Source organism: Sphingomonas silueang, assembly GCF_040049155.1.
Classification (GTDB): Bacteria; Pseudomonadota; Alphaproteobacteria; order Sphingomonadales; family Sphingomonadaceae; genus Sphingomonas; species Sphingomonas silueang.
Genome location: NZ_JBDZDK010000013.1, coordinates 1 through 55,435, shown reverse-complemented (window position 1 = coordinate 55,435; position 55,435 = coordinate 1). Strand labels below are relative to the sequence as shown.

General features: G+C 68.7%; 52 protein-coding genes, 4 tRNA genes and 1 pseudogene (1 of these 57 cut by a window edge). 32 read left to right on the top strand and 25 right to left on the bottom strand.

The genetic code is table 11. The annotated features are described in order from the left end of the window. Positions 1-1,280 carry the 5' portion of an autotransporter assembly complex protein TamA gene (locus ABLE43_RS13470; protein ID WP_348978950.1) on the bottom strand. Its footprint begins 598 nt before the window's first position, so only the first 1,280 of its 1,878 coding nucleotides appear in the window; its start codon is at positions 1,278-1,280; the stop codon falls past the left edge of the window. A gap of 215 nt (positions 1,281-1,495) precedes the next feature. Here ABLE43_RS13470 and ABLE43_RS13465 point away from each other — a divergent pair, with 215 nt between their 5' ends. Beyond that, complete coding sequence (locus ABLE43_RS13465) at positions 1,496-1,633, top strand: hypothetical protein (protein WP_348978949.1); 138 nt, start codon at positions 1,496-1,498, stop codon at positions 1,631-1,633. Between the two features lie 165 nt (positions 1,634-1,798). Here the strand turns inward: ABLE43_RS13465 and ABLE43_RS13460 are convergent, their stop codons facing one another. Further along, on the bottom strand, positions 1,799-2,413 hold the full coding sequence (locus ABLE43_RS13460) for a S24 family peptidase (RefSeq protein WP_348978948.1): 615 nt from the start codon (positions 2,411-2,413) through the stop codon (positions 1,799-1,801). Positions 2,414-2,512: 99 nt separating this feature from the next. On the opposite strand from ABLE43_RS13460, the gene ABLE43_RS13455 reads away from it, so the two are divergent. After that, positions 2,513-2,698, top strand: coding sequence for a hypothetical protein (locus tag ABLE43_RS13455; RefSeq protein WP_348978947.1), 186 nt, complete (start codon positions 2,513-2,515; stop codon positions 2,696-2,698). Then, on the top strand, positions 2,695-2,994 hold the full coding sequence (locus ABLE43_RS13450; RefSeq protein ID WP_348978946.1) for a hypothetical protein: 300 nt from the start codon (positions 2,695-2,697) through the stop codon (positions 2,992-2,994). Before ABLE43_RS13455 ends, ABLE43_RS13450 begins: the two co-directional genes overlap by 4 nt. Before the next feature lie 13 nt (positions 2,995-3,007). Here the strand turns inward: ABLE43_RS13450 and ABLE43_RS13445 are convergent, their stop codons facing one another. From ABLE43_RS13445 to ABLE43_RS13435, 3 genes are read right to left on the bottom strand one after another with little or no spacing between them, the layout of a single operon-like run. Further along, positions 3,008-3,802, bottom strand: coding sequence for a hypothetical protein (locus ABLE43_RS13445; RefSeq protein ID WP_348978945.1), 795 nt, complete (start codon positions 3,800-3,802; stop codon positions 3,008-3,010). Next, entirely contained in the window at positions 3,786-5,012 is a 1,227-nt protein-coding gene (locus ABLE43_RS13440; RefSeq protein ID WP_348978944.1) for a TIGR04063 family PEP-CTERM/XrtA system glycosyltransferase, read from the bottom strand. The genes ABLE43_RS13445 and ABLE43_RS13440 overlap by 17 nt, the downstream gene beginning before the upstream one ends. 25 nt (positions 5,013-5,037) lie before the next feature. Continuing rightward, positions 5,038-6,735 carry a class I adenylate-forming enzyme family protein gene (locus tag ABLE43_RS13435; protein ID WP_348978943.1) on the bottom strand — a complete coding sequence of 566 codons (1,698 nt, stop codon included), beginning with the start codon at positions 6,733-6,735 and terminating at the stop codon, positions 5,038-5,040. A 143-nt stretch (positions 6,736-6,878) separates the two neighbouring features. On the opposite strand from ABLE43_RS13435, the gene ABLE43_RS13430 reads away from it, so the two are divergent. Next, entirely contained in the window at positions 6,879-8,894 is a 2,016-nt protein-coding gene (locus ABLE43_RS13430) for a 3-hydroxyacyl-CoA dehydrogenase NAD-binding domain-containing protein (protein ID WP_348978942.1), read from the top strand. A gap of 61 nt (positions 8,895-8,955) precedes the next feature. Further along, positions 8,956-9,822: an acyl-CoA thioesterase gene (locus ABLE43_RS13425; RefSeq protein ID WP_348978941.1), complete on the top strand. Its 867-nt coding sequence runs from the start codon at positions 8,956-8,958 to the stop codon at positions 9,820-9,822. A gap of 117 nt (positions 9,823-9,939) precedes the next feature. Here ABLE43_RS13425 and ABLE43_RS13420 read toward each other — a convergent pair whose 3' ends face one another. Then, positions 9,940-11,019, bottom strand: coding sequence for a catalase family protein (locus ABLE43_RS13420; protein WP_348978940.1), 1,080 nt, complete (start codon positions 11,017-11,019; stop codon positions 9,940-9,942). 202 nt (positions 11,020-11,221) lie between these two features. Between ABLE43_RS13420 and ABLE43_RS13415 the strand changes: the two genes are divergently transcribed. Continuing rightward, a complete protein-coding gene (locus ABLE43_RS13415) occupies positions 11,222-12,442 on the top strand; it encodes a TetR/AcrR family transcriptional regulator (RefSeq protein WP_348978939.1) in 1,221 nt (406 codons plus the stop codon). Between the two features lie 273 nt (positions 12,443-12,715). Here the strand turns inward: ABLE43_RS13415 and dnaE are convergent, their stop codons facing one another. After that, on the bottom strand, positions 12,716-16,312 hold the full coding sequence (gene dnaE, locus ABLE43_RS13410; protein WP_348978938.1) for a DNA polymerase III subunit alpha: 3,597 nt from the start codon (positions 16,310-16,312) through the stop codon (positions 12,716-12,718). Positions 16,313-16,413: 101 nt separating this feature from the next. Between dnaE and ABLE43_RS13405 the strand changes: the two genes are divergently transcribed. After that, positions 16,414-16,959, top strand: coding sequence for an HdeD family acid-resistance protein (locus ABLE43_RS13405; RefSeq protein WP_348978937.1), 546 nt, complete (start codon positions 16,414-16,416; stop codon positions 16,957-16,959). A gap of 104 nt (positions 16,960-17,063) precedes the next feature. Here the strand turns inward: ABLE43_RS13405 and ABLE43_RS13400 are convergent, their stop codons facing one another. Genes ABLE43_RS13400 through ABLE43_RS13390 form a run of 3 tightly spaced genes read right to left on the bottom strand, consistent with a single transcriptional unit; the run spans position 17,064 to position 19,457 of the window. Then, positions 17,064-17,543, bottom strand: a complete 480-nt coding sequence (locus ABLE43_RS13400) for a glutathione peroxidase (RefSeq protein WP_348978936.1) — start codon at positions 17,541-17,543, stop codon at positions 17,064-17,066. Further along, positions 17,540-18,214, bottom strand: coding sequence for an ABC transporter ATP-binding protein (locus ABLE43_RS13395; protein ID WP_348978935.1), 675 nt, complete (start codon positions 18,212-18,214; stop codon positions 17,540-17,542). The genes ABLE43_RS13400 and ABLE43_RS13395 overlap by 4 nt, the downstream gene beginning before the upstream one ends. After that, positions 18,207-19,457: a lipoprotein-releasing ABC transporter permease subunit gene (locus ABLE43_RS13390; protein ID WP_348978934.1), complete on the bottom strand. Its 1,251-nt coding sequence runs from the start codon at positions 19,455-19,457 to the stop codon at positions 18,207-18,209. The genes ABLE43_RS13395 and ABLE43_RS13390 overlap by 8 nt, the downstream gene beginning before the upstream one ends. Before the next feature lie 391 nt (positions 19,458-19,848). Between ABLE43_RS13390 and ABLE43_RS13385 the strand changes: the two genes are divergently transcribed. Then, complete coding sequence (locus ABLE43_RS13385; protein ID WP_348978933.1) at positions 19,849-20,502, top strand: glutathione S-transferase family protein; 654 nt, start codon at positions 19,849-19,851, stop codon at positions 20,500-20,502. Positions 20,503-20,522: 20 nt separating this feature from the next. On the opposite strand, the gene ABLE43_RS13380 is transcribed toward ABLE43_RS13385, so the two are convergent. Beyond that, positions 20,523-23,027 carry a TonB-dependent receptor gene (locus tag ABLE43_RS13380; protein ID WP_348978932.1) on the bottom strand — a complete coding sequence of 835 codons (2,505 nt, stop codon included), beginning with the start codon at positions 23,025-23,027 and terminating at the stop codon, positions 20,523-20,525. Positions 23,028-23,263: 236 nt separating this feature from the next. On the opposite strand from ABLE43_RS13380, the gene ABLE43_RS13375 reads away from it, so the two are divergent. After that, positions 23,264-23,737: an Hsp20 family protein gene (locus tag ABLE43_RS13375; RefSeq protein WP_348978931.1), complete on the top strand. Its 474-nt coding sequence runs from the start codon at positions 23,264-23,266 to the stop codon at positions 23,735-23,737. A gap of 326 nt (positions 23,738-24,063) precedes the next feature. On the opposite strand, the gene pyrG is transcribed toward ABLE43_RS13375, so the two are convergent. Both pyrG and secG read right to left on the bottom strand, forming a co-directional pair. After that, the gene (gene pyrG / locus ABLE43_RS13370) at positions 24,064-25,713 is read right to left on the bottom strand and encodes a CTP synthase (protein WP_348978930.1); all 1,650 of its coding nucleotides are present in this window, start codon (positions 25,711-25,713) and stop codon (positions 24,064-24,066) included. A gap of 95 nt (positions 25,714-25,808) precedes the next feature. Beyond that, entirely contained in the window at positions 25,809-26,168 is a 360-nt protein-coding gene (gene secG / locus ABLE43_RS13365; protein WP_348978929.1) for a preprotein translocase subunit SecG, read from the bottom strand. Positions 26,169-26,440: 272 nt separating this feature from the next. Between secG and ABLE43_RS13360 the strand changes: the two genes are divergently transcribed. The 8 genes from ABLE43_RS13360 (at position 26,441) to eda (ending at position 34,522) form a co-directional block, all read left to right on the top strand. Further along, entirely contained in the window at positions 26,441-26,767 is a 327-nt protein-coding gene (locus ABLE43_RS13360; protein WP_348978996.1) for a MarR family transcriptional regulator, read from the top strand. Further along, a complete protein-coding gene (locus ABLE43_RS13355; protein WP_348978928.1) occupies positions 26,697-27,590 on the top strand; it encodes a C40 family peptidase in 894 nt (297 codons plus the stop codon). Before ABLE43_RS13360 ends, ABLE43_RS13355 begins: the two co-directional genes overlap by 71 nt. Then, positions 27,587-28,516: an N-acetyl-gamma-glutamyl-phosphate reductase gene (gene argC, locus ABLE43_RS13350; RefSeq protein ID WP_348978927.1), complete on the top strand. Its 930-nt coding sequence runs from the start codon at positions 27,587-27,589 to the stop codon at positions 28,514-28,516. The genes ABLE43_RS13355 and argC overlap by 4 nt, the downstream gene beginning before the upstream one ends. 217 nt (positions 28,517-28,733) lie before the next feature. Further along, a complete protein-coding gene (gene zwf / locus ABLE43_RS13345; protein WP_348978926.1) occupies positions 28,734-30,194 on the top strand; it encodes a glucose-6-phosphate dehydrogenase in 1,461 nt (486 codons plus the stop codon). A 104-nt stretch (positions 30,195-30,298) separates the two neighbouring features. Further along, entirely contained in the window at positions 30,299-31,003 is a 705-nt protein-coding gene (gene pgl, locus ABLE43_RS13340) for a 6-phosphogluconolactonase (protein WP_348978925.1), read from the top strand. Further along, positions 31,003-32,823 carry a phosphogluconate dehydratase gene (gene edd, locus ABLE43_RS13335; RefSeq protein ID WP_348978924.1) on the top strand — a complete coding sequence of 607 codons (1,821 nt, stop codon included), beginning with the start codon at positions 31,003-31,005 and terminating at the stop codon, positions 32,821-32,823. Before pgl ends, edd begins: the two co-directional genes overlap by 1 nt. A 125-nt stretch (positions 32,824-32,948) precedes the next feature. Continuing rightward, on the top strand, positions 32,949-33,917 hold the full coding sequence (locus ABLE43_RS13330; protein WP_348978923.1) for a glucokinase: 969 nt from the start codon (positions 32,949-32,951) through the stop codon (positions 33,915-33,917). Beyond that, on the top strand, positions 33,914-34,522 hold the full coding sequence (gene eda / locus ABLE43_RS13325) for a bifunctional 4-hydroxy-2-oxoglutarate aldolase/2-dehydro-3-deoxy-phosphogluconate aldolase (protein WP_348978922.1): 609 nt from the start codon (positions 33,914-33,916) through the stop codon (positions 34,520-34,522). Before ABLE43_RS13330 ends, eda begins: the two co-directional genes overlap by 4 nt. Positions 34,523-34,669: 147 nt before the next feature. Here eda and ABLE43_RS13320 read toward each other — a convergent pair whose 3' ends face one another. From ABLE43_RS13320 to fabD, 8 genes are all read right to left on the bottom strand, one after another. Beyond that, a complete protein-coding gene (locus tag ABLE43_RS13320) occupies positions 34,670-35,011 on the bottom strand; it encodes a hypothetical protein (RefSeq protein ID WP_348978921.1) in 342 nt (113 codons plus the stop codon). Then, positions 35,011-35,979, bottom strand: coding sequence for an endolytic transglycosylase MltG (mltG, locus tag ABLE43_RS13315; protein ID WP_348978920.1), 969 nt, complete (start codon positions 35,977-35,979; stop codon positions 35,011-35,013). The genes ABLE43_RS13320 and mltG overlap by 1 nt, the downstream gene beginning before the upstream one ends. 4 nt (positions 35,980-35,983) lie before the next feature. Then, positions 35,984-37,243, bottom strand: coding sequence for a beta-ketoacyl-ACP synthase II (gene fabF, locus ABLE43_RS13310; RefSeq protein ID WP_348978919.1), 1,260 nt, complete (start codon positions 37,241-37,243; stop codon positions 35,984-35,986). Positions 37,244-37,366: 123 nt separating this feature from the next. After that, on the bottom strand, positions 37,367-37,603 hold the full coding sequence (locus ABLE43_RS13305) for an acyl carrier protein (RefSeq protein ID WP_348978918.1): 237 nt from the start codon (positions 37,601-37,603) through the stop codon (positions 37,367-37,369). Positions 37,604-37,687: 84 nt separating this feature from the next. Continuing rightward, positions 37,688-38,203: a hypothetical protein gene (locus ABLE43_RS13300; protein WP_348978917.1), complete on the bottom strand. Its 516-nt coding sequence runs from the start codon at positions 38,201-38,203 to the stop codon at positions 37,688-37,690. Continuing rightward, on the bottom strand, positions 38,200-38,937 hold the full coding sequence (gene fabG, locus ABLE43_RS13295) for a 3-oxoacyl-[acyl-carrier-protein] reductase (RefSeq protein WP_348978916.1): 738 nt from the start codon (positions 38,935-38,937) through the stop codon (positions 38,200-38,202). Before fabG ends, ABLE43_RS13300 begins: the two co-directional genes overlap by 4 nt. An 18-nt stretch (positions 38,938-38,955) precedes the next feature. Next, a complete protein-coding gene (locus ABLE43_RS13290) occupies positions 38,956-39,372 on the bottom strand; it encodes a GxxExxY protein (RefSeq protein WP_348978915.1) in 417 nt (138 codons plus the stop codon). Positions 39,373-39,407: 35 nt separating this feature from the next. Then, positions 39,408-40,343 (bottom strand): ACP S-malonyltransferase, encoded by a 936-nt coding sequence (gene fabD, locus ABLE43_RS13285; RefSeq protein WP_348978914.1) that lies wholly within the window; start codon positions 40,341-40,343, stop codon positions 39,408-39,410. A gap of 168 nt (positions 40,344-40,511) precedes the next feature. Between fabD and ABLE43_RS13280 the strand changes: the two genes are divergently transcribed. The 10 genes and pseudogenes from ABLE43_RS13280 to ABLE43_RS13235 form a co-directional block, all read left to right on the top strand. Continuing rightward, positions 40,512-40,880 (top strand): RcnB family protein, encoded by a 369-nt coding sequence (locus tag ABLE43_RS13280; protein WP_348978913.1) that lies wholly within the window; start codon positions 40,512-40,514, stop codon positions 40,878-40,880. 280 nt (positions 40,881-41,160) lie between these two features. Beyond that, positions 41,161-41,583 carry a 30S ribosomal protein S6 gene (gene rpsF / locus ABLE43_RS13275; RefSeq protein WP_348978912.1) on the top strand — a complete coding sequence of 141 codons (423 nt, stop codon included), beginning with the start codon at positions 41,161-41,163 and terminating at the stop codon, positions 41,581-41,583. Between the two features lie 12 nt (positions 41,584-41,595). Then, a complete protein-coding gene (gene rpsR / locus ABLE43_RS13270; RefSeq protein ID WP_010543816.1) occupies positions 41,596-41,820 on the top strand; it encodes a 30S ribosomal protein S18 in 225 nt (74 codons plus the stop codon). 13 nt (positions 41,821-41,833) lie between these two features. Continuing rightward, complete coding sequence (rplI, locus tag ABLE43_RS13265; protein WP_348978911.1) at positions 41,834-42,424, top strand: 50S ribosomal protein L9; 591 nt, start codon at positions 41,834-41,836, stop codon at positions 42,422-42,424. A gap of 346 nt (positions 42,425-42,770) precedes the next feature. Beyond that, positions 42,771-42,845: transfer RNA gene (locus ABLE43_RS13260), tRNA-Glu, on the top strand. 77 nt (positions 42,846-42,922) lie between these two features. Beyond that, complete coding sequence (locus tag ABLE43_RS13255; protein WP_348978910.1) at positions 42,923-43,909, top strand: quinone-dependent dihydroorotate dehydrogenase; 987 nt, start codon at positions 42,923-42,925, stop codon at positions 43,907-43,909. Positions 43,910-43,959: 50 nt separating this feature from the next. Next, positions 43,960-44,035, top strand: a tRNA-Ile gene (locus ABLE43_RS13250). 47 nt (positions 44,036-44,082) lie between these two features. After that, positions 44,083-44,159 (top strand) — tRNA-Pro (locus ABLE43_RS13245). Positions 44,160-44,245: 86 nt separating this feature from the next. Beyond that, on the top strand, positions 44,246-44,386 hold the full coding sequence (locus ABLE43_RS13240) for a hypothetical protein (protein WP_348979001.1): 141 nt from the start codon (positions 44,246-44,248) through the stop codon (positions 44,384-44,386). A 17-nt stretch (positions 44,387-44,403) separates the two neighbouring features. After that, a pseudogene (locus ABLE43_RS13235) lies at positions 44,404-44,796 on the top strand (CHC2 zinc finger domain-containing protein); the annotation flags it as partial. A gap of 24 nt (positions 44,797-44,820) precedes the next feature. On the opposite strand, the gene ABLE43_RS13230 reads toward ABLE43_RS13235, so the two are convergent. The 3 genes from ABLE43_RS13230 to ABLE43_RS13220 form a co-directional block, all read right to left on the bottom strand. After that, positions 44,821-45,992, bottom strand: a protein-coding gene (locus ABLE43_RS13230; RefSeq protein ID WP_348978909.1) for an IS3 family transposase whose coding sequence is annotated in 2 segments (ribosomal slippage) — positions 44,821-45,728 and positions 45,728-45,992 — 1,173 coding nt in all. Because the reading frame shifts where the segments join, the coding sequence is not laid out codon by codon here. Between the two features lie 82 nt (positions 45,993-46,074). Continuing rightward, the gene (locus ABLE43_RS13225) at positions 46,075-46,647 is read right to left on the bottom strand and encodes a DUF1826 domain-containing protein (protein WP_348978908.1); all 573 of its coding nucleotides are present in this window, start codon (positions 46,645-46,647) and stop codon (positions 46,075-46,077) included. After that, positions 46,644-47,876 carry a GTP-binding protein gene (locus ABLE43_RS13220; protein WP_348978907.1) on the bottom strand — a complete coding sequence of 411 codons (1,233 nt, stop codon included), beginning with the start codon at positions 47,874-47,876 and terminating at the stop codon, positions 46,644-46,646. Before ABLE43_RS13220 ends, ABLE43_RS13225 begins: the two co-directional genes overlap by 4 nt. 89 nt (positions 47,877-47,965) lie before the next feature. Here ABLE43_RS13220 and ABLE43_RS13215 point away from each other — a divergent pair, with 89 nt between their 5' ends. The 5 genes from ABLE43_RS13215 to ABLE43_RS13195 are packed head-to-tail and all read left to right on the top strand — an operon-like array spanning position 47,966 to position 55,119. After that, positions 47,966-50,182, top strand: coding sequence for a TonB-dependent receptor (locus ABLE43_RS13215; RefSeq protein ID WP_348978906.1), 2,217 nt, complete (start codon positions 47,966-47,968; stop codon positions 50,180-50,182). Beyond that, entirely contained in the window at positions 50,182-51,357 is a 1,176-nt protein-coding gene (locus tag ABLE43_RS13210) for an ABC transporter substrate-binding protein (protein ID WP_348978905.1), read from the top strand. Before ABLE43_RS13215 ends, ABLE43_RS13210 begins: the two co-directional genes overlap by 1 nt. After that, entirely contained in the window at positions 51,354-52,388 is a 1,035-nt protein-coding gene (locus ABLE43_RS13205; protein WP_348978904.1) for a FecCD family ABC transporter permease, read from the top strand. Before ABLE43_RS13210 ends, ABLE43_RS13205 begins: the two co-directional genes overlap by 4 nt. Then, entirely contained in the window at positions 52,388-53,155 is a 768-nt protein-coding gene (locus ABLE43_RS13200; RefSeq protein ID WP_348978903.1) for an ABC transporter ATP-binding protein, read from the top strand. The genes ABLE43_RS13205 and ABLE43_RS13200 overlap by 1 nt, the downstream gene beginning before the upstream one ends. Beyond that, a complete protein-coding gene (locus ABLE43_RS13195) occupies positions 53,152-55,119 on the top strand; it encodes a TonB-dependent receptor (protein ID WP_348978902.1) in 1,968 nt (655 codons plus the stop codon). The genes ABLE43_RS13200 and ABLE43_RS13195 overlap by 4 nt, the downstream gene beginning before the upstream one ends. 193 nt (positions 55,120-55,312) lie before the next feature. Here ABLE43_RS13195 and ABLE43_RS13190 read toward each other — a convergent pair. After that, a tRNA-Met gene (locus tag ABLE43_RS13190) sits at positions 55,313-55,389 on the bottom strand. Positions 55,390-55,435: the final 46 nt, after the last annotated feature.

The window sequence follows — 55,435 nt, the reverse complement described above, 5'->3', positions numbered from 1 at the left end:
GTCCGCCGCCGCGGCTCGCCGGTGCTGACGATCACGTCGCGCTCGTCGGTCGCCAGCAGTTCGCCGCCCAGCGACCAGGTCCAGGTCTTCTGGAAGAAGATGTTGGTCTGCCGTTCGAGGCTGCCCGAGAGCGACAGCGTGTTCGCCTCGAACGCATCGCGCACCAGATGGGTCGCGGCGACCTGCGCGGTCAGCAGCCGGTCGCGCCCGTGGAAATTGTTGCGGCGGAAGGTCGCCGCCGCCACCTGCTCGCGCGTGCCCAGCACCCCGCGCAGCGTCAGCGCGCCTTCGGGCGGGAACAGGTTGCGGTGGGTCCAGCTCCCCTCGACCCGCGCGCCCTCGCCGGTGCCATAGCCCAGTTCGGCGGCGATGGTGCGCGGCGGGGCGGGCTCCATCGTCAGGTCGAGATCGACGGTGCCCGGCGCCTGCCCCTCGACCGGGGTGAGGCGCACCTGCGAGACGAGGCCGGTCTGTACGATCGCACGGCGCAGGTCGTCGACCAGCGTCGAATCATAGGTTTCGCCGGGCCGGAACCGGGCGATGTCCTGTGCATGCTCCCCGTCGAAGATGCGGTTGGGCCGGGTGACGATCCGCCCGAAGCGGCGTTCCCCGCCCGGTGCCACGTTCACCGCGATCGTCGCGGTACGGGTCGCGTGATCGACGGTGATCTCGGGTTCACCCACCTTCGCGAAAGGGAAGCCCTCGCGCCCGATCGTCGTTTCCAGCTTCTCCTGCGCGGCGACCACCTTGTCGCCCTGTACCGGCATGTCGGGGGCGATCGGGAAGGCCGCGCGCAGTTCGTCCGCCTTGGTCCCCGCCGCCGCGATCCCCGGCGTCCGCACCTGCGCGAAGCGGTAGCGCTCGCCCGGCTCGACCTCCAGATAGACGATCAGCCGGTCGCCCTCGGGCCGTACGCTGGTGGCGATGCGCGCGTCGAAATAGCCCTCGTTGCGCAGCAGGTCGTCCAGCGTGCGCGCATCCTCGCGCGCGCGGCGATCGATCTGCGCGGCATTGGCCGGTTCGCCTTCGTTCGCGCGCAGTGTGGACAGTTCGTTGAACCGCTGGCGGAACAGCTCGTCGCCGATGCCGTCGATGCCGGTGATGCGGTAGTTGTAGCGCGCCTCGCCGGTCGCCTGCACCGGGCGGATCGCGGCGAGCGGGTCGGCCGGTTCGGGCGCGATCTCGGGCCAGGCGACGCCGATGTCGGGCAGGTCGGCCAGCGGCGCGTCGGGGGCGAGCGGCACCTCCTGCGCGCAAGCGACTCCCGGACCCGCGACCACGAGCCATCCGGCGCCCAACAGCAACACAAGCCGGCAGCTCGACATGGGTTCGTCCTAGCCGCTGCGGCCCCTCCGCGCCAAGGGGCTGAATCCGTGCGTCCGCGCCGGAATGCGACGGATTCGCGCCCGGTCGTCCGGCGGCGCTGGCGCGGGGACCGGCGCTGTGGCACATCGCGGCCATGCAGCGCCCTCCCCACACCCCCCGCGCCGGCGGGATGCCCATCGCCGTCGGAACGCTGGCCGGGGCGATCGGCGGCGCGGTGGTCGGACAGGCGACGATCGGGCTGCTGGTCGGGCTGGCGGTCGGCATCGCCGTCGCGCTGCTGATCTGGCGGAGCGACGCCAGGCGGTAGACGCCGCACGCAGCGGCTGTTTGAAAACGTGCCGATGCACGTTTTGCGGTACCGGCCCGCTCCCCCACCCGGCCACCCACAGTGTATCCTTGATGGGTGGCCGGCTGGGGGAGCGGGCCGGCACCGCCTCGAAACTCGCGCTTCCGCGAGTTTCCAGACGGACTTTCACAGCGTCCGTGACAGCCACACTACCCGCCCGACGATATCCGCGTCGCCCGCGACCGGGATCGGCGGATAGGCCGGATTGTCGCTCACCAGTTCCACGCCGCCCGGCACCCGCGCCAGCCGCTTGACCAGCAGCACCCCGTCGTGGCGCACGACATGGATCGTGCCCGACACCCCGCGCCGGTCGCCTTGGTGGACGAGAATCGTGTCGCCGTCGGCCAGCGTCGGCAGCATCGAATCGCCCGCCACGGTGATCGTCGATATCGCATCGGGGCGCACCCGCAACCGCCGGAGCAGCGCCGCATCGAGCCGCAGCACCCCGTCGCCGCGATCCTCCTCGACCAGCCCGCCCGGCCCCGCCGACGCCCGCGCGTCGATGCGCGGCACCGCCACCAGTTCGCGCGTTCCCCCGCCGCCCAATGCCGCTTCGGCGATGCCAAGGTAGCGCGCCAGCACGCCGCGATCCTCCTCGCGCAGGCGGCGCGGGCTGCCGCGCTCGACGAACTGCTGGATATAGGCCGGGTTGCGCCCGATCAGCCGCGACAGTTCGGCAAAGCTCGCGCCGCGCGCCTGCGCCGTGCGGGCCAGCACCGCGCGGGGATCATCCTGATTCATGCATCGCATATAGTCATAGGAAAAATCCTCGACAAGTTGGATTTGAAGGAACAGATCAAGAACGAATCAACATGGTGGTGGAGACTATGGGAGGCGTTCATGAGTATGATCCTGCATCAGATCAGCCAGTATCTGCAGGCGACCGGCATGTCGGAGACGCGATTCGGCCGCCGTGCGGTCGGCGATCCCCGGCTGATCGGCGACCTGCGCAACGGGCGGCAGCCGCGCCGCGCGATGGTCGCGCGGATCGAGGCCTTTATCGAACGCGCCGGGCAGGATCGATGAGCCGCGGCCCTGACGCCGCGACGCTGCTCGAGCGTCGCCTGCGCATCGCCGCCGAGGCGGCGGGCGTCGCCATCGCGATCACCGTGTCGGACTGGACCCATTGGTCGAGCGCGACCTTCACCGGCGCGCGGCACCGACTGACGCTGGCGAGCGCGGATGCGGGGTTCGATGCATGGCTGGCCGGACTGGGCGATGCCGACCTGCCGCTGCGCGGGCATCTGGTCGCCGACATCGTCGTCACCGCACGGCATGCCGCTGCGGCGGAGGTGGAGGTGCTGACCGTCGAGGAGCGCTGAGCGCCCCGGGGAGTCAGTCGCGCGTCGCCATTCGTCGCAACTGCCCCAGCGTCGCCGCCAGCCCGGCGGGCAGGCGCGGTGCGCTCGGCGGCGGCGGCGGCGCGTCCTGCCGCTCGACCGCGCCCCGCTTCGCGAGTCCGGCATCGAGCCGCGCCAGCAGCACCGACAGCGGCGGTGCATCGCGCGCGGCGGGCGGCGCAGGCGGCGGATCGGCGGCGGGCGGCGCTGCCTTGCGGAACAGCGGCTTGACCGTCGCATGCGGCGCGGCGGGCACGCTCGGCAAGGCCAGCGGATCGAACAGCGCCAGCGGCGTGTCGAGATCGCGCGGCAGTTCGATCCCGCTGTCGACCGTGCCCGTCACCGGCTCCGCCCCCGCCAGAAAAGGCGCGCCCAGATCGCGCGTGGCGCGCATCGGCGGGCGCGGGGGCGCGTCGGGATGGGCATCGGCGCGGCGCACGACCGGCGGCTCCGGCCCGGCAGGCGCGAGCAGCCGCGGGTCGTCCGCGGCGGGCCGGGTCCGCCGGACGCGGCGACCGATCACCGCGCCGGGGAACAGCAGCACCAGCGCGCCCCACAGCAACACCGTCACCATCCCGCCGAAGCCGAGCATCAGCCCGAGGCGCGCCGTGACTCCCAGCGGCGGCGCGGCGGCGGGGATCAGGCCGGACAGGCCGCTCGCCGCGACCGCCGCCTCCACCCGCCATGCCGGGATCAACGCGACCGCCAGTGCGATCGCCAGCCCCGCCGCGCCTGCGACGACCGGGGCGAGCGGCAATCCGTGCCGCGCGGCGCTACGTGTCCCGGCCATGCACACGGCCTCCCTTGTCGGCGATACAGCGGCGATAGAGCGGTTCGTACCGGGCGACGTTCGCCCCCCAGTTGCGTTCCCGCTCGACGAAGGCGCGACCGCGGTCCCGCATCGCGTTCCAGCCCGAACGATCGGCGAGCATCGCCGCGACCCGCTCGGCCAGCGCCTGCGGATCGTCGGGGGGGAACAGCGTGCCGGTGTCGCCGTCGCGGATCAGTTCGCGGTGCCCGCCGACATCCGACGCCGCGACCAGCCGCCGCTGCGCCATCGCCTCCAGCGGCTTGAGCGGCGTGACCAGTTCGGTCAGCCGCATCGCCTTGCGCGGATAGACGAGGATGTCGACGAGGCTGTAATAGCGCTCTACCTGGTCGTGCGGCACCCGCCCGACGAAGCGGATCGCTTGGCGCGCACCCGACGCCGCGGCCTGCGCCCGCAGTGCCGCCTCGCGCGGGCCGCCGCCGACCAGCAGCAACGCTACGCCCGGCCGTGCCGCGACCAGCGCGGGCATCGCCGCGATCAGCGTATCGAGCCCCTCGTAATCATAGAAGCTGCCGATGAACCCCAGCACCTCGCGCCCCGCCAGCCCCAGTTCGGCGGCGAGCGCGGCATCGGCGGGGGGCGGATCGCCGAACATGTGCAGATCGACGCCGTTGGGCGACACCATGATCTTTCGGGCATCGATCCCGCGCGCGATCAGGTCGGTGCGCAGCCCCTCGCAGATCACCGCCACCCCGTCGGCACGGCGCACCGCATGGGTTTCCAGCGCGCGCGTCGCGCGGTAGCGCCACGACCCTTCGGTGCCGGTCCCGTTGCCGACCGCGGCATCTTCCCAGAAGGCGCGGATCTCATAGACCAGCGGCAGGCCCCGCGCCCGCGCCACCCGGAGCGCGGCGAGCGCGCCCAACACCGGTGAATGGGCGTGGAGGATGTCGGGACGATAGTCCGCCACCACCGCGTCGATCCGCCGGGCGAAGGCGCGCACCTCGTTCAGCTCGCCCAGCGGCGCGGGCAGCGGACGCGGCGGCACGGTGCGGTGGAAATCGATGCCGTCGATCGTCTCGCACGGCCGGGTCGTCACCCCCTGTCGCGGGCCGGTGACGGCGGCGCGCTCCCACCCGCGCGCCGCCTGCGCGGTCAGGATCGCGCGGGTGCGAAAGCTGTACCCGCTGTGCAGCGGCAGGCCGTGGTCGAGGACGTGAAGGATTCGCATCGCATCCCCGTTTACCATGCAGGGCTTAAGGAGGCGTAACCCCGTTTTCCCCGATAAGGCTCCGCCGCAGCGCGTCCTTCACGATCTTGCCGTTGGCGTTGCGCGGCAGCAGCGTGTCGCTGAAGCGGATCGCGGCGGGCACCTTGAACGCGGCCAGCCGCGCGCGGACGAACGCCTGCAATTCCGCCTCGCCCGCATCCGCGCCGGGCGAGAGGTGGACGACCGCCACCGGCTCCTCGCCCAATGTCCGGTGGGGCCGCGCCACCACCGCCGCATCGGTCACGGCGGGATGGGCGTAGAGCGCCTCCTCGACCTCGATCGAATAGATGTTCTCGCCGCCGCGGATGATGACGTCCTTGGCGCGATCGACGATGTGGAGATAGCCCTCGGCATCGATCCGGGCGATGTCGCCGGTGCGCACCCATCCGTCGACGAAGGTCGCCGCGCTCTCCTCGGGGCGTCGCCAATAGCCGTGCACGATCATCGGCCCGCGCGCCCATAGCTCGCCGACCGCGTTCGCGGGCAGTTCGACCTGCCCGTCCCGATCCATGATCTTCAGGTCGGCGACCGGCACCGGCAGGCCGCAGCTGGTGGGGCGCGCCAGATAATCCTCGCCGCTGTGCTGGGTGACGGTCGCCATCGTCTCGGTCATGCCCCAGCCGTTGCCGGGCATCGCGCGCAGGTCGTCGTGGATGCGCGTCACCAGATCGGATGCGGCGGGCGCGCCGCCGTAGCTGACCTGCTCCAGCGAGGAGAGGTCGTGCGCGGCACGATCGGGATGTTCCAGCAGCTGCCATGCGATCGTCGGCACCCCGCCGGTCAGCTGCACCCGTTCGCGCGCGATCAGCGCCAGCGCCTCGCCCGCGTCCCATTTGTGCATCAGCACGATCGTGCCGCCGCTGGCGGTCATGTACATCAGCACCGCGCTGCACGCGGTCACATGGAAGAAGGGGATGACCATCAGCCCGGTGCGCGGCGGCGGCGGGGACGGCGGCATCTCGCCCCGGCGCAGCATCGCCCGCGCCGCGACATAGGCCGACGACAGGATGTTGGTCGTCAGGTTGCGATGGCTGCCCAGCGCCCCGCGCGGTCGCCCGGTCGTGCCGCTGGTGTAGAAGATGGTGGCGGGATCGTCGGCGGCGAGATCGACTTCGGGCAGGGCGACCTCCGGCAGCGTCGCCCAGTCGGCGGGGCGACCGATCACGCCTTCGAGCGATCCGTCGCCGCGCGCGACCAGCATCGGCACGTCGCACGCGCCGATGCGCGCCTGCCGCTCGCCGTCGCACAGGACCAGCCGCGCGCCCGAATCGGCGAGGCCGAACGCCAGCTCGCCCGCGCTCCACCATGCGTTGAGCGGTACGCAGATCGCGCCGATCGCGGCGATCGCGAAGAAGGCGACCGGCCATTCGGGCAGGTTGCGCATCGCCAGCGCCACCCGGTCCCCCTTGCCGATCCCCAGCGTCCGCAGATGGCGGGCAAGCGTCGCCGCCGCGCGATATTGCGCATCGTAGCTGACCCGGTCGTCGCCGAGGATCGTCGCCACCCGGTCGCCATGCGCGCGGCTGGCCAGCAGCAGGTGGCGCAGCGTCGGGGGCGCGTGTTTCCACACCCGCGTGGCCACGCCGCCGATCATCGCCTCGTCCATCTCGAACGGTGCGTCCGGCGCGGTCAGCGCGGCGCGTACCGCATCGTTGCCCATGCGCGGCCATCCCGCGTCGGTCATCCGGCATCCTCGCCCTAGAATATCGGGTTTGCCCCGAAACCGGTCCGCACTATTGATTATCATGCCGTGGAACGCAATAGTCGGGTCCGGCGCGACGTGGCTTAGAACCACGGGTATGGCGCCGAACCAAGGGGAGCAGGGCAATGCCGGTGACGATCGAACGCCATGGCGAGGTGCTGGTCGCCATCACCGACCATCCGCCGGTCAACGCGCTCGCTGCGCCGGTGCGCATCGCGCTGAACGCCGCGATCGATCAGGCCGCCGCCGACGAACGGGTACGCGCGGTGGTGATCGCCTGCGCGGGGCGCACCTTCTTCGCCGGGGCCGACATCACCGAATTCACCCGCCCGCCGGTCGAACCGCTGCTGCCCGAACTGGTCGACCGGATCGAGGGCAGCGACAAGCCGGTCGTCGCCGCGGTCCACGGCACCGCATTGGGCGGCGGGTGCGAGGTCGCGATCGCCTGCCACTATCGCATCGCGGTACCCTCCGCCAGATTCGGCACGCCCGAGGTGAAGCTGGGGCTGCTGCCCGGTGCGGGCGGGACGCAGCGGCTGCCCCGGCTGGTCGGCATCCCGCTGGCGCTGGAGATGACCGCAAAGGGCGAGCCGGTCTCCGCCGCCACCGCATTGCAGGCCGGGCTGATCGACCGTCTCGCCGCCGAGGACCGCCTGCTCGCCGATGCGATCGCCTTCGCCCGCGAGGTCGCCGACGTCCGCCCGATCCCGCGCACCGCCGACCGCCCGGTGACGCCCGATCCCGACTCGGTCGCCGCGTTCGAGGCGGCCAATGCCCGGCGCTTCCGGGGGTACGCCGCCCCCGCCGCCAACATCGCCTGCGTGGTCAAGGCCGCCGAACTGCCGTTCGCCGAGGGACTCGCCTATGAACGCGCGCGGTTCCTCGAACGCATGGGCAGCACCGAATCGGCGGCGCTGCGCCACCTGTTCTTTGCCGAGCGCAAGGCGGCACGGATCGAGGGGCTGGGCGACGACGTTGCACCGCGCCCCATCCGCCGGGTCGGGATCGTCGGCGCGGGGACGATGGGCGGCGGCATCGCGATGAACTTCCTGTCCGCCGGGCTGCCGGTGACGATCGTCGAGACACAGGTCGACGCGCTGGACCGCGGCGTCGCCACCATCCGCCGCAATTACGAAGCGACCGCCGCCAAGGGGCGGATGGCACCGCACGCGGTCGAGGGGGCGATGGCGCTGCTCGATCCCGTGCTGGACCTTTCGGCCTTGGCCTACTGCGATCTGGTGATCGAGGCGGTGTATGAGGATATGGCGGTGAAGCAGGACCTGTTCCGCCGTCTCGCCGCCGTCGCGAAGCCCGGCGCGATCCTTGCGACCAACACCAGCTTCCTCGATGTCGATGCGATCGCCGCCGTCACCGGGCGGGCGCAGGACGTGCTGGGGCTGCATTTCTTCTCCCCCGCCAATGTCATGAAGCTCCTGGAGGTGGTGCGCGCCGACCATACCGCCGACGACGTGCTGGCGACCGCGATGGCGCTGGCGAAGCGCATCGGCAAGACGGCGGTCGTCGCCGGGGTGGCGCACGGCTTCATCGGCAACCGGATGCTGCTGCCGCGACAGGAGGAGGCGACCAAGCTGCTGCTCGAAGGGGCGACGCCCGAACAGGTCGATCGGGTCCATGTCGGCTTCGGCATGCCGATGGGGCCGTTCCAGATGAGCGACCTCGCGGGAATCGACATCGGCTGGCACCGCGACCCGACCCGGATCGAGAGCATCCGCGACGCGCTGTGCGCCGAGGGGCGGCTGGGGCAGAAAGCCGGGGCGGGCTTCTACGATTACGACGCGCAGCGCACGCCCACCCCCTCGCCGCGCGTGGCCGAAATCCTCGCCGGGTTTCGCGGGGCCACGCCGCAGCGTGCGATCGACGACAGGGAGATCATCGAGCGCACCCTGTATCCGATGGTCAACGAAGCCGCCGCGATCCTTGCCGAGGGCAAGGCGCAGCGCGCGTCCGACATCGATGTCGTCTGGGTACAGGGCTATGGCTGGCCCGCGTGGCGCGGCGGGCCGATGTTCTGGGCCGCGACCGAGGGCCTCGACCGGATCGTCGCCGCGCTCGACCGGCACGGTTTCGCCGTCACCCCCCTGCTGCGCGAGACGGCGGCCGGCGGCGGCCGCTTCGCCTGATGCGGAACCGGCGCGGGGTGCCGCGCAATCTTCGTCCACCCGCCCCGATACAGGACCGCCCGTGACCGATCCCGCCACCCTCGTCGCCCATCTGACCGCGCTGCTCGATATCGAGACGATCGACACCGACCTGTATCGCGGCCCCCGCAATCCCGGCGGCGTGGGCCGCGTGTTCGGCGGACAGGTGATCGCGCAGGCGCTGCAGGCGGCGCAACGCTCGATCGGCGACGGCAAGGTCGCCCATTCGCTCCACGCCTATTTCATGCGGCCCGGCGACGAGGCGCATCCGATCCTCTACCGCGTCGAGCGCGATTTCGCCGGGCGCAGCTTCGCCAATGCGCGGGTGATCGCGATGCAGCGGGGACAGGCGATCCTGAACCTGACCGCGTCGTTCCAGCTGCCCGAGGACGGCCTGCACCATCAGGATGCGATGCCCGACGTCGCCCCGCCCGACGCGCTGCCGACCGAGGCCGAGCTGCTGGAGGCGATGCGCGACCGGATACCTGCGCGGCTGACCCCGCTGCTCGACCGGCCCCGCCCGATCGAGTTCCGCCCGGTGTCCGGCCTCCACTGGCTCGACCCCACGCCGCGCGCGCCCGAACAATTCGCATGGTTCCGCGTGGTCGCCCCCGCAGGCGACGACCTTGCGCTGCACCGCGCCTTGCTCGCCTACGCCAGCGACGCGATGCTGCTCGGCACCTCGATGCTGCCGCACGGCCTCAACTGGCTGATGCCGAACGTGCAGGTCGCCAGCCTCGACCATGCACTGTGGCTGCACGAACCGTTCCGGGTGGACGAATGGCTGCTCTACGCCACCGACAGCAGCTGGGCAGGCCATGCGCGCGGCCACAACCGCGGGCGCATCTTCACGCAGGACGGGCGGCTGGTGGCGAGCGTGGCGCAGGAGGGGCTGATCCGGGTGCGGTAGGGCGCGGGTGTCGCCCGGAGCCCCGTTCGTCCCGAGCGAAGTCGAGGGACGGGCCGCAGATGCTGCGCACAGTGTCTCGACTGCGCTCGACACGAACGGTTCGGCCGATGGAAACCCTCACCCCGGCTCGTGCATCGGGCACCCGTTGAACCGCCGCCGATACTCCGCCGAATGTTGGTACACCGGCTTGCGCACGCGATTGACCCCGCCCAGCGGCCGGTGCGCGGCAAGGCCGGTCCACACGCTGAAGCGCAGATTCTCGTCCACCTGTGCGACGTTCGCCGCATTCCAGCTGTCCTGCGGCAGCGCGACCAGCGTGGCGACGGTCACGAACGGGCTGACGCTTTCGTCCCACACCGTCGCCGCATCCTCGATCGGCTGTGCCTCGGGGTCGCGCAGCAACTGCACCCGGACCTCCCACACCGCCTCGGCACGGCGCATCGCTGCCTGCACATCCTCGCGGATCGCATCGTGCCGCCCGCCGGTGTCGATCACCGTGTCGGTGAGTGCGACCAGATCGCGCGACACCGGCACCAGCTGATATTTCGCGACATATTCGCCGTGGCGGAACGGCGTGGCGGAGAAATAGGTCTCGCCCAGCGGATGGCTGTTCTTCGCGCCGCCCATCGTCTTGAGCAGCGTGCTTTCGGTGCCGACCGCCTCCAGCGCGGCTTCCGCGCCGCGCAACACGAACGACAGCGCCTTCTTGGCCAATTCCGCCTTGTCGGTGGTCTTCGCCAGCAGCTTGAGGTTGCCCGCGAACTTCTTCGGCGTCGGCGCGGCGAAGGCAGGGGCGTTGACCATCACGAAGTCCTGCGTCCGCCCCTCGGCCTCCTCCAGCCGCTCGCCCTCGACATCCATCACCTTCCACGCAAGGCCGCGCGGCAGGCCGATCGCATCGTCGAGGATGTCGCCCGGATTGGTCGAGAAGCGCATCCATACCGGATGCCGCCCGGGGAGCGCGAACAGCCCCTGTGCAAGCTCGCGCGGCAGGTCGGCATGGATCGTCAGCTCGGCCTGGACGATGCCGTGCGCCTTGGCGTGCACCGCGCGCACCGCCTTGCCGTAATCCCTCGAGGTCGTGGTCAGGATCGTGTCGAACGACGCTTCCAGATCGGCGACCGTCTCCGCCTCGTCGGGTGCGACCGCTTCGAGCGTGGGGGTGTAGCGGACGGGGGGCTTGAAGGATTGCGCCATGCAACGGGCTCCGGCTAGGGGATCGGCCAGCACAAGCCCTGCGGCACCGATATCGTTCCGCCGCCGCCGTGGATCGGTACGCCGCCGATCGGGTGTCCGTTCGGCGCACGACCATACCGAATGTTCGGGATTTGGGCACGGAGCGCGCCATTCCAACGAAAAAGGGGCTTGGGGCGCACACCCGATCTGCTAGGGTCGCCCCATGAACAGCCCGCCCCAGGCCACCAAACGCTATCGCGCCAAGCGTGACGCCATCCTCGCCGCCGCGGCGGAAGCGATCAACGAGGCCAGCGCCAAGGGCATGACCTTCGCCGATGTCGCGCGGCGGGTGGGGCTGAACACCACCAGCGTCACCTATTATTTCCGGCGCAAGGAGGATCTGGCCGCCGCCGCCTTCGACCATACGCTCGGCTGGTTGCAGGCGGCGCTGGACGACGCGCTTGGGCAGCCCACGCCGCAGGCGCGGGTCGAACGCTTCCTCGCCATTCATTTCGACCGGCACCGCGCGATCCTCGCCGGGGACGAGCGCCCCGTCGCGATGCTGTCCGACCTGCGCGCGATGGACGAACCGTTCCGGGGCCGGTTGCTCGCCGGTTGGCGCGAGGTGTTCCGCAAGACCCGGACGCTGTGGGGCGACACGCCCGATCGCGCGACCCGCGACCTGAACGGCGCGCGGGCGCATGTGCTACTGGAAAACAGCTTCTGGCTGACGATCTGGCTCGATCGCTACGAACCCGACCAGTATGGCCGGGTGCAGGCGCGGCTGATGGACGTGTTCGCCCATGGCCTTGCCGGACCGGGGCAGCAATGGGCGCCCGACCGGCTCGACCTGAGCCCGGTGACGGAAGAGGCGGGGCGCGACTCCTTCCTGCGCGCCGCCACCCGGCTCATCAACGAACTGGGCTATCGCGGCGCGTCGGTGCAGCGGATCGCGTCGGAGCTGAACGTCACCAAGGGGTCGTTCTACCATCATCTCGATGCCAAGGACGACCTCGTCACCGCCTGCTACCGCCGCAGTTTCGACACGATCACCGAGGCGCAGCGCGCCGCCGACCGCGCCGGGGGCAGCCACTGGCAACGCCTGTCGAGCGCGATCGCGACGCTGGTCGATGCGCAGTTCGCCGATGCAGGCCCGCTGCTGCGCACGACGGCGCTGTCGGGCCTGCCGCTGTCGGTGCGGCAGGCGATGGTCGACCGCTCGAACCGCATCGCCCGGCGGTTCGCGGGCACGATCAGCGACGGCATCGCGGAGGGATCGCTGCGCGCGGTCGACCCGCTGGTCGCGGCACAGGCGCTGATGGCGATCCAGAACGCCGCATTCGACATGCGCGGCTGGGCGGCGACGATGCCGCGCGACCGGGCGGTGAAGCTCTATGCGTCCACCGTGATGACCGGGTTGTTCGACGACGGCGTGCTGGGGTAGCGAAGCGGCTGCCATCCGTTCGTGCCGCGTCGCGGCTGAGCTTGTCGAAGCCCCTGCGCGGCATCCTTGGCGGTCCTTCGATACGCCATTTCGACAAGCGCAATGGCTACTCAGGACGAACGGACGGTGGGAAACAAGTCACCCCCGTTCCGCCCCGAGCCACTCCCGCCCCGTTGGTCCCGAGCGAAGTCGAGGGACGTGCCGCCAGCGCACCGCGCGGTGTCTCGACTGCGCTCGACACGAACGGGCGAGGGAGGAATCGAACCGGAACCCCTACCCCACCGCCGCCAGCGTCGCCTTGACCGTATCGAAGCTCGCCGCCGTCACGCCCGGCAGCCGCCGCACCCGCTCCGCCAGTTCGCCGTCGATGCGGAAGGTGCGCCCGAGGCACAGCCGCGCCTCGATCCCGTCCGCCGCCGGGACCGCGATCCAGATTTCGCCGCGCCCGCCGCGTTCCTCCGCCACCAGCGCGGAGAGCGCCGGATAGGCCGCCGCATCCTCGACACTGAGGTCGAGGCGCAGCCGCACGTCGCGCGCGATCGCGTCGAAGGGTTTCAGTGCCTTCACCGTCGCCCGCGCGCTTTCGTCGCCCGCGCGGCGATCGAGTTCGAGGGTGAACAGCCCGCACCCGCCGATCTTGCCCGCCGCCTCAAGGTCCGCCGCCGGACCTTCGTCGAAGCACGTCACCGGCACCTGCCCGGACGCATCGGACAGTGTCGCCATCATGTAGCGCTTGCCGCGCGCCGAAGTGCGCCAGCGCGCATCCTCGACCAGCGCCGCCACCGTCGCGCCGACGCGCCCGCCCTCGGGCACCGGGGTCGATGCGAGGTCGGCGATCTGCCGCGCACCGTGCGCGCTCGCCAGATGGGCATAGCGGTCGAGCGGATGCGCCGAGAAATAGAAGCCGAACGCATCCTTCTCCGCCCCGATCGCCTCGGTCAGCGACCAGTGCACGTCGGGCAGGCGGATCGCCGCCTCCGCCGCGCCGGTCGCCTCGCCGAACAGCCCGCCCTGCCCGCTCGACCGGTTCGCCTCGGTGCGCTGCGCCGTTGCCATCAGCGTGTCGGCCAGCGCATGGACGGCGGCGCGATCGGCGGCGATGCAGTCGAACGCGCCCGCCGCCGCCAGCGTCTCGATCTGGCGCTTGTTGAGCAGCTTGGGGTCGACCCGCTGCGCGAAATCGTCGAGCGACTTGTACGGCCCCTTGCCCGCGCGCTCCTCGACCATCAGCTCCATCGCGCGCTCGCCCACGCCCTTCAGCGCCGACAGCGCATAGCGCACCGCGAGGCCTCGCTCGGTTTCCTCCACGCCGAAGGTCGCGTCGCTGGCGTTGATGCACGGCGGCAGGCAGTCGATGCGCAGCCGCTTCATGTCGTCGACGAAGATCGCCAGCTTGTCGGTCTGGGCATAGTCGAACGCCATCGACGCGGCGAAGAATTCGTGCGGGTGATGCGCCTTCAGCCACGCGGTCTGGTACGCGAGCAGCGCATATGCCGCCGCGTGGCTCTTGTTGAAGCCGTATCCGGCGAACTTGTCGATCAGGTCGAACAGCTCATTGGCCTTGGCCGCCGGGATGCCGTTCACCCTGGCGCAGCCCTCGACGAAGATCGAGCGCTGCGCGTCCATCTCCGCCTGTACCTTCTTGCCCATCGCGCGGCGCAGCATGTCCGCGCCGCCGAGGCTGTAGCCCGCGAGGATCTGCGCGGCCTGCATCACCTGTTCCTGATAGACGAAGATGCCGTAGGTCTCGTTCAGGATTGGTTCGAGTGCGTCGTGGGGATAGACGATCGGCTCGCGCCCCGCCTTGCGCGCGCCGAACATCGGGATGTTGTCCATCGGCCCCGGACGATACAGCGAGACGAGCGCGATGATGTCGCCGAAATTGGTGGGGCGCACGGCGGTGAGCGTCCGTCGCATCCCCTCCGATTCAAGCTGGAACACGCCGACCGTATCGCCGCGCTTGAGCAGTTCGTACGTCTCTGCATCGTCCCAGCCGAGGCTGTCGAGATCGACCGTGATCCCGCGCCGCGCGAGCAGTTCGACCGCGAACTTCAGCACCGACAGCGTCTTGAGGCCAAGGAAGTCGAACTTCACCAGCCCGGCGCCCTCGACATATTTCATGTCGAACTGCGTGACCGGCATGTCGGAGCGCGGATCGCGGTACAGCGGCACCAGTTGCGCCAAAGGGCGGTCGCCGATCACCACGCCCGCCGCGTGGGTCGACGAATGGCGCGGCAACCCCTCGAGCTTCATCGCGAGGTCGAGCAGGCGACGCACGTCGTCCTCGCGCGCATACATCTGGTGCAGTTCGGACACGCCGTTGATCGCGCGGTCCAGCGTCCATGGATCGGTCGGGTGGTTCGGCACCAGCTTGGCAAGGCGATCGACCTGGCCATAGCTCATCTGGAGCACGCGGCCCGTGTCCTTCAGCACCGCTCGCGCCTTGAGCTTACCGAAGGTAATGATCTGCGCCACCTGATCGCGGCCGTATTTCTGCTGGACGTAGCGGATCACCTCGCCGCGCCTGGTTTCGCAGAAGTCGATGTCGAAGTCGGGCATCGACACGCGCTCGGGGTTCAGGAAGCGCTCGAACAGCAGCCCCAGCTTGATCGGATCGAGGTCGGTGATGGTCAGCGCCCATGCGACCGCCGAACCCGCGCCCGATCCGCGCCCCGGCCCGACCGGAATGTCGTGATCCTTCGCCCATTTGATGAAGTCGGCGACGATCAGGAAATAGCCGGGGAACCCCATCTGGCAGATCACGTCCAGCTCGAACTCGAGCCGCGCGAAATAGTCGGGAAAGCGCGCCTGCAATTCCGCTTCGGTAAGGTCGGGGATCACGCCGGTCGGCGCCGCGACCACGGCGGCGGGCGCGTCCTCCCATGGCGCGGGGTCGGCCGCCTCGACCTCGGCCTGCACCAGCCCGGCGTCCAATGCGACGATCTTGCGGAGGCGATCGACGAGGCCCGCGCGCGAATCGACGCGCAGCTTCTGCGCCTCGCCCTCGCGGTCGCCCGCAAGGCTGGGCAGGATCGGCTTGCGCTTCGGGGCCGCCACCGCACAGCGCTGCGCGACGACCAATGTGTTGGCCAGCGCCTCGGGCAGGTCGGCGAACAGGTGGCGCATGACGGCTGCGGGCTTCAGCCACGCCTCGGGCGAGGAACGCTGCCGGTCCTCGCTGACGACATAGCTGGAACTGGCGATGCACAGCATCGCGTCATGCGCGTCGTGGAAATCGGCCTCGGCGAAGCAGCACGGGTTGGTCGCGACCAGCGGCAGGTCGCGGGCATAGGCGAGGTCGATCAGCGCCGCCTCCGACCGCTGCTCGACCGGCTCGCCGCGCCGGGCGATCTCCACATACAGCCGGTCGCCGAACAGCGCCTGCAACCGGTCGGCATAGGCGTTCGCCGCATCGACCTGCCCCTCGGCCAGCAGCCGGGCGAGCGCGCCGTCGCCTGCGCCGGTCAGCGCCACCAGCCCGTCGCTGCGCCCGATCAGCGCGTCGAGCGGCACATGCGCCGGGATTTCGACCGGCCGGTCGAGATGCGCCATCGACACCAAGGCGCACAGATTGTCATAGCCCGCCGCATCCTGCGCATAGAGCGCCAGCCAGTCGATCACCGGCTCCGCCCCCTCCGCCGCGCCGGGCCGCGCCACCGCCAGCAGCGTGCCGACGATCGGCTGGACGCCCTGATCCTTGCAGGCGTCGGAAAAGGCCATCGCGGCATAGAGGCCGTTGCGATCGGTCAGCCCGGCGGCGGGGAAGCCGAGCTTGCGCGCGGTCTTGGCGATCGCCTTGGGATCGATCGCGCCTTCCAGCATGGTGTAGGACGAAAAGATGCGGAGCGGCACGAACCCGGAATGCGACATGGGGGTACACGTAACCCTGATGTCATGATTCGACCAGTGCGGGCGCGACGGAACCCCTTGTCCCGGCACCCGTTCGGGGGCGGACAGGGAGGTCCGCGACCATGACCGATTTCGCCCGATCCACGCCCGGAACGCGCAACACCACCGGCTGGGGCTGGACGCTCGCCTATGGCATCGTCTCGGTGCTGGTCGGCATCCTCGCCTTTGCCGCGCCTTTCCCGGCGACGATCGCCGCGACGCTGGTGGTCGGCTTCTTCTTTCTCGCGGGCGGCATCGCGTCGCTGGTGGCGGGGTTCCGCGCGCGGCACGGGCACCGCGGCTATGCGATCTTCCTCGGGCTGCTGTCGGTGCTGGTCGGCGGCTATATGATCGTGCAGCCGGTCGGCGGCGCGCTGTCGCTGACGCTGATGGTCATCGTATGGCTGGCGGTGCGCGGGGTGATGGAACTGGTGATCGGCTTCCGGGTGAAGCGGCTGCGTGTCGCGATGCTGGCGCTGGGCGCGCTCAACCTGCTGCTGGCGATCCTGCTCTATGCCACCGTGCCGTGGTCGGCGCTGACGCTGCCGGGCTATATTCTGGGAGCCAGCTTCCTGTTCAGCGGGGTGGTGGCGATCTTGGCGGCGCTCGGGGACAGGAAGACGGCCTGACATTCTCCCCTCCCTGGAAGGGGTGGGTCAGCCCGCGAGAGAAGGTTGTGCCCGCCTCAAGCCTACCCACCCCCGGCCCCTCCCTTGTCAGCGAGGGGAGCGATTTACCGGAGCGCCCGCTCGATATCCCCGGCCAGATCCTCGGGCTTGGTCGTCGGCGCGTACCGCTTCACCGATCCGTCGCGCCTCACCAGAAACTTGGTGAAGTTCCACTTCACGCCTTCGCTGCCCAGCACGCCCGGCGCGGCGGCCTTCAGCGTGCGGAACAGTGGTGCGGCATCCGGTCCGTTCACCTCCACCTTGGCGAATACCGGGAAGGTCACGTCATAGGTCAGCGAACAGAATTGCGCGATCTCGCCCGCATCGCCCGGCTCCTGCGCCCCGAACTGGTTGCAGGGGAAGCCGAGCACCGCCAGCCCCGCCGGTCCGTACCGCCGGTGCAGCGCCTCAAGGCCCGCATATTGCGGGGTGAAGCCGCATTTCGACGCGACGTTGACGATCAGCAGCAGCCGGCCCCGCCAGGCCTCCAGCGTCGTCATGCTCCCGTCCGCCGCCTCGACCGGCAAGGTGAACAGGTCGCTCATTGCAGCACCCCGTCGTGCAGGCGCACCACCCGGTCCATCCGGGCCGCCAGCCGCTCGTTGTGCGTCGCGACCAGCGCCGCCGATCCCTGTCCGCGCACCAGCCGCAGGAATTCGGCGAACACCACGTCCGCCGTCGCCTCGTCCAGATTGCCGGTCGGCTCGTCCGCCAGCACCAGCGCCGGGCGGTTGGCCAGCGCGCGCGCGACGGCCACCCGCTGCTGCTCGCCGCCCGACAACTGGCTCGGGCGGTGGGTCAGCCGCTTGCCGAGGCCGAGCGCGGTCAGCAATTCGCTTGCCCGCGCATCGGCCTCCCTGCGCTCGGCCCCGCGCACCATCTGCGGCAACACGACATTCTCCAGCGCGTTGAAGTCGGGCAGCAGGTGGTGGAACTGATAGATGAAGCCCATCGCATCGCGCCGCACCTCGGTCCGCGCATTGGCGCCGAAGCCTGCGACCTCCTGCCCGCACACGAAAATCTTGCCCTCGAACCCGCCTTCGAGCAGGCCTACCGCCTGCAACAAGGTCGACTTGCCCGATCCCGACGGCCCGAGCAGCGCGACGATCTCGCCCGGCGCGATCGTCAGGTTGACCCCGCGCAGCACGTCGATCGTCGCTTCCCCCTGCGTGAAGCTGCGCTTCAGGTCGCGGGTCTGGAGAACCGGCTCAGTCATAGCGCAGCACCTGCACGGGATCGGTATTGGCCGCCTTGAACGCCGGATACAGCGTGGCGAGGAACGAGAAGAGCAGCGCGGTCAGTGCGATCGCGACGATCTCGACCGGATCGACCTTCGACGGCAGCTCGGTCAGATAGCGCATGGTCGGGTCCCATATCTCGATCCCCGTCACCGCACCGATCGCCCCGATCACCTGCTGGCGGAAGGCAAGGAAGATGAATCCCAGCACCAGCCCCGCCCCCACGCCCAGCGCGCCGATGGTGGTGCCGACCGTCATGAAGATGCGCAGCATGCCGCCGCGCGTCGCGCCCATCGTCCTGAGGATCGCGATGTCGCGCGTCTTGGCGCGCACCAGCATGATGAGCGACGACAAGATGTTGAACACGGCGATCAGGATGATGATCGACAGCACGGTGAAGGTCACGATCCGGTCGACCGACAGCGCCTGGAACAGCTCCGAATTGAGCTGCCGCCAGTCGGAAATCTGCGCCTGCGCGACGAACTTCTCCCGCAGCGGTGCCATGATCCGGTCGATATCGTCGGGGTCGTTCGTCTCGATCTCGACCATGCCGACCGAATCGCCGGTCAGCAGCAGCTGCTGCGCATCCTCGATCGGCATGATGACGAACGCCTTGTCGTAATCATAGACGCCGACCTCGACGATCGCCGCCACGCGGTACGGCACCTGGCGGATCATCGTGCCGAACGGGGTCGTCGGCCCCTGCGGACTGATGATCGTCAGCTCGCTGCCGACCGTCACGCCCAGCGCCTGCGCAAGGCGCGATCCGATGATGACGTTGCCGCTGCCCGGCGTCACCGCGTTCAGCGAGCCGAGCTTCACATTGTCGCGGATCGTCGGGGTCGATCGGATGTCGCTCACCCGCATGCCGCGCGTCAGGATGAATTCGGACCGCCCGTTATAGGTCGCGAACAGCGGTTGTTCGATCAGCGGCGTCGCACTGGTGACGCCGGGCGTCCGCCGCGCTTCCTCGGCGATCCGCCGCCAGTCGGGCAGCTGGTTGTTATATCCCTGGATGATGGCATGGCCGTTCAGTCCGACGATCTTGTCGAACAGCTCGGCGCGGAAGCCGTTCATCACGCTCATGACGATCACCAGCGCAGCGACGCCCAGCATGACGGCGACGAGGCTGATCGAGGCGACCAGCGCGATGAACGCCTCGCCCCGTCCGGGCAACAGATATCGGCGGGCGATCATCCGCTCGTAACGCGACAGCAGCATGGCGGCGGTAATGATCCTCAGGCGACGTTGTTTCCCGCTGTAGGTACGCTTCTTGCCCCCCGCAAGACCGGCTGTTGCACAATGAACACATGGTGAAGGAAAGCGTAAGTGCCGCCTTGCAACGCTGGTGACAGCAACAGTCGGGACACGTATCGGTGTCCCCACGAAACGCAGGCAAAACAGGCCACGGTTCGGGGAGGCCAACCGGCTCCGCCCTGGAAGGGGGGAAGGGGCGTAGAAGCGGTGGCAACCAAGGGGGCTGACGAGCGATCGTCACGCAGGCGGCCGGGCTGGCGACAGTCCGGCCGTTTGCCGTTTCGGGGCCTGTCGGCGCTTTCCTTTCCGGCCGCAACGGCGATAGTCTCCGCAGCCGACGCAAAGGAGGATCGCGATGTCGACGACGTTCCGGCTATTCTACAGCAACGGTGCCTGCTCGCTTGCGCCGCACATCGCGCTGGAGGAAACCGGCGCTCCGTTCGAGCCGATCCGCATCGACATGGCCGCGGGCGAGCAACGTCGTCCCGAATTTCTCCGCATCAACCCCAAGGCGCGCGTCCCGGCACTTGCCGTCGACGACTGGGTGCTGACCGAGAACCCCGCGATCCTCCAGTTCATCGCGCGTTCTTTCCCCGATGCCGGGCTGTGGCCGGCGCAGCTGCGCGACCAGGCGCGGGTCGCCGAATGGCTGGCGTGGATCGCATCGACCGTGCATGTCGCCTACGCCCATGTCCGCCGCGCGGAACGCTATGCCGACAGCGCGGCGGCACTGGCGGACGTGCGCGCCAAGGGCCTCGCGACCTCTCGCGACCTGTGGGGCGCCGTCGACGCACGGATCGGCGAGGGTCCATGGGCGATCGGCAAGCACTATAGCGTGGCGGATGCCTATCTGCTGGTATTCTGGACATGGGGGCGCGGGGCCACGCTCGGCTTCGACATGGCAAACGACTTCCCGCAATGGACCGCGCATGCGCTCCGGATGGCGCAAAGGCCCGCGGTGCGGCGCGCCTTTGCGCGGGAGGGCCTTGCGCTGCCTGCGGAGGGCTGAGCGAACCCCGCCCCGCACCTTCAGAACGACAGCTTCACCGTCCCGCCCCACGTCCGCGGATCGCCCAGCTGCGCCGAGATCAGCCCGGTATTGCCCGGCGTGACCGCCAGCGACTCGAAATAATCCTGGTCGAAGGCGTTGCGCACCCAGCCGAAGATGTCGAACTGCCCGGTGCGATAGCCCGCGCGGAAGTTGTGGACCGAATAGCCGTCGATGTCGGTATAGATTGACCGCGAGGCGTTGGACGAGAATTTCGAGCGGTAGCTCGCGTCATAGCCGAGGTAGAAGTCGCCGTCGCGGTCGAGAAGCTTCGTGGGCAGCCGATATTCGGTTCCCCATGAGAACGCCCATTTCGAGATGCCCGGCAGCCACTGGCCCGACACGTCGCAATTGGCGGGGCTGTTCGCGCCCGGCGTCGCAGGGCGTCCCGGCGGGGTGCCGGTGCCGCCGCCCGCCAGCTCGGGCGGGCACGGCGCATCGACGAAGCGGACGAACTTCGCGTCGGTGAAGGCCCCGCTCCAATAGGCGTTCCAGCGATCGGTCGCCCGGATCGAGAAGTCCGCCTCCACGCCGCGCGTCCGCACCCGGTCCGCATTGGCGAGATAGCCGCGCAGCACCTGGCTGCCGCTGACGTTGCTGATGACGCTCGCCTGGAAATCCTTGATGCCGGTCCAGAAGGCGGCGAGGTTCAGCGTGATCCGCTTGTCCCAGAACTGCGTCTTGGCCCCGATCTCGAAATGATCGACCTTTTCCGGATCGATCTGCGCCACGTCGAGCGCGGGGGTGCCGTCGCTGCGGCTCGGCACGCCGTTCAGGTTGATGCCGCCGGTCTTGAACGATCGCGCATAGGTCGCATAGGTCAGCACGTCGGGCGTGACCTTGTACGACAGGTTGAGGTCGTAGGAGAGGTTCCACGCGCTGAACTTCGGCTCGAAGAACTGCGACGCCTGCACCCCGCGCTGTGCCGCGGTCCAAGGGTCGTTGTAATAGGGGCTGCCGGGCGTGGCGCTCACCACCTGGCGGGTGCCGTCGGACGCGGTGCCGGTGACGACCGAATCGTACCGCCCGTCCTTGCGATCGTAATTGACGCGGATGCCGGGGGAGACGGTGAAGCGGTCGTTCACCTCCCAGTTCAGCTTGCCGAAGGTCGCGACGCTCAGATTGTCGAGCCGGATGTCGTTGAGCGCCAGCACCCCGTTCAGCACCGCCGGATTGCGCGACAGGGCACTGGTCGGGTTGAGCAGCCACGCGCTGGCGGCGGTGCCGGTTTCCTGCACGCCGGTCGTGTGGATCTTCTGGTAGAAGCCGAACGCACCGACCACGAAGTCATAGCCGGTGCCCGCATGGGCATAGCGGACTTCCTGGGTATACTGGTCCTGCTTGGTCGGGTTGTTGACCCGGGTATAGACCGGCAGCCCGGTGAAGTCGCGGTCGTTGGCGGGCTGCCAGTCCCAGTAGCGCCATGCCGTGACCGAGGTGATCGTGCCGCTGCCTACGTCCCATTCGGCGCGTAGCGACGCGCCGCCCATCTCGTTGCGCGCCCGCAGCGCGGCGTCGAGATCGGTCAGCCGGTCGAACGGGTCGGTGCTCGGCACGCGATATCCGGGGAACAGCGCGGTCAGCGCGGCATATTGCCGGTTGGCGGCGCGCTGGGTGGTGCCGACCCGCGCATAGATCTGGCCGCAGCAGATCGGGTCCTGCAGGTTGAAATCGCCCGACAGGGTCAGGTTCAGGCTGTCGGTCGGCTTCCACAGCAGCGCGCCGCGCACGCCGATATTGTCCTGCGAGTTGATCCACTGGCGCGTCGCGACATTGTAGATCGTGCCGCGCCGGTCGGTGGTCGACAGGCTGATGCGCGCCGCCAGCTTGTCGGTCAGCGGGCCGGATACCGACACCTTGCCCTGCTTGAACTCGTAATTGCCCGCCGACACTTCGGCCCGGCCCTCGAAGGTGAAGCTCGGCGCGCGGGTGGTGATGTTGATCGCGCCCGCCGTGGTGTTCTTGCCGTAGAGCGTGCCCTGCGGCCCGCGCAGCGTCTCGATCCGCTCGACATCGACGAAGTCCAGCGTCGCGGCGGCGATGCGGTTGTAATAGACCTGGTCGATATAGATGCCGACACCCTGCTCGAACCCGTCGTTGGTCAGCCCGAACGGCGCGCCCAGCCCGCGGATGTTGATGAAGGTGTTGCGCGGGTTGGTGGAGAAGAATTGCAGCGTCGGCTGCAACTGCGTCAGCCGGTTGAGGTTGTAGGTGCCCTGCGCCTCCAGCGTCGCGGCACCCAGCACCGACACCGCGACCGGCACGTCCTGCACATTCTCCTCGCGGCGACGCGCGGTCACGACGATCTCGTCGCCGCCACGCTGGGCGGCCGGCTCCTCCTCGGGGGCGACGGTTGGCGCCGCCGCCGCGGGTGCGGCGGGCGGTGCCAGCATCGCCAACTGCCCCGGCGGTCCGGCCTGGGCGAAGGCGGGCTGGGTGAACATCGTGGCCGCGGCGAGCACGGCGAGCGAACGGCGATGGCGCATGGCAAAACCCCCTGAGCGATGCTTGTCTTTCCTTAATCCTATTTCACCCATGGGATTATGGTAGAAAGAAGCGCTGCGGGCGGCGTGAAGCAGGGATTGTTGCCGCCGGCCGCTTGAAACCCGGTGACGACGAACCATATGGGTTTTCGGGCGACGCCTTATGGGTCGCTCACGAACCGGCATTGCGTGGTAACGGATGCCGAGCCGTTCAATTCGCTTCATCAGGAGGATTTGACATGCGTAGCTTCGATTTCACCCCCTATCGCCGTTCGACCATCGGCTTCGACCGGCTGTTCGACATGCTCGAGAACAACGCGCGCACCAATGCGGGCGAGAACTATCCGCCGTTCAACCTCGAGCGCGTCGCCGAGGATCGCTATCGCATCACGCTGGCGATCGCCGGGTTCAAGCGCGACGAGGTGGAGATCACCGCGCAGCAGAACCTGCTGGTCGTCGCCGGTCGCAAGGCCGAGCAGACCGATGCGCAGAAGAGCGCGGTGCTGCACCTCGGCATCGCCAACCGCAGCTTCGAGCGGCGGTTCGAGCTGGCCGATTTCATCGTGGTGGAAAGCGCCGACCTCGCCGATGGCCTGCTGACCATCGAACTGCGGCGGGAAGTGCCCGACGCGATGAAGCCGCGCCGCGTCGCCATCGGCGACGAAACGCAGGTCAATCCGGTGCTCGAGAACGACACCAGGCAGGCCGCGTAACCCCTACGGCGCGTTGCTCCCTTGCGCGCCGTGGGCGGGCGCCCGGACATGGGTCCGGGCGCCCGTTCTGGTTTTGGGCGGGTAAGAAGAGGGTTGGTTCGCGCGGAGGCGCGGAGAGGGTGTGGCCTCCGAAGGTTGCGCACCGCAGGCTATCGCATCCCTGCCGCTCGCGATTCCGGGAAGGACGCTGCCGCGTCCAACACCTACTCCGCGCCTCCGCGCCTCTGCGCGAACCAAACTGCTTTTCTACCGCCCCTGCCCCATTGCCACGTCGGCGGATATGGCTTCCCGCCTACGCGGGAATGACGAGGGTTCGTGCGGGTCGGTCAGACCAGCCGCGACTGCTTCACCGCCGCTGCGATGAAGCTCGCGAACAGCGGGTGCGGGTCGAACGGCTTGGACTTCAGCTCGGGGTGGAACTGCACGCCCACGAACCACGGATGGTCGGGCCGCTCGACGATCTCGGGCAGCATGCCGTCGGGCGACATGCCCGAGAACACCAGCCCGCCGTGCTCCAGCATCTCGCGGTAGGCGGTGTTGACCTCATAGCGATGGCGGTGGCGTTCGCTGATCGTCGTGCCGCCATAGATCGACGCCACCACCGAATTGCCCGCCAGCGCCGCTTCATAGGCCCCCAGCCGCATCGTGCCGCCGAGGTCGCCGTCCGATTCGCGCTTCTGGATGCCCTCGGGGGTCATCCATTCGGTGATCATGCCGACCACCGGTTCGTCGGTCGGGCCGAATTCGGTCGACGACGCATCGGCGATGCCGCCCAGGTCGCGGACCCCTTCGATGCAGGCCATCTGCATCCCGAAGCAGATGCCGAAATAGGGCACGCGCCGTTCGCGCGCGAAGCGGACGCTGGCGATCTTGCCCTCCGCGCCGCGTTCGCCGAACGCGCCGGGGACGAGAATCGCGTGGCACGGCTCCAGTTCGGCGGCGACCATGTCGTGCTCGCCCTCGAACAGTTCGGCGTCGATCCAGCGGATGTTGACCTTCACCCGGTTGGCGATGCCGCCGTGCACCAGCGCCTCGTTGAGCGACTTGTAGGCGTCCTGCAGCCCGACGTACTTGCCGACCACGCCGATGGTGACTTCGCCCTCGGGGTTCTGCAACCGGTCCATGATGTCGCTCCAGCGCGACAGGTCGGGCGCGGGGCCGGGTTCGATGCCGAACGCGCGCAGCACTTCGGCGTCGAGCCCCTCGGCATGATATTGCTCGGGCACCGCATAGATGCTCGGCGCGTCGAGCGCGGGGATGACGGCGGCGGCGGGCACGTTGCAGAACAGCGCGATCTTGGCGCGCTCGCTCGGCGGCAGCGGCTTTTCGCAGCGGCAGACCAGTACGTCGGGCTGCACGCCCAGCGCCGCCAGTTCGCGCACCGAATGCTGCGTCGGCTTGGTCTTCAGCTCGCCCGCCGCCGCGATATAGGGCACCAGCGTGACGTGGATGCTGATCGAGCGGCCCCGGCCCAGCTCGTTCTTGAGCTGGCGGATCGCCTCGATGAACGGCAGCGATTCGATGTCGCCCACCGTCCCGCCGATCTCGCACAGCACGAAGTCGAGGTCGTCGCCGTTGTCGTCGACGGTATCGGCCTGCGCGAACGCCTTGATCGCGTCGGTGACGTGCGGGACCACCTGCACCGTCGCGCCCAGATAGTCGCCACGCCGCTCGCGCTGGATGATAGTCTGGTAGATGCGGCCCGAGGTGACGTTATCGGACTGGTGCGCCGCGACGCCGGTGAAGCGCTCGTAATGGCCGAGGTCGAGGTCGGTCTCCGCCCCGTCGTCGGTCACATAGACCTCGCCGTGCTGATAGGGCGACATCGTGCCCGGATCGACGTTGAGATAGGGGTCGAACTTGCGGATGCGGACCTTGTAGCCGCGCGCCTGCAACAGTGCTGCGAGAGAGGCCGCCATGAGGCCCTTGCCGAGCGACGAGACCACGCCGCCGGTGATGAAGATGTACCGCGCCATGGGAGATATCGCCTAGCGTCGAACGCCATCGCCGCCAAGCGCGAGGTTGCCCCCGCGCCCGCGAAACACGATGACCGGTTGATGGAAAAGGGCGGTTAGCGCGCCAGCGGGACCGCGGCGTTGTCGGCACCCGTCAGGTTGCCGATCGGATCGGCCGCCGGATTGGCCGGGCCGGTCGCGGCGGGCGGCGGAGTCGTCGGCCGCGCGAGCGAGGTGTCGATCGAGCCCGACCCGCGATTCGCCGCGATCACCGCCAGCGCGATGCTCATCGCGATGAACAGCCCGGCGAGGATCGCCGTCGCCCGCGTCAGGAAATCGGCCGCCCCGCGCGCCGACATCAGCCCCGAAGGGCTGCCGCCGGTGGTCAGCCCGCCGCCTTCCGACTTCTGCATGAGGATCACCGTCACGAGCAGCGCGGCGATGATCGCATGGACGACGAGCAGGAAAGTGAACATGGGCTGGGAACGTTTCCGAAAGTTGGCGATCGCACGACCGAAGCCGGGCACATAGGCGAGCCGCGCCCCGCGATCAACCGGGGCGCGCCGTGCCCGACCGGACCCGCCCCGACGGGCCGGGTACGAAGCCGTACTGCGAATCCGTAACATTATCGTTCCGAAGCGGAAACCAAGCGCACAAGTGCGACGTTCCTGTTTCCGATCCCGCCCGAACAAGGCCATTTTCCAGGTAAGGCTCCTGTATGTTTCCGAGCACGCTGCTGAAGAAATGGATGGACGGACTCGTCGATTACGTGCGGTCCGGCGAACCCGATCTTACCAATCGCCAGATGGCGCTGATGATGATCGTCTATCTGCAACCGGGGCCCCATACGGTGCGCGGGCTGGCGCGGGCGCTGAACGTGTCGAAACCGGTCGTGACACGCGCCTTGAATCGGTTGGGCACGCTCGGCTATCTCCGCCGCCAACGCGACGATGCCGACAAGCGCAACATCTTCGTCGCGCAGACGAGCGAAGGGGCCAATTTTCTTGCAGAGTTCGGGCAGTTCATGGGCGGCGACGGAGTCGGCGACTTCAACCGACGTCACGCCAACGCGTAGCCGTTTCGCGCTGCGCACCCGCTCGGCGGCGATCGATCCGCGGATCGAGGCAGTCCGGCGCGATCTGGCCGATATCCGCATGGCCGACCGGGTGTTCGCCCCGCATTATGCGGTGCCGGTGCGCCGGACCGTCGGTGTCGTGACGCCGCTGACCGAGACGCCCGGCGGCCCCGCCCTGTCGCAACTGCTGCCCGGCGAGCCGTTCGACGTGCTCGAATTCACCTCCGGCCATGGCTGGGGCCGGTCGCCGATCGACGGCGCGGTCGGCTTCGTCGCGTGCGACGGGCTGTGCGCCGCCTTTGCCGCCACCCATGTCGTCGCGGTGCGAGAGACGGTGGTGCACGGCGATCCCTCCCCTGCCCGCCCCCTGCCGCTGACGCTGCCGATGGGCGCGCGCGTCGCGGCGAGCGGCGGCGGCGACTGGGTCGAGGTCGACGGCGGCTATGTCCGCGCCGACGACCTGCTGCCGCTCGACTCGCCCGGCGGCGATCCGGTCGCGATCGCCTTGCGTCTGCAAGGCGTCGCGGAGGTTGCGGGCGGCCGGTCGGGCGCGGGCGTCGATGCCGCGGGCCTCGTGTTCCTCGCGTGCACGCTGGCGGGGGAAGCCGTGCCGCGCTTCGCCGATCTTCAGGCGGAAACGATCGGCACGCCATTGTCCGCCGGGGACGTGCCCGCGCGCGGCGACCTGCTGTTCTTTGCCGATCATGTCGCGATGCTGGTCGATGCCGGTACCGCGATCCATGCCGACGGCACGGTGCGCTGCGAGGATGTCGCCGCGCTCGACCGGTTCGGCCCCATTCTCGCGCGGAGGCGCCCGGCATGAGCGTGCGTGTTTTCATCGACGGGGCGGCGGGCACCACCGGCCTCGAGATCGCCGACCGGCTGGGCGGTCGCCCGGAGATTGACTTCATCACCCTCGACGATGCCCGGCGCAAGGACCCGGCGGCACGGCGCGAGGCGCTGAACGACGCCGATTTCGTCGTGCTGTGCCTGCCCGACGACGCCGCGCGACAGGCGGTGGCGCTGATCGACAATGACCGTACCCGCGTGATCGACGCCTCCACCGCGCACCGGGTGGCGGACGGCTGGACCTATGGCATGGCCGAGCTGGAGCCGTCACAGCCCGGCGCCATCGCCACCGCGATGCGGGTGTCGAATCCGGGTTGCTATCCCACCGGCTTCCTCGCGCTGGTGCGCCCGCTGGTCCGCGCCGGGTTGATCCCGCACGACTGGCCGGTCAGCGTCAATGCCGTGTCGGGCTATTCGGGCGGCGGCAAGGCGATGATCGCCGAGTTCGAGGGCGGCGATACGCGAACCGCCTTTCGCGGCTACGGCCTCGGCCTCGCCCACAAGCATGTCGCGGAGATGCAGCGCCACGCCCGGCTCGCCCATCCGCCGCTGTTCACGCCCGCCGTCGCCAACACCTATCGCGGCATGGTGGTCGAGGTGCCGTTGCCGCTGTTCGCCTTCCACCGCCGCCCGAGCCTGACCGCGATCGAGCAGGCGCTGCACGACGCCTATCGCGAATTGCCGGTGGTGCGGGTGCTCCCCGCCGACGAGTCGGTCGTGGAGATCGAGGCGGACGCCGGGACCGACCGGCTGTCGCTGCGCGTGTTCGGCAACATGGAGACGGGGCAGGCCCGGCTGATCGCCACGCTCGACAATCTCGGCAAGGGCGCGGCAGGCGCCGCGGTGCAGAACTTCAACCTGATGGCCGGGTTCGACCAGACCGCCGGACTGACGCTGTAGCCGCGACTTCGTCATTCCGGCGCAGGCCGGAATCCATGGACGCGGGCCGATGCGGTTCCGGCAACACGTTCCGTATCCATGGATCCCGGCCTTCGCCGGGATGACCCAGGACGGCGCCACGCAATCGTTTTCACTACCCGCATACCTATGCCACCTTCGCGTTTGCGAAATAGGCTGCTAGGAGCGCGCGAGACCGATACGAGACGAAGGAGCAGGCATGACGAGGCAAGCGGTAGCGAAGCTGCTGTTGTTCGGCGCGACGGGGGACCTGTCGCAGCGGATGCTGCTCCCCTCGCTCTACGGCCTCCATGCCGACGGACTGCTGCCGCAGGGGCTGACGATCACCGGCACCGCGCGGCACGAGTATGACGACGCGGGCTTCCGCACCTTCGCGCATCAGGCGCTCGACCAGTTCCTGCCCGACGACCGCAAGGACGAGGCCGCGATCGAGGGGTTCCTCGCACGGCTCTACTATCAGCCGCTCGATGCGTCGAACGTCGACGGCTTCGGCGCGCTGGCCGAGAAGCTGGGCGACATCTCGGGCGGGCTCGCGATCTTCCTGTCGACCGCGCCGTGGCTGTTCGGGCCGACGATCACCGGGCTGAAGAGCGCCGGGCTGGCCGGGCCGAACGTGCGGATCAGCCTCGAGAAGCCGCTCGGCAAGGATCTCGAGTCGAGCCGCGAGATCAACGATCTGGTCGCCGCCGCCTTCCCCGAGGAGCGGACCTACCGGATCGACCATTATCTCGGCAAGGAAACCGTCCAGAACATCCTCGCGCTGCGCTTCGGCAATGCGATGTTCGAGCCGGTGTGGAACGCGCGCGGCATCGATCACGTGCAGATCACCATCTCGGAGACGGTCGGGCTGGAGGGCCGCGCGGGCTATTACGACGAGGTCGGCGCGCTGCGCGACATGGTGCAGAACCACGTCCTGCAACTGGTCGCGCTGATCGCGATGGAGCCGCCCGCCAAGTTCGACGGCACCGCGATCCGCGACGAGAAGGTGAAGGTGCTGCGTTCGCTGCGTCGCATCGGCGCGGACGAGGTCGGCAGCCACACCGTCACCGGCCAGTATGACGCGGGCGCGGTCAAGGGCGAGATCGTCCGCGGCTATGACGAGGAACTGGGCAAGGATTCGGACACCGAGACCTTCGTCGCGGTGAAGGCGCATGTCGACAACTGGCGCTGGCAGGGCGTGCCCTTCTACCTGCGCACCGGCAAGCGGATGCAGGATCGCCATTCGGAAATCTCGATCCATTTCAAGCCGGTGCCGCATTCGATCTTCGCCGATCGCGGCGGGCGGTTGCAGCCGAACGTGCTGGTCATCCGCCTCCAGCCCGAGGAATATGTCCGCCTGCTGGTGATGGCCAAGGAGCCGGGGCTCGACCGCGACGGCGTGCGCCTGCGCGAGGTGCCGCTCGACCTGTCGCTGACGACGGCGTTCGCGGGGACGCGGCGGCGCATCGCGTACGAGCGGCTGCTGCTCGACCTGATCGAGGGCGATCCGACGCTGTTCGTCCGCCGCGACGAGGTGGAGGCGCAGTGGCAGTGGATCGATGCGATCCGCGAGGGGTGGAAGGCCAACGGCACCCACCCCAAGCCCTATCCGTCGGGCAGCTGGGGTCCGAACGCCAGCGTGGCGCTGACCGAGCGCGACGGGGTGACGTGGAACGAGTGAGCGGCTGAGGCGCTCCCTTCCCGTCCCCCGTTCGCTTCGAGCCTGTCGAGAAGGCGTTCTCGACAAGCTCGAACCAAACGGATTTTCACAGGATAAAGAAGCACATGACCGAGATCGAATGGTGGGAATATGACGAACCCGCCGAATTCGCCGCCGCGCTGGCGGGCGATATCCAGTTCATCATCGAATCGGCGATCGATGCGCGCGGCGCGGCGGTGATCGCGCTGGCCGGGGGGCGTACCCCCGCCCCGATCTATGCCGAGCTGGTCAAGGCGAAGCTCGACTGGAAGCGCGTCACGATCGTCCCCACCGACGACCGCATCGTGCCGATGGGCGACGCGCTGTCGAACGTCACCGGCCTCGCCAAGATCTTCCTGCCCAAGGGCGCGCGGGTGATCCCGCTGACCGCCGAGAAGGCGGCGGATTACAAGGCGGCGGGCCGCGCGGCGGATGCCCGGTTGCAGGACCTGCACTGGCCGCTCGACCTGTGCCTGCTCGGCATGGGTGCCGACGGGCACACCGCCTCGATCTTCCCCGGCCCCGACCTGACCGAAGCGCTGACCGGCCCGAAGGAGCGCCGCGCGCTCGGCGTCCTGCCCGATCCGCTGCCGCCCGAGGCGCCGGTGGCGCGCGTGACGCTCAGCCACGCCGCCATCGCTTCCGCCCGCGCGCTGATGATCGCGATCACCGGTGCGGAAAAGAAGGCCGTGCTCGAACGCGCGATCGATCAGGGCGCATCGTCCGCCTATCCGATCGGCCGGGTGCTGGCCGAAGTCGAACTTCCCGTCGATATCCACTGGAGCGAATAATGGCCCTTCACGCCGAAATCGCCGCCGTCACCGACCGCATCATCGAAGCGTCGCGCGACAGGCGCGCCGCGTACCTCGCGCTGATCGACCGCGAACGCGACAGCGGCGTCGACCGCCCGATGCTCGGCTGCGCGAACCTGGCGCACGCCTATGCCGGGACCGACGAGGACCGCGACCTGATGCGTCCAGCCAACCGGATGAACATCGGCATCGTCACCGCCTACAACGACATGCTGTCGGCGCATGCGACCTATTACCGCTATCCCGAACAGATGAAGGTCTGGGCGCGCGAAGCGGGCGTGACGGCGCAGGTCGCGGGCGGCGTGCCCGCGATGTGCGACGGCGTGACGCAGGGCTATGCGGGGATGGAATTGTCGCTGTTCAGCCGCGACACCATCGCGCTGTCGACCGCGGTCGCCCTGTCCCACGGCACGTTCGAGGGCGCGGCGCTGCTCGGCATCTGCGACAAGATCGTACCGGGCCTGCTGATGGGCGCGCTGCGCTTCGGCCATCTGCCGATGGTGCTGATCCCGGGCGGCCCGATGCGCACCGGCATCCCCAACAAGCAGAAGGCGGCGGTCCGCGAAGCCTATGCCGAAGGGAAAGTGGGCCGCGAGGAACTGCTCGACGCCGAGATCGCGGCCTATCACGGCAAGGGCACCTGCACCTTCTACGGCACCGCGAACAGCAACCAGATGATGATGGAGGCGCTGGGGCTGCACATCCCCGACGCCTCCTTCGCCAACCCGACCACCAAGCGGCGGCAGGAACTGACCCGCGCCGCCGTCCACCGGCTGGCGGAGATCGGCTGGGACGGCGACGACTATCGCCCGATCGGCCGCGTGGTCGATGAAAAGGCGATCGTGAACGCCGCGATCGTGCTGCTGGCGACGGGCGGTTCGACCAACCACCTGATCCACCTGCCCGCGATCGCGCGATCGGCGGGGATCGTGATCGACTGGGAGGATTTCAACCGCCTGAGCCAGGTCGTGCCGCTCCTCACGCGGGTCTATCCCAACGGATCGGCGGACGTGAACGGCTTCGAGGATGCGGGCGGGCCGTCGTTCGTGATCCGCGAGCTGCTGCGCGGCGGGCTGATGCACGCCGACACGCTGACCATCGCGAAGGACGGCATGGCCGCCTATGGTCGCCAGTCGGTGATCGAGGACGACAGGCTGGTCTGGCGCGATCATGCCGCAAAGAGCGGCGACGACAGCATCGTGCGCACCATCGACGATCCGTTCAGCCCCGAAGGCGGCTTCCGCATCCTCGAGGGCAATATCGGCCGTGCCTGCATCAAGGTGTCGGCGGTGGACCGCGACCGTTGGGTGATCGAGGCGCCGTGCCGCGTGTTCAGCGACCAGGCATCGGTGCAGGCGGCGTTCAAGGCGGGCGAGCTGGACCGCGACGTGGTGGTGGTGGTGCGCCATCAGGGACCGCGCGCCAACGGCATGCCCGAACTGCACAAGCTGACCCCGGCGCTGGGCGTGCTCCAGAACCGTGGCTACCGGGTGGCGCTCGTCACCGACGGACGCATGTCGGGCGCATCGGGCAAGGTGCCCGCCGCGATCCACCTGTCGCCCGAGGCGCTGGGCGGCGGCCCGATCGGCAAGCTGCGCGACGGTGACGTGATCCGGCTGGACGCGGACGCCAACACGCTCCAGGCGCTGGTCCCGGCGGACGAATGGGACGCGCGCGACCACGCGCCGGTTCCCCCGGCGGCGGACGGCACCGGTCGCGAAATCTTCGCGATGATGCGCCAGGGCGCCAGCGAGGCGGAAGCGGGCGGATCGGCGATGCTGGCGGCGGCGGGGCTGTAACCGCCGGAGCGAACCATCAACCGTACCCCCGCGCAGGCGGGGGTCCAGGGCAACGAGCGTCGACCCGCGCAACCCTGGATCCCCGCCTTCGCGGGGATACGCAACCGGGCTATAGGGAAGAGGTCATGGAAGTCGTTGCGGTAGATATCGGTGGCACCCACGCCCGCTTCGCGATCGCCGAGGTCGAGGACGGGCGCGTCGTCCGTCTGGGCGACCCCGTCACGCAGAAGGTCGCCGAACACGGCAGCCTGCAACTGGCATGGCGCGCGTTCGAGCGCGATCTGGGCCGCCCGCTGCCGCGTGCCGCCAGCCTTGCGGTCGCATCGCCGGTCAACGACACGCTCATCAAGTTCACCAACAATCCGTGGATCATCCGCCCGCCGCTGATGCAGGAGCGGCTGGACGTCGATGTGTGGACGATCATCAACGATTTCGGTGCGGTCGGCCATGCCGTGGCGCAGGTGGCGGACAGCGACTTCATCCACCTGTGCGGCCCCGAAGGCCCGCTGCCCGAGCGCGGCGTGGTGACGATCTGCGGTCCGGGCACCGGCCTTGGCGTCGCGCAGCTGATGCGCGCCGACGATCGCTATCACGTGCTGGAAACCGAGGGCGGGCATCAGGACTTCGCGCCGCTCGACGCGATCGAGGACGCGCTGCTGCGCCGCCTGCGCAAGGCGCACGGCCGCGGATCGACCGAGCGCGCCTGTGCCGGGCCGTCGATCGTCGCGTGGTACGAAACGCTGGCCGAGATCGAGGGCGTGTCGGTGCCGCATACCGACGACAAGACGATCTGGACCGCCGCGCTGGACGGCACCGACAGCATCGCCGTTGCCGCGCTCGACCGCTTCTGCCTGACGCTCGGCGCGGTGGCGGGCGACCTCGCGCTGGGGCATGGCGCGAAGGCGGTGGTGATCGCGGGCGGGCTAGGCCTGCGGCTCAAGGACCATCTGCTCGAATCGGGCTTCGGCACGCGCTTTACGGCGAAGGGCCGGTTCCAGAACCTGATGGCGGGCATCTCCGTCAAGCTGATCACCCATCCCCAACCCGGCCTGTTCGGGGCCGCCGCCGCCTTTGCGCAGGAGCACGCACGATGACCGTTTCGATTGCAGAGATCATGCAGACCAGCCCGGTGATCCCGGTGCTGGTGGTCCACGACGCCGCCGAGGCCCGCCCGATGGCGGAGGCGCTGGTCAAGGGCGGCCTGCGCGTCCTTGAAGTGACGCTGCGCACCCCCGCCGCACTCGAAGCCATCGCGGAGATGAAGAAGGTGGACGGCGCGATCGTCGGCGCGGGCACCGTCGTCAACGCGCAGCAGTTCGCGCAGGCGATGGACGCGGGGTCCGAGTTCATCGTCTCCCCCGGCCTGACCGAGACGATCGCACGCCCGATCATCGACAGCGGCGTGCCGTTCCTGCCCGGCATCGCCAATGCGGGCGACATCATGCGCGGGCTGGACCTCGGCCTCACCCATTTCAAATTCTTCCCGGCCGAGGCGGCGGGCGGCCTCAAGGCGCTGAAGGCGCTGGCCGCCCCCTTCTATCAGGCGAAGTTCTGCCCGACCGGCGGCATCACCGAGGCGAGCGCGCCGGAATGGCTGGCGTTCGATCCGGTGCTGTGCGTCGGCGGCAGCTGGATCGTCGGCCCGACCCACGCCGAAACCCAGACCCGCGCCCACGCGGCGAGCGGGTTGCGGGGGTAACGCCAAAGCTCCTCCCCGGCACGGGGAGGGGGACCATGCGCAGCATGGTGGAGGGGGGTGCCCGCATACGGCACCGTCGCTTTCGCGGCGATCCCCCTCCACCATTGCCTTCGGCGACGGTCCCCCTCCCCGTGCCGGGGAGGATTTTCAGCGGATCGCGCGTGCCTCTGCCGGGGTGGCCCAGCGGAGCGCTTCGGTACCGCGCAGGAACACCACCAGCCGTTCGTCCCTGACCGGCTCCCGCGCGCCGCCGCATGGCGCACGCTTATAGGATATCGCCAGCGTAACGCCCGGCTTGCCGCCGCCCACCACCCGCACCCGCGCGATCGCAGGATAGCGCCGCAGGTCGAGCGCGAGGACATCGACCGTCAGCACCGTCTGCGTGCCCGGCGGACGGGCGGTCAGCGGCCGATAGGGGGCGGATACGGTACAGGCCGCGGCGGGCGGCACCGTGATGACCAGCGCGGCGGCAAGCAGCGCCCGCCGCATCACATCTCGCCGCGCGCGCGGCGGATCGCGTACCATTTCTGCACATTGGCATTATGTTCGGCGAGCGTGTCGGCGAACACATGCCCACCGCTGCCGTCCGCAACGAAGTACAGCGCCTTGCTGTCCGCCGGATCGAGCACCGCGTCGATCGAGGCGCGCCCCGGATTGGCGATCGGCCCCACCGGCAGCCCGCGCGACGCATAGGTGTTGTAGCCGTTCTTGGCGGTCAGTTCCGAGCGCAGGATGCGCCGCCCGAGCGGCCTGCCCCTGGTGATCGGGTAGATGACCGTCGGATCGGCCTGGAGCGGCATGCCGATGCGCAGCCGGTTGGAATAGACCGCCGCGACCATCCGTCGTTCAGACGGCTTGCCGGTTTCCTTCTCGACGATCGAGGCAAGGATGATCGCCTCGCGCGGGGTTTTCGCGACGGTGGTCGGCTTGCGCTTCGCCCAGGCGTCCTTGAGGTAGCGGTCCATCGCCGCCTGCATCCGCGCGATATAGGCCGCGCGGGTATCGCCGCGCTGATAGTCGTAGCTGTCGGGCAGGATGCTGCCCTCGGGCGGCAACGGCGCGGGGCCGTCGAGCTGCGGCGCCTTGGCCACCGCCTCCTGCACCAGCACCGACGGCCAGCCTTCGGGCACCGTCACGAAGCGGCGGATCGTCCGCCCGCCCTGCAACAGCTTGAGGATGTCCGACTGGCTGAGCCCCGCCGGGATCTGATATTCCCCGGCGCGGATCGGATCGTCGCTCCCCAGCACCTGTGCGAACAGGCGGAAGCGCCCGGCGGAGCGGATCGCCCCCGCCTTTTCCAGTTCCGCCGCCGCCGCGGTCAGGCTCGCCCCCTCGGGAACGACGACGGTCAGGTTGCGCTGCGCCGGACCGGGCCCGCCCCAGCTCTGGATCACGAGGAACAGCGCGGCGATGCCGAGCAGTCCGACGATCAGGCCGAGGCATCCGATCCGGCGCATGGGATCAGAGCGCCTTCATCACCAGCGAGGCGTTGGTGCCGCCGAAGCCGAACGAGTTGTTCAGCACCGCCTTCACCTTGCGCTCCTGCGCGGTGTGGGGGACCAGGTTGACGCCCGCGCAATTCTCCGACGGATTGTCGAGGTTGAGCGTCGGTGGCACGATCCCGTCGCGCATCGCGAGGATGCAGAAGATGCTCTCCACCGCGCCCGCGCCGCCCAGCAGGTGGCCGATCGCCGACTTGGTCGACGACATGGCGAGGTCGCCGATCGCATCGCCGAACAGCCGCCGCACCGCGCCCAGCTCCAGCTCGTCGCCCAGCGGCGTCGAGGTGCCGTGCGCGTTGATATAGTCGATGTCCGTCAGCGACAGGCCCGACTTGCGCATTGCCATTTCCATCGAGCGGAACGCACCCGACCCCTGCGGATGCGGCGCGGTGACGTGATAGGCATCGCCCGACAGGCCGTAACCGATCACCTCGGCATAGATTTTCGCGCCGCGCGCCTTGGCCCGCTCATATTCCTCGAGCACGACGACGCCCGCGCCCTCGCCCATCACGAAGCCGTCGCGATCGCGGTCATAGGGGCGCGACGCCTTTTCGGGCTGGTCGTTGAACGCGGTCGACAGCGCGCGCGCCTGCGCGAACCCGGCGATGCCCAGCGGACAGATCGCGCCCTCCGCGCCCCCGGCCAGCATCACGTCGGCGTCGTCCATCGCGATCATCCGCGCGGCGTCGCCGATCGAATGCGCGCCGGTCGAGCAGGCGGTGACGACCGCATGGTTCGGCCCCATCAGCCCGTATTTGATCGAGACCTGTCCCGAGATCAGGTTGATGAGCCGCCCATGGACGAAGTGCGGCGACACGCGCGACGGCCCCTTGTTCTCGCACACCAGCGATTCGCTGGCGATGCCCGGCAGCCCGCCGATCCCCGAACCGATCGAACAGCCCGCGCGCAGCCGCTCCTCCTCCGACATGTCGGTGAGCCCTGCGTCCTCCAGCGCCTGTCCGGCGGCGTCGATGCCGAAGACGATGAACGGATCGACCTGCCGCTGGATCTTGTGATCGACGCGCAGCCCCGCATCGAAGCCATATTCATGGCCCGCGGGCTTCACCTCGCAGGCGATGCGGCACTTCTGGTTCGACGCATCGAAATGCGTGATCGGACCGGCGCCCGACTTTCCGGCGATCAGGTTCTTCCAGGCGGTCTCCACCTCGGCACCCAGCGGGGTCACGAGGCCGAGGCCGGTCACGACTACGCGGCGCATGGGCATTCCTCTTTCATTCGGCGGCTATACGAACGGCCCCCCGCCCATGGCTGAACGCCGGGACGGGGGGCCGGAAACTCTGGTCGGCGGGTCGGCGGAGCGGCACGGGCCGCCCCGGCCGGATCAGCCCTTGTGCTCGTCGATATAGGTGATCGCGTCCTTGACGGTCGTGATCTTCTCGGCGGCGTCGTCGGGAATCTCGACCCCGAACTCTTCCTCGAACGCCATCACCAGCTCGACGATGTCGAGGCTGTCCGCGCCCAGATCGTCGATGAAGCTCGCGTCCTCGGTCACCTTCTCGGCTTCGACGCCGAGATGCTCGACGACGATCTTCTTCACGCGGTCGGCGGTCTCGCTCATAATCATTCCCTCTATCACATGCGTGGTGTCATGTACCTGAACGCCCCTAGAACGCGGGCAGGCCGCGCGCAAGGGCCGCCAATGTCACGCGGGGCGCGTCGCGAACAGCCGGGCGAGCGTCGCCGCGTTATAGGCATAGCCGCCCATCAGCCGCTGCACGCGGACCTGCGCCTTCTTCGCCCCCGCGATCTCCATCATGCCGTTCATGAAGGAATCGACCTCGGGCGTCTGCCTGCGCGCGAGGAAGGCGTTGAGGACGGCGGGCGGCGTCTGGCTCAGCCGCCGGTTGACCGCGACCGGATCGACGCCGTTCGCCGACAGCCCCGACGCCAGCGCCTCCACCGCGATGCTGGTGACGACCAGCTCGCCCGCGCGCACATCCGCCTTGCCGGTGCCGGGCTGGCAGGCGGCGGCATGGGCGCGGGCCTGTTTCACCAGCGCTTCGGTGGCGGGCGCGGGCTTCCTGCCCTCCAGCACGCCGACGATCATGCCCTGTTGCAGCTTGGCGAGTTCCACCTTGGGCATCTTCGCGACCGCGCATCTGACGACGTTCGCATCGCCCGCCGCCGCCAGTGCCATGGCCATCATCATCACGCTCATACCATCGCCATCCCGCCGTTCACATGGATCGTCTGGCCGGTGACGTAACCGGCCTCGCGGCTGGCAAGATAGGCGACCGCCGCCGCCACGTCATCGCCCGTGCCCAGCGCCCCGGCGGGAATCCGGCCCAGCAGGGCGGATTTCTGCGCCTCGGGCAGCACGTCGGTCATCGCGGAGGCCATGAAACCGGGGGCGACGCAGTTCACGGTGATGTTGCGGCTGGCATATTCCTGCGCCAGCGCCTTCGACATGCCGACGAGGCCCGCCTTGGACGCGGCATAGTTGGCCTGCCCCGGATTGCCGGTCTGTCCCACGACCGAGGTGATCGAGACGATGCGCCCGAAGCGCGCCTTCATCATCGGACGCGCGGCGGCGCGGCACAGGCGGAACGCAGCCTCGAGGTTGACGCGGATCACCTGATCCCACTCCTCGTCCTTCATCCGCATGGCGAGGTTGTCGCGCGTGACCCCGGCGTTGTTGACGAGGATGTCGAGCTTGCCGAGCGCGGCCACCGCCTGCGGCACCAGCGCATCGACCTGTGCGCCGTCGGACAGGTCGCAGACCAGCGTGACGTGGTCCCCGCCCAGCTCGGCGGCGAACGCCTCCAGCTTGGCCTGGTTGGAACCCGACAGCGCCAGCCGCGCACCCTGTGCGGCAAGCCCCCTGGCGATGGCGGAACCGAGGCCGCCACTGGCGCCGGTGACGAGGGCGGTCATTCCTGTGAGGTCGAACATGGGTATCTCCAGAAGAAGTTAGGGGTTCGCGCAGAGACGCGGAGACGCAGAGGAGTGATGGTTGTTGACCAAGCGGCGCAGCCCCTCCTTCAGGGTGGCGCCGCCGAAGTTGATGAGAAGCCCTACGGGCTGATGCGTGAGGCGAAGGTAGGTTAGCAGTTGCTTGGCATGTACCGCCGTCAGTCGCTCGACGGACTTGATTTCCACGAGCAACCTATCATCGACGATCAGATCGATCCGAAAGGCTGCTTCAAAACGCAGTCCTTCGAACTCGATGTCGATAGGACGCTGTCGGACGACACCATAACCCATTTCGGTCAACTTGGCCGCAAGCACGGCTTCGTAGACGCTCTCCAGCAAGCCCGGTCCCAGATCACGGTGCAGGCGCAGTGCGACATTCACCACATCCCCGCTGATCGCGTCGATATCCCGCATTCTCTGCGCCTCCGCGTCTCTGCGCGAAATCTAAATCACAACCGCCCCACCAGCGCCTCGATGTCGGCCATCGTCACGACGCTCGCCACGGTCGCGTCGGGGGCGATGCGCTTGACCATCGGGCCGAGCACCTTGCCGCCCAGTTCCACGAAGTCGGTGACGCCCGCCGCCTGCATCGCCAGCACCGATTCGCGCCAGCGGACCATGCCCGTCACCTGCTCCACCAGCAGGCGGCGGATCGTCTCCGCATCCGCCACCGGTGCGGCGGTGACGTTGGCGAAGACGGGCACGAGCGGGGCGGACAGCGTGACACCGGCCAGCGCCTCGGCCATCGCATCGGCGGCGGGCTGCATCAACGGGCAGTGGAACGGGGCCGACACCGGCAGCACGACCGCGCGCTTGATGCCCATTTCCTTGGCCAGCGGCACCGCACGCTCGATCGCCGCCTTCGCGCCCGAGATCACGACCTGCGACGGATCATTGTCGTTGGCGACGGTGCAGACCTGCCCTTCCGCCGCCGCTTCCGCCAGCGCCTGCGCCTTGGCGAGATCGGCGCCGAGCAGCGCGGCCATCGCGCCCTCGCCCACCGGCACCGCCGCCTGCATCGCCTGTCCGCGCAGCTTCAGCAGCCGCGCGGTGGTGGGAAGGTCCAGCGAGCCCGCCGCGCACAGCGCGCTATATTCGCCCAGCGAATGGCCCGCGACGAAATCGGCCTTTTCCGACAGCCGCACCCCGCCCTCGCGCTCCAGCACCCGGAGCGTCGCGATGGCATTGGCCATGATCGCGGGCTGGGCATTCTCGGTCAGCATCAGGTCGGCGTCGGGACCGTCGGCCATCAGGCGGAAGAGGTGCTGGCCCAGCGCCTCGTCGACCTCCTGGAACACCTCGCGCGCATGGGGGCTGGCGGCGGCGAGGCCCACGCCCATGCCGACCGACTGGCTGCCTTGCCCTGAAAAGAGGAATGCCCGCATCGCCCAAATCTCCTGCAAATCAAGCCGCGCGGCCTAGTCGCTCGGCCAAGCTGAACGCAAGGGGGCGGCTTGCCACAGCCTGCGACCATTTCGGCGCGTCTGCGACAAACGCCTGCGACACGCGGTGCCCATCTTGGCTCCATCGAAACGCAGACAGGAGCATTTGCCATGAAGAAGCTGATCCTCGCCGCGATGACCGCATCGCTGCTCGCCACCCCGATGGCCGCATCGGCGCAGGGCCGCACCGTCATCAAGGAACGCCCCGGTCGCACCGTCGTGGTCGAGAAGAACCGCCACGGCCAGAACGTCCGCAAGACCGTCGTCCGCCGGCAGCCCGTCCGGTGGCAGCGCGGCCAGCGGTTCGACCGCAACCGTGCCGCCAACTACCGCGTCATCGACTATCGCGCCTATCGCCAGCGCGGCGTCTATGCGCCCCCGCGCGGCTATCAGTGGGTGCGCTCGGGCAATGACGCGGTGCTGGTCGCGATCGCCAGCGGCCTGATCGGCGCGGTGATCGGCGGCGCGGTGCTGAACTGATCCCGAAGGATCGTCATTCCCGCGCAGGCGGGAATCCATAACCGCTACGGGTTCGGCGCCATCGCCAACGTCAGCGTCGATGGATCCCCGCCTTCGCGGGGATGACGAAGCGGCTCGGACGCGACCTTACGCCTTGCCTTTCCGCCCGATTCGGGTAAGGGAGCACATCTTCGGGGTGGTGGGTTCGACCTGCCGCCCCGGACTGCATTTGAAGACGACAGCCGGAGGGGCTCCGCGACAGGCGCGGCGTCAGCGATCGGCCAACAGACGAGAAAGACACATGGCTCTCTACGAGCACGTGTTCCTTGCGCGCCAGGATCTGGCACAGGCGCAGGTGGACGCGCTGGCGGAAACCGCCACCAAGATCGTTCAGGACATGAACGGCAAGGTCGTCAAGACCGAGACCTGGGGCCTGCGCAGCCTCGCCTATCGCATCGCGAAGAACCGCAAGGCCCATTACGTCATGCTCGAGATCGACGCGCCGGGCGACGTCGTGGCCGAGCTGGAGCGCCAGACGCAGATCAACGAGGACATCATCCGCTTCATGACCGTCAAGGTCGATGCGCATGAGGAAGGTCCGACCGTGATGATGCGCAAGAGCGAGCGTTCGGAGCGTGGCGAACGTCGCGGCGGTCGCGACCGTGACGACCGCGGCCCGCGCCGCGACCGCGAGCAGTCGGCCCCCGCCGACGCCGAAGCGTAAGGAGCAGCACCCATGGCACGTCCGTTTTTCCGCCGCCGCAAGAGCTGCCCCTTCTCCGCGAAGGACGCTCCCCGGATCGATTACAAGGATGTACGTCTGCTGCAGGGCTTCGTGTCCGAACGCGGCAAGATCGTACCGTCGCGCATCACTTCGGTGAGCGCCAAGAAGCAGCGCGAACTGGCCCAGGCCATCAAGCGCGCCCGTCACCTGGGCCTGCTGCCCTACATCGTCAAGTAAGGAGTAGGCAGACATGGACGTCATTCTGCTGGAGCGCGTCGAGAAGCTCGGCGCCATCGGCGACGTGGTGAAGGTGAAGGACGGCTTTGCCCGTAACTTCCTCCTGCCGCGCAAGAAGGCGCTTCGCGCCAACGAAGCCAACAAGAAGGTGTTCGAGGCGAACCGCGAGCGGATCGTCGCCGAGAACGCCGCCCGCCGCACCGACGCGGAAGCCGAGGCCAAGACGCTGGAAGGCGTGTCGGTCACGCTGATCCGCCAGTCGTCGAACACCGGCCAGCTCTATGGTTCGGTCGCGGTGCGCGATCTGGTCGAGGCGCTGGTCGCCGACGGCCACAAGGTCGACAAGTCGCAGGTCGTGCTCGACCGTCCGATCAAGGCGATCGGCCTGTACGACGTGAAGGTGGCGCTGCACCCCGAGGTGTCGACGACCGTCAAGGTCAACGTCGCCCGCTCGCCGGAAGAAGCCGAGATGCAGGCGCAGGGCGTCGACGTCATGGCTTCGATGTTCGAGCGTGACGACGCGGGCTTCACCGAGGACTATGATCCCAACGCCGAGCCGGGCGAGATCGCCCGCGACGACGCGGACGAGGGTCAGCAGGGCTGATCTGGCCCTGTCCGTCGGATAACGAAAAGGCCGTCGGGAGCGATCCCGGCGGCCTTTTTTCCTGTGCGTCCGGCGGTACGGTATCAGGGACAGGCCACGCAGGCGCCGATGACGGCGGCCAGCGGGATCAGCGAGAGGATGACGGGGACGGCCTTGCTCATGATCGGATCCAATGAAACTGCTTCCCCGCTTCAAAGCCGCAGCGCGCGAAAGGTTTCGGGCGGATGAATAGCGATTTACAACTTTTTTCGCTTCACCGCTGACAGGGCACGATTCATCGCGGTACGAGGCGCAGAAGATGCTTGACGCCGCCCCGGTTCGGGCGTAGTGCCCGCGCTCCGCTCACGGCCCCTTCGTCTAGCGGTTAGGACGTCGCCCTCTCACGGCGAAAACACGAGTTCGATTCTCGTAGGGGTCACCAGCGCTGCGGGCGGCAACCGCCCCTCTTTCCCGGCATATCGACTTCCCACCCGCCCCGCGCGGCGATAGAGCCGCGCTATGGCCTGGTATCACCCGCTCCTCTTCGCCCTCGACGCCGAACGCGCGCATGGGATCACCATCGCGATGCTGGAAGCATGGGGCAAGGCAGGTGCGCCGCTCGCGCCCCCCACGCACGATGCGCATGCGGTGACGGTGGCGGGCATCCGCTTTCCCAATCCGGTCGGGCTGGCGGCGGGCGTCGACAAGGACGCGCGCGCGGTGCGTGGCTTCCTCGGGCTGGGGTTCGGTTTCGTCGAGGTCGGCACGCTCACCCCCAGGCCGCAGCCGGGCAATCCCAAACCGCGCATCTTCCGGCTGCCCGAGGACAGGGGCGTGGTGAACCGGCTGGGGTTCAACAACGGCGGGATCGACGCCGCGCTCGCCCGGATCGCGAACCTCGCTCGCCGCCCCGGCGTGATCGGCATCAACGTCGGCGCGAACAAGGATTCGACCGACCGCATCGCCGACTATGCGACGGCGGTGGCCAAGGCCGCGCCGCTGGCCGACTATGTCACGATCAACATCTCCAGCCCCAACACCCCCGGCCTGCGCGACCTCCAGTCGCAGCCCGAACTGGGCGAACTGATCGCCGCGAGCGACGCCGCGCGTCACGTCGGGGCAAAGCGGGTGCCGCTGTTCCTGAAAGTCGCGCCCGACCTCTCGCGCGAAGGGCTGGAAGTCGCTGCCCGCGCCGCGATCGACGGCGGAATCGACGCGCTGATCGTGTCGAACACCACCATCTCGCGGCCCGACACGCTGCGTTCGCCACAGGCGCGGGAGACGGGCGGCCTCTCGGGCGCACCGCTCGCCCCCCTCGCCCGCGCGAAGCTGGCCGAGGCGCTGGCGATCGTGGACGGCGCGATCCCCGTGATCTCGGCGGGCGGCATCGGCTCGGCGGAGGAAGCGCGGCGGCGGCTCGACATGGGGGCGGCGCTCGTCCAGCTCTACAGCGCGCTGGTCTACGAAGGACCGGGCCTCGCCCGGCGGATCGTGCGCGGCCTGTAACAAGCACTTGCCCCTGCCCGCTCGGCGGCGCTATCGGACGGCGGCTGGCGGGGCCTGTAGCTCAATGGTTAGAGCTGGCCGCTCATAACGGCTAGGTTGCGGGTTCGAGTCCTGCCGGGCCCACCAGCGCTTGTCTTGGCGTCGCTTTGTCCCTAAGGCCACCCGCTCTACGTCGGGGAGTGGCGCAGTCTGGTAGCGCGCCTGCTTTGGGAGCAGGATGTCGCAGGTTCGAATCCTGTCTCCCCGACCAACTCACGCTAAGCCGTTGATTTCACGTCGGCAACCCGGCGATCGGGAACCGTTGCACCCATCGCTGTACCCATCGGGGGCCAAGGCATGGGATTGCCGAACCTGAAACGGCGCGGCGGCAGCTATCGTTGGCGGCGCAAGATCGTGGTGGCGGGCTGGCCGCTGCCGCTCTCCATTTCGTTACGGACGGGGAATATTCCCGTGCCCGCGCTATATCTGCCCGACTGAGTGTCGCAGTCGAGGGTTGCTTCGGTTACGGGGCGCATGGCGATGCGATCCGCTGGATGACCGATCAGCGGGGCCTGCCGTTCATCGATGCGGTGAAGGAACTGGCGGCGGCGGCGGGCATGGAGATGCCGCAGCAGGACCGGCAGTCGCAGCAGCGGGGCGAGCGCGCTAAGGGGTTGCACGACCTGATGGCCGACGCGCAGACGTGGTTCGCCGAGCGGCTCGGCGACGACGGCGCGGTCGCCCGCGATGCGCTGGCGAAGCGGGGCATCAAGCCCGAGACGGCGCGCGCGTTCGGCATGGGCTATGCCCCGGATTCGCGCGGGCGGCTGAAGGCGGCGCTCGCCTCCTACGGCGATGCGACGTCGGTCGAGAGCGGCATGCTGATCTCGGTCGAGGGTGAGCAGCCCCCACCGGGTGGTCCGGGTTGTCAGTTAGTGCATCGTCGTCTCCGCCGCGATTGCCGGGCGTAGGTGGAGCGAAGCGGAACCGGAGGCCAGCAATGGCGGTGTCACCGCTTCCGGTGCCGGCGGGCGGTAGCCCAGGCTGCTGTGCGGCCGGACGGTGTTGTAGTGACGGCGCCACGCCTCGATCAGCACTTTGGCCTCGACGAGGCTGTAGAAGATTTCTCTGTTAAGCAGCTGGTCACGCAGCGAGCCATTGAAGCTCTTGTGGTAGCCGTTTTCCCATGGCGAGCCTGGCGTGATGTAGAGTGTCTTTACGCCAATCTGCCCAAGCCATTTCTGGACTGGGGTGGCGATGAACTCGCTGCCGTTGTCCGATCTAATATATGCAGGCGGGCCCCAGTCAATGAACAGCTCGGCCAGAGCCGCCAGCACATCTTCGTGGCGGAGCCGGCGCGCGACCACCAGCGCCAGGCACTCGCGGCTGGCATCGTCGATGATCGTGAGGATGCGGAACTTCCGTCCGTCGTGCGTCCGCGCCTCGACAAAGTCGTAGGCCCAGACGTCCCCAAGATACTCCGGTCGCAGCAGAATACACGAGCCATCGTTCAACCACAGTCGACCGCGTTTTGGCTGGCGGTGGGGCACCTTCAGCCCCTCGCGTCGCCAGATCCGCTTCACCCGTTTGTGGTTCACCGACCACCCGGCTGCATGCAGCAATGCGGTTACCCGACGATAGCCGTAGCGCCCGTACTGCTTGGCCAGCGCGACGATGTCGTCGGTCAGCGCCTCCTCGTCATCTGCCCCACATGGCACCTTGCGCTGCGTCGATCGATCCTGGCCGAGCACACGGCACACCGGTCGCTCGGATACATCCAGCAACGCCCGCACTTGGTCGATGCACCGCCGGCGCCGTGCGGGGCTCAGAAGTTTCCCCGCGCCGCCTCCTGCAGGATCAGCTTGTCCAACTTCAGGTCCGAGATCGCGCGGCGCAGCCGAAGGTTCTCCTTCTCCAGGTCCTTCATCCGCCGCGCCTGATCCGTCTTAAGTCCGACATATTCCTTGCGCCAGCGACAGTAGGTCTGCTCGCTGACCGTGATCCGCCGGCATGTCTCCGCGGTCGTGCCGCCCTGCCCCAGCATGATCTCCACCTCACCCAGCTTGCCGATGATCGCCTCCGGCTTGTGCTTCTTCGCCGGCATTCGTCGTCCCTTCCTTGATCCAGGTTCTCATAGTCGATGGACCATTCAGAAGGGGGCAGCTCATTCGCATATCCCGGGTTTCTCAGGCCGGATCGAGGGTGAGCATCAGCCGACGTTCGCCGGTGGCGACAATCGGCGGCGATCGATGCAGTACGGTCGGCGGATCGAGCAGCATCCGGCCCTTGAATATCGCGACCGCGCCGGTCGGTACCTGACCGATCGTGTCCGGGTCGGCAATGGCATGCCACTGGGTGCCGGGACCGACATAGGTGCACAGCATCCGCAGCGTGACGTAATCGGCATGGAAGCGACGGCAGGCGTCGGTTTCCACCACCTCGAGCTTCAGCGTCAGGCGATCGGCGCCGGTCAGCCGGGCATGCCGGCGGGCCAGCACGGCGATATCGGCGGCGAGCCCATCGGCTACGACATCCGGATAACCGGCGTCCCGCAAAAGCTCGTCCGGTGCGTCGGCGGCGGCGATTCCGGTCACCACATCGTCGATCCGGGCAAGATCGAGCAGCGCCAATGCATCGTGCAGCACCGGCGGCAAGGAACGCTCCCATATCGCCAGCGCGACGCGGGGATGCCCGATGCCGTCCAGCGCGTCCGCCCCCCTGCCGGTCGCCACGTCGCAGGTCGTCGCGACGACGCTCATTCGGCCGCCTCCAGTTGCCGCTCGCCCCAGGCCGGAAACGGATCGCGCAAGTCGGTCCACCGGTCCGGCGTGAACGCGGTCGCCGGCATGAGGCAGGCGTCGAGCCCGGCGCGGATCCGCGTTTCATCCATGCCGATACCGATGAATACCAGCTCCTGCCGACGGTCGCCCCATGTCGCATCCCAGTGCCCGGCGACGAATTGCTCGAACCGCCCGTCGTCCGGCCAATGGTGCTTCGGCAGCGCCGCCCACCATTTTCCCAGACGCGACGTCATCGTCTGGCTGCCCGCGACCGCCAGTTCGCCGACATGGTCCGGCCGCGTCGCCAGCCAGAAATGCCCCTTGGCCCGGACGACGTGATCGAGACCGCCCGTCGTTAGAAAGGCATGAAACTTCGCAGGATCGAATGGTGCCCGTGCGCGATAGACGAAGCTCTCGATCCCATATTCGTCGGTCTCGGGCTGGTGATGCGCATAGCCGTACAGTTCCTTGGCCCAGAGCGGATGGCGCGACGCCTTCTCCTCGTCGAACAGCCCGGTGGCGAGCACCCGGTCGAGATCCACCCGGCCGTGATCGGCGGGCACGATGACGGCATCGGCGTTGAGGCTGGCGACGAGCTTCTTGACCATGGCCAGCTGTTCGGGCGACACCGACGATGCCTTGTTGACGATCACCACGTCGGCGAACTCGATCTGCTCGACCAGCAGGCCGACGAGGCTGCGGGTATCGTCCTCGCCCAGCGTCTCGCCGCGGTCGGCGAGGAAATCCTGGCTGGAGTAATCGGCGAGGAGGTTCAGCGCATCGACCACCGTCACCATCGTGTCGAGCCGCGCCACGTCGCCGAGCGACACGCCGCCCTCGTCGCGGAAGGAGAAGGTGGTGGCGACCGGCAGCGGCTCGGAAATGCCGGTCGATTCGATCACCAGATAATCGAACCGCCCCGCTTCGGCGAGCGTCCGTACCTCCGCCAGCAGGTCGTCGCGCAGTGTGCAGCAGATGCAGCCGTTGGTCATCTCGACCAATGCCTCTTCCGAGCGCGACAGCGCCGCCTCGCCCCCGCGCACGAGGTCGGCGTCGATATTCACTTCCGACATGTCGTTGACGATCACCGCCACCCGCCGCCCCTCGCGATTGGCGAGGATATGGTTGAGCAGCGTCGTCTTTCCCGCTCCCAGGAAGCCGGACAGGACGGTTACGGGCAGGCGTGCGTCATGCGCGATCTCGGACACCTCGACGTTCTCCACTTGGCAAAGTCCGGTTATGATATACTATAACCATACGCGACGTCGATACGGTCGACGCAAGACGGGGGGTTGGAATGACAAGAATCCGCGGGGGCCATGACCGGTCGCCGATGCCGGTGCTGCTGGGCGGAATCGTCGCATGTGCCGTTGCGATGCCGGCACCGGCGCAGACGGTCGCGTCGTCGACCGATGACCGCGATACGGAGATCGTCGTCACCGCCACGCGCAGTGCGGAACGCCTTGTCGACGTGCCCACCGACGTGACGGTGAAGACGCTCGATACCCTGCGACGGGACGGCTTCACCTTCGGCACTGACGAGTTCCGGGGCGTCCCCGGTGTGTCGTTCCGGCGTGGCGAGGGCGACGGCGACGAGTTTCCCTATGTCTCGATCCGGGGATCGAACGGCACCGAAGGCTATCTGACGCTGATCGACGGCATGCCGTTCGACCTGAACGAGGAAGGCGCGCTGGGGATCGTGCCCTATCCGGCGCTGTCGCGGGTCGAGGTGGTCAAGGGTCCGGCGTCCGCGCTGTATGGGCGCGGTGCGCTGTACGGCGCGGTCAACTACATCACGCGCGATCCGGCGAAGGACGCGATCGAGCTGACGGCGACCGGCGGCAGCGACGACTATTATCATGGCGAACTGGCCGTGTCGCGGCAACTGGGCGACGATCTCGGGCTGATCGCGACGGCGGCGTATGAGGATTACGGAGGGTGGCGGGAGAATGGCGCGCGGCGACAGCTGAACCTGTTCGCCAAGCTGGCCTGGTCGCTCGACGAGCGTACGACCGCCTCCTTCTACGGCAGCTATCTGGATCGTCGGTCGGAAACGCCCAGCGTCCTGCCGCTCGACGCATCGGGCCGGCCGATCGACGTGATCGGCGGTCGGCGGGCATTCAACGGCTATGGCAATCCGCGCTCGGTGGTAGAAGGCGGACTGGCCGCGATCCGCATCGAGCATCGCGCCGGCGACGCGCTGACGCTGACCGCGACCGGACAGTATCGCCGGTTCGATTTCGACAACCGGCTGAACTTCTACGATCCGTTCGGCTTCGCGCCGGATCGCGGCATCTTCGGCATCAACGGCTTCTACGGCGCGCAGAAGTTCGACGTGGCCTATGGCGAACTGACCGCACGCTATGCGGCGGGGCGGCACAAGGTCGTCGCGGGCGTGACCGGCGAGCGCGCCTTGTCGAACGCGGACAATCGCTGGTCCGGGCAGAACGGCTTCACGCCCGAGTGCGGCTTCACCTTCTATTCGGTCGAGATCGACTATGTGCGGGGCGGTGTGGCGAATGCGGGTGCGCCGTGCTTCGTGGTCGACGATCCGCTCAGCCGGAACCGCCTCGTCACCACCTATGTCTCCGCCTTCGCACAGGACGAGATCGGCCTGTCGGAGCGATGGTTCCTGACGGTCGGCGGGCGCTACGACCGTTTCCGGCGCGAGGCACGCTTCTTTCCCATCACCGGGAAATTCGGCGGATCGCAGGATGGCGCGACCGCCAGCGCCTTCTCGCCCAAGGCGGCGCTGTCGTGGCGCTATGCCGGGGGACAGGTCTATGCGTCCTACGGCCGGGGGTTCAATTCCAACTTCGGTCCGACCTTCGAATGGAACGCCGATCAATATGCCCGGCCCGAACAGCGGCCGACGACGATCGACAGTGTGGAGCTGGGGTGGAAGGGACGCACGCTGAACGACACGCTCGGCTTCGCGCTCACCGGCTTCTGGTCGGTCCAGCGCAACCGACGGTCCATCATTCCCAACCCGGCGGCGGAGACCGACTTCACGCAGCCGTCGAGCCTCATCACCTATGGCGACCGTTACGAAAGCAAGGGGATCGAGGCCGCGTTCGACATCCGTCCGCGCGACGGTACGTCGATCCAGATCAACTACACCCATGTCGCGCCGAGGTGGAAGGAGTACGTCCTTCAGGAATTCGCGGGGCCGCTCGACCTGTCCGGCACGACGCCGACCGGCATCGCGCCGAACATCGTCTATATCGCGGGCGACCAACGGATCGCACCGTGGCTGTCGGCGCGCGGCATCGTCGAATGGTATGACGACTATCAGATCACCGCCGACAACCGGATCGAGGGCGGCGGCTATACGCTGGTCACGCTCGGCGCGCGGCTTCAGCCGGTTGCGTGGAACGGGCTGTCGGTCGACCTGACGCTGCTGAACGCGCTGGACGAGCGCTACGGCTTTTTCTTCGGCGGGACGACCGCGCCGACCTATGCCACGCCGGGTCCGCCGCGCCAGTTCCGCGCCACGCTGCGCGCGGCCTTGTGATGCGGGCGATGCTGCTGGCGTTCGCGCTGCTGGCCGGATGCGACCGGGAACCGGATCCGGTCGTCTCGCGTGCAGCGGTGGCGGGGCGCGAGATCACCATGCCGTTCGCAAAGACCTTCCGGGTGGTCGAGCGCGACGGCTACCGCGTCGTCGACCTGAAGGCTTCGGTGGTCAGCTGGGGCGGCGGCGCCGTCGGCGAGGAACAGTTCCGGCGCCTCGTCCTGGTGCCGCGCGGGAGCGAGGTACCGCCGCTGACCGGCGATCTGGCGGGCGCGACGCCGATCCGCACGCCGGTGATGCGCATCGCCAGCAACACCGTCTTCCACGAAGCGATCACGAAGGCGCTGGACATCAACGACCGGCTGGTGGCGGTCGGCGGGGTGAAGTCGTGGGACGATGCCCTGCGCGCGCGTGTCCGTTCGGGCGCGGTGCGCCAGATCGGCTATGGCTGGCACAGCCCGCCCGACCTCGACGCGCTGGTCGCGGCGAAGCCCGACGTCCTGCTGATGAGCATGGAGGATCTGAAAAGCGTCGGTGCGATGCCGCGCATCGCCGCGCTCGGCATTCCCGTCGTGCCGGTCTTCGCCGAGAACGAGCCGGACTATATGGGGCGGGTCGACTATGTCCGCCTGATCGGCATGCTGACGGGGCGTGAGTCGCAAGCGGACGCATTCGCCGCGATGGTCGCCCGCAAGGTCGACGCGCTGAAAAAGCTGGCATCGGCGCAGCCCACCCGATCGATCATGTCGGCATGGTTCGCGGGCGGCGATCGGTGGAACCCGACGACGCGCAATGCCGACGCCAAGCTGTTGCGCGACGCCAACGGTCGCAACCCGTTCGAGGAACCGGACGATCCGCGCAGGGACAGCTTCAACCAGATCTCGACCGAGCAGTTGATCGCAAAGGGCACCGACGCCGATTGCTGGATCCTGCGCGATACCCATTCGCTGCCCTTTCGTGACGTCGCCACGCTGCGCCGGTTCAGGGCGTATCGCGAAGGATGCCTGTTTGCGGCCGACGGCATGTACAAGCCTGCGGCGGATGCCTTCGACTATTACGAAACGGGGTTCATCCGGCCCGACCTGGTGCTGGGCGACATCATACGGATGCTGCATCCGCCGCTCAGGAACGAACCGTTCCGCTACGTCCGCCCCGATACGAAGGTGCCGCGATGACCCCGGCGATCCGCAGCACGATCGGCGGCGCGGCATTGCTGGTCGTGCTGCTGGCCGCCGCCCTGTTCGCCCTGTCATGGGGAACGATCGCCATCGGCCCTGGCGACGTGCTGAGCGCGCTGACGGGGCGCGGCGATCCCGGGACGGCGCAGATCGTCACCGGGCTTCGCCTGCCGCGCATCGTCACCGCGATCATCGCCGGGAGCGCGCTGGGGCTGGGCGGTGTGCTGATGCAGGCGCTGTTCCGTAATCCGATGGCCGACGCCTGGTCGCTCGGCCTGACCGCGGGGGGGCAGCTCGGCGTCGCGCTGCTGGTCACCGCCGCAGCCTTTTCCGGGCCGCAGGCCGTGTCGTTCCTGCGCGACTTCGAGGGGCCGTCGATCACGGTCGGCGCCATGATCGGCATCGGCGGCTTCGCGCTGGCGATGGCCTCGCTGGCACGCCGGGTGGGAACGGTGACGTTGCTGGTGGTCGGCCTGATGCTCGGCTTCACCGTGCAGGGGATCGTCAGCATCGTGCTGCACTTCGCCAACCGGGTCGGCGGGCGGGTATTCTCCGGGTGGAGCGACGGCAATTTCGCGAGCGTCACGGCGACCGATCTGCCGATGCTCGCGGTGCCGGTGCTGGCGGGCGCGGCGCTTGCGCTGGTCAATGCCAAGCCGCTGACCGCGCTGCTGCTGGGCGAAACCTATGCGCGCAGCCTGGGCACCGACGTCACGCGCCTGCGTCGCCTGACGCTGGCGGCGGTGGTGCTGCTGGTCGCACCCGTCACCGCCTATTGCGGGCCGGTGACGTTCGTCGGCCTTATCGTACCGCATCTGGCGCGCGCCGTCGCCGGGACCGCGCGGATCCTGCCGCTGATGCCGCTCGGCGCGCTTGCCGGGGCGGTGCTGGCGCTGGCGGCGGATCTGGTCGTGCATGCCCCGTGGGAGCAGCACTTCCTCCACCTGAACGCCGTGCTGGCGCTGGTCGGCGCACCCGTCGTGATCGCGCTGCTGGTCTTCTCGCCGACGATGCGGGGGCAGCGCTGATGCTGACGCTGCAATCGCTGTCGGTCGGCTATGGCGCGCCGCGCGGAGTGGTCCTGTCGGAGATCGACGTCGCGGTCGCGCCGGGCAGCTTCGTGTGCGTGCTGGGGCGCAACGGTGCGGGCAAGTCGACGCTGATGCGGTCGATCGCCGGCCTGCAACGCCCGGTCGCGGGCAGCGCACTGCTCGCCGACGAGGATATCGCCGCCATGCGACCGCAGACACGGGCGCAGCGGGTAGCGGTGGTGCTGACCGAACGCGCCGCCAGTCCCGGCCTGACCGTCGATGATGTGGTGTCGATGGGCCGCCAGCCCTTCACCGGCTGGCAGGGTCGCCTGACGGCGGACGACCGGATACGTGTGGCAGAGGCGCTCGGCATGGCCGGAGCGACCGCGTTCGCGGCGCGGCTGTTCGACGACCTGTCCGATGGCGAACGACAGCGGGTGATGATCGCGCGCGCCATCGCCCAATCGCCACGGCTGATGATCCTCGACGAGATCACCGCCTTCCTCGACCTGCCCGGGCGCGTCGAAACGATGGCGCTGCTGCGCGATCACGCCCGCGCGACCGGCGGAATCGTGCTGCTGTCCAGTCACGACCTCGACCTGTCGCTGCAACTGGCCGACAGCGTATGGCTGCTCGACGGCCATGGCGGGATGGCGGTCGGCAGCGCGGCGGACCTGATCGCCGCGGGCCATGTCGGCCGCGCGTTCGATACCGCAGCCGTCCGTTTCTCGCCTGTCCTCGGCCGCTTCGAGCTGGTCGCGTGAAGGCGGCGCTGCTTCCGCTGGCGATCGTCGCGGCCCCCGCATGGGGACAGGACGCGCCCGTCGCGCCCGTGCCGGTCGAGCAGGCCGCTCCGCCGCCCCTGCCGACACCGGGCCGCGCCGGAGAGAACGCCGTGCGGCAGGCCGAGGATGCGTTCGGCTTCAGCGTGGGGCGGGAGAGCCTCGGCCTCTACTCCTCCTCCAACGTGCGCGGCTTTTCGCCGTTCGCGGCGGGCAACGTCCGGATCGAGGGGCTGTATTTCGATCCCTTCCTCACGCTGATCCAGCGATTGCGCCAGTCGACGTCGATCCGCGTCGGCCTGTCCGCACAGGGCTATCCCTTCCCCTCGCCGACCGGGATCGTCGACTATAGTTTCCGCAAGCCCGGCGACACCGCGTCGCTGTCCATCCTCGCGAGCGGCGACAGTTACGGCAACGGCGCGCTGGAGCTGGACGGGGCGTTGCCGCTCTCGCCGACCCTCGGCATGGGATTCGGGGCGCAGGGATCGCGTACCAGCTATGCCGACGGCATCCACGGCTGGTCGCATAACGAGGCGGTGTCGATCCGGTGGCGACCGTCGCCGGATGTCGAGGTGATCCCCTTCTGGGCACGCAGCCAGGTGATCGACGACGAAGCCGGGCCGACCTATGTCCCGGCCGGTCCCTATCTGCCGCCACCGGTCCCGCGGCGGCGGTACGACGGCCCGGCATGGAGCGATTACGACAGCGTCGGCGGTCTTCAGGGCGTGCTCGCCACGCTGTCGTCGTGGCGCGACTGGACGATCCGGACCGGCCTGTTCCGTTCGCTATACGACGACCGGTCGACCTTCGCGCATCTGCTGACCGACCTGACGCCGGACGGTCGTGCCGACCGGCTCATTATTGCCGATCCGCGCAGCCGTTTCGTCTCGCTCTCCGGCGAGTTGCGCGTCAGCCGCGCTCTTGCGGAGGGAGCGCGGCTGCATGTCGTCCACCTGTCGCTGCGCGGTCGCGACCGGCGACAGCGCTACGCCGGGTCCGCCTATCTCGACTATGGCGCCACGCGGATCGGCGAACGTTTCGACGCGCCCGAACCGGCGTTCGCCTTTTCCGCGCAGACCCGCGACCGGGTACGCCAATGGACCTATGGTGTGGCATATGACGGTCGCTGGCGCGACGTCGGCGAACTGAGCCTCGGGCTGTCGCGCACCGGATACCGCAAGCGGTTCAAGCCGCCGGGCGATGTCGCACGGGAAACCCGGTCGCAGCCGCTGCTGTACAATGCGACGGTCGCAGGCTTCGCGGGACCACGTCTCGCACTCTACGCCGGGTACGCGCGCGGGCTGGAAGAAAGCGGCATCGCGCCCGACAATGCCGTCAACCGCAACCAGCCCCTGCCCGCCATCCTGACGCGACAGGTGGATGCCGGCATCCGGTACCGGCTGACCGATGCGATCAAGCTGGTCGCGGGCGTCTTCGACCTGCGCAAACCCTATTACAACCTCGACGCCGACAATCGCTTCGACCTGCTGGGGGATATCGTCAGCCAGGGGATCGAGTTCTCGGTGGCCGGGCCGGTGACGCCGCGGCTGAACGTCGTGGCAGGCGGCGTGCTGCTGCGTCCCCGCGTCACCGGCGAAGGGGTAGCCCTGGGCCGCGTGGGACGGCGACCGGTCGGGTTGCCGACGCGCTCGCTCGACCTGAACCTCGACTGGCGGCCGCCGGTGACGGACGGCCTGTCGCTGGATGCGGGGGTGTCGCACGTCGGCAGCTTGCCCGCGACTCGCGACAACCGGGTTTCGATCCCGGCACGGACCCTCGTGGATCTGGGCGCCCGGTTCCGGTTCCGGCTGTCGGACCGCGACGCGACGCTGCGGTTGCAGATGACCAACGTCGGCAATGCGAGCGGCTTCGACCTCGAAGGCGCCGGAGCCTATCGCATCATCCCCGGACGCATTGTTTCGACCTATCTGACGATCGACCTGTGATGCGGGCAATCGTCGGAGAAGGTCGGCGGCGAGGCCGCAGAGATGCTGTCGCGGCGTATCGGGAGCGTGACGATCTACCTGCGCGAGGCGGATAGCCCGGAGGCGGAGGTGGTTGCGAAGGTTGCGGGTGTGGTGGTGTTTGCGACGAACGACAACGCCGCCCCTGGGGGCGGCGTGTGGTGTTCTATATATTTGGTTGCGGGGACAGGATTTGAACCTGTGACCTTCAGGTTATGAGCCTGACGAGCTACCGGGCTGCTCCACCCCGCGACACTTTTGTCGCTCTGTGGAGCGAAGTGCGGAGAGATTGTGAATG

Bases quoted from the DNA above. Each gene is read 5' to 3' on its own strand.
- ABLE43_RS13395 (WP_348978935.1), bottom strand. From the start codon at position 18,214: ATGACTGAGCCGGTTCTCCAGACCCGCGACCTGAAGCGCAGCTTCACG.
- ABLE43_RS13305 (WP_348978918.1), bottom strand. From the start codon at position 37,603: ATGAGCGAGACCGCCGACCGCGTGAAGAAGATCGTCGTCGAGCATCTC.
- ABLE43_RS13210 (WP_348978905.1), top strand. From the start codon at position 50,182: ATGCGGGCGATGCTGCTGGCGTTCGCGCTGCTGGCCGGATGCGACCGG.
- ABLE43_RS13405 (WP_348978937.1), top strand. From the start codon at position 16,414: ATGACCGATTTCGCCCGATCCACGCCCGGAACGCGCAACACCACCGGC.
- zwf (WP_348978926.1), top strand. From the start codon at position 28,734: ATGACGAGGCAAGCGGTAGCGAAGCTGCTGTTGTTCGGCGCGACGGGG.
- mltG (WP_348978920.1), bottom strand. From the start codon at position 35,979: ATGCGCCGGATCGGATGCCTCGGCCTGATCGTCGGACTGCTCGGCATC.
- edd (WP_348978924.1), top strand. From the start codon at position 31,003: ATGGCCCTTCACGCCGAAATCGCCGCCGTCACCGACCGCATCATCGAA.
- ABLE43_RS13460 (WP_348978948.1), bottom strand. From the start codon at position 2,413: ATGAATCAGGATGATCCCCGCGCGGTGCTGGCCCGCACGGCGCAGGCG.
- ABLE43_RS13390 (WP_348978934.1), bottom strand. From the start codon at position 19,457: ATGCTGCTGTCGCGTTACGAGCGGATGATCGCCCGCCGATATCTGTTG.
- ABLE43_RS13465 (WP_348978949.1), top strand. From the start codon at position 1,496: ATGCCCATCGCCGTCGGAACGCTGGCCGGGGCGATCGGCGGCGCGGTG.
- ABLE43_RS13455 (WP_348978947.1), top strand. From the start codon at position 2,513: ATGAGTATGATCCTGCATCAGATCAGCCAGTATCTGCAGGCGACCGGC.
- rpsR (WP_010543816.1), top strand. From the start codon at position 41,596: ATGGCACGTCCGTTTTTCCGCCGCCGCAAGAGCTGCCCCTTCTCCGCG.
- pyrG (WP_348978930.1), bottom strand. From the start codon at position 25,713: ATGGCGCGGTACATCTTCATCACCGGCGGCGTGGTCTCGTCGCTCGGC.
- ABLE43_RS13215 (WP_348978906.1), top strand. From the start codon at position 47,966: ATGACAAGAATCCGCGGGGGCCATGACCGGTCGCCGATGCCGGTGCTG.
- ABLE43_RS13450 (WP_348978946.1), top strand. From the start codon at position 2,695: ATGAGCCGCGGCCCTGACGCCGCGACGCTGCTCGAGCGTCGCCTGCGC.
- ABLE43_RS13200 (WP_348978903.1), top strand. From the start codon at position 52,388: ATGCTGACGCTGCAATCGCTGTCGGTCGGCTATGGCGCGCCGCGCGGA.
- ABLE43_RS13385 (WP_348978933.1), top strand. From the start codon at position 19,849: ATGTCGACGACGTTCCGGCTATTCTACAGCAACGGTGCCTGCTCGCTT.
- dnaE (WP_348978938.1), bottom strand. From the start codon at position 16,312: ATGTCGCATTCCGGGTTCGTGCCGCTCCGCATCTTTTCGTCCTACACC.
- fabF (WP_348978919.1), bottom strand. From the start codon at position 37,243: ATGCGCCGCGTAGTCGTGACCGGCCTCGGCCTCGTGACCCCGCTGGGT.
- fabD (WP_348978914.1), bottom strand. From the start codon at position 40,343: ATGCGGGCATTCCTCTTTTCAGGGCAAGGCAGCCAGTCGGTCGGCATG.
- ABLE43_RS13330 (WP_348978923.1), top strand. From the start codon at position 32,949: ATGGAAGTCGTTGCGGTAGATATCGGTGGCACCCACGCCCGCTTCGCG.
- ABLE43_RS13360 (WP_348978996.1), top strand. From the start codon at position 26,441: ATGGACGGACTCGTCGATTACGTGCGGTCCGGCGAACCCGATCTTACC.
- ABLE43_RS13375 (WP_348978931.1), top strand. From the start codon at position 23,264: ATGCGTAGCTTCGATTTCACCCCCTATCGCCGTTCGACCATCGGCTTC.
- ABLE43_RS13430 (WP_348978942.1), top strand. From the start codon at position 6,879: ATGCCGGTGACGATCGAACGCCATGGCGAGGTGCTGGTCGCCATCACC.
- ABLE43_RS13320 (WP_348978921.1), bottom strand. From the start codon at position 35,011: ATGCGGCGGGCGCTGCTTGCCGCCGCGCTGGTCATCACGGTGCCGCCC.
- argC (WP_348978927.1), top strand. From the start codon at position 27,587: ATGAGCGTGCGTGTTTTCATCGACGGGGCGGCGGGCACCACCGGCCTC.
- ABLE43_RS13240 (WP_348979001.1), top strand. From the start codon at position 44,246: ATGGGATTGCCGAACCTGAAACGGCGCGGCGGCAGCTATCGTTGGCGG.
- secG (WP_348978929.1), bottom strand. From the start codon at position 26,168: ATGTTCACTTTCCTGCTCGTCGTCCATGCGATCATCGCCGCGCTGCTC.
- ABLE43_RS13400 (WP_348978936.1), bottom strand. From the start codon at position 17,543: ATGAGCGACCTGTTCACCTTGCCGGTCGAGGCGGCGGACGGGAGCATG.
- ABLE43_RS13255 (WP_348978910.1), top strand. From the start codon at position 42,923: ATGGCCTGGTATCACCCGCTCCTCTTCGCCCTCGACGCCGAACGCGCG.
- ABLE43_RS13290 (WP_348978915.1), bottom strand. From the start codon at position 39,372: ATGCGGGATATCGACGCGATCAGCGGGGATGTGGTGAATGTCGCACTG.
- ABLE43_RS13280 (WP_348978913.1), top strand. From the start codon at position 40,512: ATGAAGAAGCTGATCCTCGCCGCGATGACCGCATCGCTGCTCGCCACC.
- ABLE43_RS13380 (WP_348978932.1), bottom strand. From the start codon at position 23,027: ATGCGCCATCGCCGTTCGCTCGCCGTGCTCGCCGCGGCCACGATGTTC.
- fabG (WP_348978916.1), bottom strand. From the start codon at position 38,937: ATGTTCGACCTCACAGGAATGACCGCCCTCGTCACCGGCGCCAGTGGC.
- ABLE43_RS13415 (WP_348978939.1), top strand. From the start codon at position 11,222: ATGAACAGCCCGCCCCAGGCCACCAAACGCTATCGCGCCAAGCGTGAC.
- ABLE43_RS13225 (WP_348978908.1), bottom strand. From the start codon at position 46,647: ATGAGCGTCGTCGCGACGACCTGCGACGTGGCGACCGGCAGGGGGGCG.
- eda (WP_348978922.1), top strand. From the start codon at position 33,914: ATGACCGTTTCGATTGCAGAGATCATGCAGACCAGCCCGGTGATCCCG.
- ABLE43_RS13420 (WP_348978940.1), bottom strand. From the start codon at position 11,019: ATGGCGCAATCCTTCAAGCCCCCCGTCCGCTACACCCCCACGCTCGAA.
- ABLE43_RS13445 (WP_348978945.1), bottom strand. From the start codon at position 3,802: ATGGCCGGGACACGTAGCGCCGCGCGGCACGGATTGCCGCTCGCCCCG.
- ABLE43_RS13435 (WP_348978943.1), bottom strand. From the start codon at position 6,735: ATGACCGACGCGGGATGGCCGCGCATGGGCAACGATGCGGTACGCGCC.
- pgl (WP_348978925.1), top strand. From the start codon at position 30,299: ATGACCGAGATCGAATGGTGGGAATATGACGAACCCGCCGAATTCGCC.
- ABLE43_RS13300 (WP_348978917.1), bottom strand. From the start codon at position 38,203: ATGAGCGTGATGATGATGGCCATGGCACTGGCGGCGGCGGGCGATGCG.
- rplI (WP_348978911.1), top strand. From the start codon at position 41,834: ATGGACGTCATTCTGCTGGAGCGCGTCGAGAAGCTCGGCGCCATCGGC.
- ABLE43_RS13205 (WP_348978904.1), top strand. From the start codon at position 51,354: ATGACCCCGGCGATCCGCAGCACGATCGGCGGCGCGGCATTGCTGGTC.
- rpsF (WP_348978912.1), top strand. From the start codon at position 41,161: ATGGCTCTCTACGAGCACGTGTTCCTTGCGCGCCAGGATCTGGCACAG.
- ABLE43_RS13440 (WP_348978944.1), bottom strand. From the start codon at position 5,012: ATGCGAATCCTTCACGTCCTCGACCACGGCCTGCCGCTGCACAGCGGG.